The following is a 57,671-nucleotide window of genomic DNA, read 5'->3' as shown; positions in this document are numbered from 1 at the left end:
CTCCAATGCTCTTACGCTGATTACATATTTGAGTTTACGCTTCGCCTATGAATGCGTAAAATGGAGGAAAGTGATAGTGGCTATCAAAAAATTTTATAGGTGTGTGACAAACAAACATGAACATAGAAGAAATTGCATTAAAAATCGAGATTTTGGAGAGGCAAAACCTTAGTAAATCCGCTGAAATAACGAATTATACGCAATCCGCCTTAACCTCTAAAGTGAAGAAAATGGAGACAGAAATTGGTCAGGCAGTGTTTAAGCGTACACCGCAAGGCTTGAAGATTACAAATGTAGGGACACAATATTTAAAATTTTTAAAGCTAATGACACAGGAATACGATGAATTTTTACAAGAAATCGGTTCGGCACAAACAAATCCAAAAATTAACTTCGGCACTTCTCATACAACGATTAAAATTTATGGCGCATCCATTATGAATGTTTTACAGATCAATAATATTCCGTTAGATGTCGATTTCACTGTGGAATCAAGCACTTCCTTAAATGAAAAAATACATAATGCTGAAGCGGATTGTGCACTGACGAGTAATCCTATTAAACACTACCCTGATTTAAATTATGACAGGATTGCATCAGAAACATTCGAAGTCATTTCGAACAACTCACATATTATTAGTTTTGAGGAAGGTTCACCTATTACATTACTTGTGTTGAGCAGAGGCTGTATGTATACTCGTGCAATGGTGGAATGGTTAAATAAGAATCAAGTGCCATTTACAATGAAAGAAATAAGATCGGTAAGTAGTATCCTTGATTTCCTACAAATAGACAATACGATTGCTGTGCTGAATACAAAACTGATTGACCTTTATAACTACTCCAATATTCACTATTATGATTTACCACAGCTAAACAAAATCATCGAAACTGTCTTTATATACAAGAAGAACGAAAGTCAACAATCTTCTATTTTTCAATTAAAACATGTTATTGAATCCTTGCTAGAAGACCCTATCGAACGAAGCTAGTTCGTTTGATAGGGTCTAAAACAATTTATCGGAATCATTTCGAGATTTATCGGAAAGATTACAAGATTTATCGGAACAATTTCAGAATTTATCGGAATAACTTCAAGATTTACATTTTTATTTTAAAAAGGCAAAAATCTTTTCTTTTTCAATTACAATAAGATGTTTTACATATCACCTGGCGGACAATCCCAAGTCTTACATATCTATTGTTGAAAAACGAACCGCTTTCCCTTTCCCATTTTTCAAAATAGAAAGATTCCCCATAGTAATTCCAACTCTTTTCAATAGCTCCGTTACGTTTTGCTAACATCACATCAATAGTAACATTAATTGCCATATCATCCATCTCAAACCGTCAAATCATTTTCTGATTTTATATTAATCGCTTCTTGTAGAAGCCGTTGGAGGATAGCAGCAAAAACAGCGATAATCAACGAAGCAAAAATGATGATGAATCCCAATATTCCAATAGGAGGGTCAATTTTCCTTGCTATCAAATGGAAGATTGGCATACCTAATACATATAAACCACTGATTATGATTGCACAGCACTTTATGTTCTTTAACGCCTTTACAGATAATTCCGCGAACACTGTCTTCTCGTCAATGTACTGTAAAAGATTAAAAGCCTGATAGAGTGCAAAGTAAAAAGACACAGACGATCCATACATCACCATGAAAATGAGATATTTCATCGAGGAAATATTTGGATACAATTTTGATGCGAAATTCGCTATATGGGGTACTAAAAATATACATAAAGCAAGAACTGCCATTCCAGCCAGAAAAATAATACCCTTTAAGAAAGTTGTTGAACCTCGTTTAACCTTCATATTATGCACCTCACTTATTTAATAACATTATAAATTTAACATATAATTTATCGTTTTGCGATAAATATCTATTGTTTTTAATTATATTATCATTGTTATTTATATATCCTTTTAATTTTAATATTCATTAGAATAAAAAAACTCGACCCATAACTAATGGATCGAGTTATAAATTTATTTCTATTTATTCGACTTTCATTTATATAGTTGAAAAGCAAAAATCTATTAGAAAATAGCCTTATTTATTGATCACCTAACTATTAAGATTTATCGCCAACCGCTCAATAAAATCAAAGAATCAAGAGATTTTTTGAGTCAAACAAAATTCGGTCCCTTCTTCGTTCGAGCAAAGTGAATAGTTGACTTGTAGAATTCTAGCGATGTCATCAATGATCTTCAATCCCAGGCCTTCGCTTATACGGCTTTGGTCAAAGCCAGTACCATTGTCTGTCATGAAAACCTTTTGATCTTTAATGGTGATCTCTAGCTTTGTAGCTTTTGAATGTTTCAATGTGTTCTGGAACACATTATCAAACATTCGTTGCAGCCATAGTGCATTACTCGTCCATGTTGCATCGCTATCCTCTAGATGGTAGATTAATTCGATGTTTTGCATTCGATATAAATAGCTCCACTTTTTGATCATCGTTTCAAACAATAGCGTGAGTTGCACTTCTTCCTGGACGATATAAGAATTCTCCATTGTATCTAATGACTGCCAATTCAATTCATTTGTTAAGCTAGCGATATATTGAATTTGCTCATTCAAAGATTCCACTAATTTCGGTTGTTCCTTATAGGTATCCTCTAAATAAAATAATTGTAAACGCATCGCTGTTAATGGTGTATTAATGTCGTGTCTTAGCTTTTGTAGTAGCTCTTTTTGCAGCTCCTGCTGTTGTTGAAGCTCTAATTCCCGGTAAGTAGTTCGCTCAATTAGTATATTAACGGACTGAATTAGCTGTCCGATTTCATCCCCACTGCCAACAGCTAATGTACTCGGTGTTCGTTCATTGCTCGCTAAGTCACGAATCGTTTTGTTGAGCATATTAATTTTCGTTAGTAATGAATTGATCGATTTCGAAAATAAAAATGCTAGTAAACATAATGATAGGAAGAACACAATCAGCATCGTTGGATAGGCGAAAGATTCGTGGAACGGCGTGCCTTTATTTCTAGTTTTAAACGCGAAGTTATACATAATAGACATCGACACACTAATCCCTAACAAGACAATTGGAACACTAACGATGGCGGTGAATAATAAAAATCGATATTTTGTTTTTAATGTCATTTCTTTATGTAGGTATTTAATCGATACCCTTCTCCGTAAATATTTTGTAGGATGGTACCCGACGTATCATTCATTTTCGTTCTAATCTTTTTAATATGGACATTGATAATATTTTGATTGCGATCTTCAAGCGGCCATAAATAGTCAAAAAAATGATCCTTCGTTAACACCCTATCCTTGTTTTCATATAAATAAAAGAAGATTTTACGTTCAATCGCAGTTAATGCTATTTCATCATGTATATTATTTTTAAATAACTTACGATGCTCGCTATCAATTAATAGATGTTGGATCTGTGTAAATGTACCATACTGCTGCTCTAGCATTTTCTGCATTCTTAAAAGAAGCTCTCTCGGATCAAATGGCTTTGTCATATAATCTTCCCCAACGGTTAAGCCTTGCAGCTTGCTCTCAATATCATTGCGAGCAGATAAAAAAATAATGGGGATATTCAAGCCTAGGCTTTTAATGTTCTTTGTCAGCTGATAGCCATCTTCCCCTGGGAGCATAATGTCCATTATGACTAAATCGATTTGATGAACCATGTTCATCATTTCTCGACCATCTGTTTTCCATACAACGTCATAGCCTTCACGTTGTAGTATTTTTTGCATCAAATCGCCAATCATTGGGTCGTCTTCTACTATTAAAATCGTAAATCCTTTCATTCCCTCGACCTTTCTTTATTGTCAACTTTAGTCTTCATAAATTGTAAAGCAAGCTTATAAATCTCATCCGGTTTATATAAATAGATACTATGAGTGCCACTTAGTACTTTCACATCCGCTTTGTTAATTTGCTCGGCAAATTCCGCATATTTCTGGCTATGGTACTTCGTATATTGAGAACCTTTATTTTGTTCAGCAATCGCATCTATTAATAATATCGGTGTGTCTTTTGGTTTCGGAAGCTTTTCTGATTTCAAACTATTTTCGTACACTTGTAGTAACTCATTTCTCATATCATCATTAAAAGTTTTTTTATAGGATAGAGCTTTATAAATTTCTTTTTCTTTCTCAGTTAAAAACGATTGCTTCATTACTTCTGGATTATACACTTTCGAAGGGGTTAATCGATGTATGCCCAATTTCGTTAGCAAATTCATTCCTTTAACAGTCCAGTAGTCGACTGCCCCCATTTCATGCTCCACATATTGACTTGGCAAACCAATATCAAGCGCAATGATTCCTTTAATTTCTTCAGGATATTTTTGTGCCCAATAAATAGCTTCAATCCCCGACATAGAATGCGGTACTAATATATAAGGAGGCTTATTTCCACTTTTCAAGAGCGCTTCTCTCGTTTGTGCTAAAATTGTATCAATATCTCGTTCGTCCTTCGAGACATCGCTATACCCATACCCCGCTCTTTCTATAACAGCAATCTTATGTTGTTGTGAAAATTTACTGTACAGCCCTTTCATTTCATAAATTGGGGCCGCAACCCCTGAACCTGCCATGAATACGTAAGTGTCTTGTCCATCACCCTCCGTGTAAACATTGAGTTTTTGATGATCGACTTCAATAAGTGTTCCTTTATTGACTAGAAGTTTGGATTCTTTACTTAACTGATATCGATGATAGCTGAATATCCCCACTAGTCCAATAAGGATGACAGCTATAAAGTAGATAACTATTTTCTTTAAAAGTTTTTTCATAAAAATTCTCCTTTCAGTTGATAATGAAAGGATAAACAATAAAAATAAATTTCTAATTAATTTTTTTCTTTTTCCATAACGTTGAGTTGATTTTCGTTCCGACTGGGCGCTTTGTTGTTGCTGTCGCTACGCTTTCGCACAGAGCAAAGCTTCCTAGGGGCGTCCGGTGAGCCGCTTCACTCGCGGGGCTCGCTCCAGGGTCTCGGGCCAACACGAGGTTGGTCACGAAGGCGTTATCACAGGATGTGATGTTCTTAGCCTTCGTTCCTCTATTGCTAATCCCCAAGGAGTCGCCCAGTCTCCACTCCAATCAACAATTATATAAACTTTAACAAAAGTCATCCCCATTAAGCTAAAAAAAAGCTGTCTATAAGTGTTTTAGTCCACTTAGACAGCGCTTTAATTATTGATCGGGATAAGTCTCTTGTAAAAAGGATACAGATCGTTGGATGAGCGACTTTAATATTTCCACATCAATATCCGCTAGTTTATTTATATAAACACAAGCTTTACCTGTTGTATGTTTACCAAAATCCTTTAATAAATTGTCTCGCTCACTGTCACCTGGTGCAAAATATAAACTGATTTTAGCTTTTCGAGGTGAGAATCCAACTAAAGGTGCATCGCCTTCATGTCCAGATTTATATTTGTAATGATATTTGCCAAATCCTATAATACTTGGCCCCCACATTTTTGCTTCATAGCCTGTGACTTCAGCAAATATATCCAATAGTCGGTAAGCATCTTCACGCTTTTTTGGATGATCCACGTTTTCAATAAATTCAATGACACTCTCATCCGTTTCTTTTGTTTTTAATTCGTACATTTTTAAGCCTCACCTTCTAAAGTTGAATTTTGATGCATCATAACATTTCCAAATGCTTTCCACAATAGTAAAACAAAGCTGTCTCATAAGTTTTTTCATACTTACGAGACAGCCCTCTTTCATTTATTCCACTTGCTCCAGTAAAAGTTTTTGCTGGAGATCACTATAAATGCCTTGTTTTTGCATAAGCTGCTGGTGATTGCCCTGCTCCACAATTTCACCTTGTTGAATAACAAGGATCTGATCGGCATTTTCAATTGTTTTTAAACGGTGTGCAATGACAAAGCTTGTGCGCCCCTGCATTAAATGCTGGAGACCTTTTTGAATATCCACCTCTGTTTGAGTATCCACACTGGATGTAGCTTCATCCAAAATTAAAATATCTGAATTTTCAAGAATTTCCCGGGCAATAGCTAGTAATTGACGTTGACCTTGACTTAAGTTTACCCCGCCTGCCTGTACAGGTGTATCATATTGTGCTGGTAAATGTTTAATAAAATTATGGGCATTCGCGATTTTTGCCGCTTCTTCAACCTCTGCATCTGTAGCATCAAGTTTACCGAAACGAATATTTTCACGAATCGTTCCTGAAAATAAATACGTATCCTGTAAGACGACACCCACTCTTTGACGGATTGTTGCCATTTTATAATCCTCGATATTCTGACCATCAATCAAAATTTCACCTGCATCCACATCATAAAAACGAGTTAACAAATTGATAATCGTTGTTTTTCCTGATCCTGTTGGACCGACAAGAGCAATCGTTTCACCCTTCTTCGCTTGGAAGCTAATATTTTTCAGTACTGGCTTCTCTGGCAAATAGCTGAAGGAAACATTGCGAAATGCCACATCTCCTTTTAGGCTTTGGCAATCAATAGCATCCTTTTTATCTACTACTTCCGAAGATTCATCTAAAATTTCGAAAACTCGTTCTGCCCCTGCAATCGCCGACTGGAAAGTATTCAAAAGATTAGATAACTGATTCAAAGGACGGAAAAATTGACGTGTATACGTGACAAATGCGGCAATAACCCCAACTGAAACGATCCCTTTTACCGATAAAAATGCCCCTGTACCAATAACAACAGTTAAACCTAAGTTATTCATAAAATTATTAATGGGCCCTAGTAGACCTGAAGTAATTTCTGCTCGCTGTGCCGAGTTACGGAGATTTTCGTTCTGCTTATGGAACGTCTCAATCGTTTGCTGTTCTGTCCCAAAAAGCGTTACAACCTCTGCACCCGTAATCATTTCCTCAATATAACCGTTCAGCTTTCCTAAATCACGCTGACGAGCCGCATAGTTTTTACTACTACGTTTAACAATTTGCTTCGTCGTAAAAACAATTAAAGGAATAATAGTCAGCGTCACGATTGCTAGCTGCCAACTTAGAGAGAACATCGCAATACTAACACCGATTACCGTTAAGACCGACGATACGATTTGGGTCACGCTTTGTGCAAGTGCCGTATTTAAATTATCGATATCATTTGTTACACGGCTCATTAAATCACCAAGTGCTCGCTGATCGAAAAATCTCAGTGTTAACGTTTGTAGCTTTTTAAACAGTTCAAGACGTAATGTGCGAATTGTTTTCATCGCCACATGAATCATGACATATGTTTGTAGCCACGTAAAAATAGACGCAGCTGTATAAATAACTGCTAGCATAATACCAAGACGAATCGTACCAGCTATGTCCTTTTTCATAATGTATTCATCGACGATATGTCCGATTAAGTACGGTCCTGCTAAACTTAAAAATGTAGAAGCTATTACAAAGAATATTGAGAAATAAAGCCCTATTTTTTGCTGCTTCACATAATGCCACACACGATTGATCGTAGCCATTTGATTTTTAGCCTTTTCAGCTGGTCCAGCCATACGTGGTCCGCGTCCAAAATTGATTTGCTTTTGTTGACTTTGACTCATTGTTGAACACCAGCCTTTTGCTGTGAAGCGTAAATTGCTTGGTAGAATTTATTATTCTGTAATAATTGTTGATGTGTGCCTTGACCAACAATTTCGCCGTCATCTACTACTAAAATCAGGTCTGCCTGCTGAATAGAAGCAATTTTAGACGCTACGATAAACGTCGTTGTATCATTATATTGATTACTAATAGCTTGCTGGACATGTTTTTCAGAGGCACTATCAAGAGCAGATGTTGTATCATCCAACACTAAAATAGCAGGCTGTCTTACGAGTGCACGTGTTAACGCTAATCGCTGTTTTTGACCGCCAGAAAGATTGGTCGCCCCCTGTGAAAGTTCATGCGCTAAACCTTTATCCAGTCGACTCACAAATTCAGAAGCACATGCTGCATCTAGAGCTTGCTGTAATTCCACTGACGTTGCATCTTCCTTACCAAGACGGATATTATGGTCAATTGCACCTGAAAACAATAATGCTTTTTGAGAAGTAAAACCAATATGTTTGCGTAAAGTGGATAATGCATATTCCTTTAGAGGCTTTCCGTCCAAGAGGATTTCTCCACTCGTCGGATCAAATAAACGTGGTAATAGCTTCACTAGCGTTGATTTTCCACTACCTGTTTTTCCGATCAAACCTACTGTTTGCCCCGGCTTTACGGAAAATGTAATGTTTTTCAGGACATCTTCAGCCGATTCATAATAACGATAGCTCACATTTTGAAAGTCAATCGCCCCTTGAATTGGCTCTGTAAGTGGACTTTGCGCTTCCTTAACCGCTACTTCTTTATTTAAGACGTCCACGATTCGCTCCCCTGAAGGAATCGCACGTGCAATTTGCATCAATACCATACTAGAAGTCATCAATCCATTTAAGATAATCGTTAAATAGTTAATAAAAGCTAGAATTACTCCCACCTTTAAAGTACCGGCTTCTACCTTAATGGCCCCAAGCCAAAGTGCTGCTACAATCCCTAGATTGACAACGAACATCGTAAACGGCACGAGCACTCCAACAATTTGCTCGGCTGTAATAAAGCGCTTTGTTAGCGTATCATTTAGAGCACCAAATTGGTCAATCTGTTGCGTTTCACGACGGAACGCCTTCACAACACGAATCCCCGCTAAATTTTCCTGAAGCTTTGTATTAACACGATCAATCGCCTCCTGCACTCGACGATACAGGACACCCGAATACTTGGTGAAAAAGTACATCGCAATAATTAATAGCGGCACGATAATAAGGAGTATCGAAAATAACTCACGTGCCGTCACAAAAACAATAATAACGGCTCCAATAAATAATAAAGGACCGCGCACAAAAATACGCAACGTCATCATAAACGCGCGCTGAACACTTTCTACATCACTCGTTAAAATCGTAATAAGCTTCCCTGTTGTAAAAGTGTCACGTTCCTTTGCCGAATACGTCATCATTTTTTCATAAAGTGACTGACGAACATCCGATGCAAAATGGATTGCTGCCTTCGAACTATAATAGGAACAGCCTATCCCACCAACAAGTCCGAATACCGCACTGATCAGCATCCAGACGAACATTTTCAGCACATATGGATTATCCCCATTCGCAATACCCGTATCAATCATATGCTGCATAATCGTCGGCTGAAGTAAATCCATCGTTACCTCTAGTACCATTAATAATGGTGCAATTAAGGTAAAAAATTTATAGGGCCCTAAAAACCCTCCTAACTGTTTTATTGCCTGCATTCCTTCGACTCCGTTCCATTTAAATCACATTCTCTATAATTATAACTGAAAATCATTCTCAAGTGGTAATTAATTTTTCGGGTCTCGTAATATTTGGGACACGATTAATTTTTTATGTAGGTTTTGGTAACTGTAGTGCCGTTCTCATTGCAACCCGAGAGCGAATTCCCTCTCTACCTGAGTATTTCCACCTTGACTCGGTTACCCTCAAAAAAATACACCGCAATGTTATTTCAACATCGCGGTGTATTTAGTATTACAAATCATCAAAGCCGTTATCTTCTACATTGACCTTCACATATTGGCGAGAACGTTGCTCGAAGAAATCTGTTTTTCCTAAGTCAACATCCTCATACGCTTTTACCCACTTTAATGGATTTTTGCGATAGCCTTCAAATGGACGCTCAACGCCAAGCTGATTACAGCGTACGTTCGCATAGAAGTGTACATAATCATGCACATCTTCCACATCGAGGCCATCAATTTTATTGCCAATTACTTCATTAGCCCAATCGACTTCTAGCTGAACTGCTTCACGGAAGATTTCCTGTACACGAGCCGCTCGTTCTGGTGTATCGTACTCAGGATATTCCTCTAGTAGCTCCTGATAGATTTTCACAAACAAATCGACATGTAGCTGCTCATCGCGATTAATATAATTAATCATCGTTGACGAGGCCACCATTTTTTGATTGCGTGCTAAATGATAGAAGAACGCGAAGCCAGAATAGAAGAATAAACCTTCTAAAATCACATCATAGACAATTGCTTCTAGCATATTTTCAACAGTTGGCTCCTCTGAAAATGCTTGGTAGCCCTTAATAACGAACTCATTACGTCGCTCTAACACTGGCTCTGTACGCCAAAAATCAAACGTACGATCCTGCTCATCTTTGTTCACAATACTTGATAGCACGTAAGAATAAGAGTGATTATGAATTACCTCTTGTTGCGCTAAAATAATCATTAATGCATTTAAGCTTGAATCTGTTAAATAATCCGCTACTTTCCCCGCAAAATCAGTTTGCACACTGTCTAATAGTGCTAGTAAGCCAATAATTTTTAAAAAGGATTCCTGTTCATCTGCTGATAGCTGTGGAAACTGCTTAACATCATTGCTCATATTAATTTCAAACGGAGTCCAGAAGTTACCTAGCATTTTTTTATACTTAGGATAAGCCCAGCTAAAACGCACATCGTCCCAGTTTAAAATGTTAGAAGAGCGTCCGTTCACAATACCTGTTGAACGGTTTGGTGCTTCTTTATCCATAATTTGTCGTTTTGTAATAGTTGTCATTGTTATTTCCTCCTAGCTCGCGCAAGACTCACATTCTAGCAATTCTACAGATGTTGAGCGTACATAATATGTCGTTTTCACACCGCTCGCCCATGCATTCATATGCAATGCTAGTAATTCTTTTGCCTTAATCGTATTTTGAACGTATAAATTAAGTGAAATGCCTTGGTCGATATGACGTGCTCGTGCAGCATTTTGCTTGATTGTCCAATTTTGATCGATGAAATAAGCAGATTTATAATACCAAGTCGTCACAGGTGATAGATCTGGTACTGTTACTGGAATTTTGTAATCCTTCTTCTCTTCTGAATAACTCTTTTGGAAAATAGGATCAATCGTAGCCGTACTACCCGCTAAAATAGATGTTGATGAGTTCGGTGCAACCGCCATGACATAGCCGTTACGCATTCCTTTTTCAGCAACCGCCGCGCGTAACTCATTCCATTTATGACTGTCGTAGCCACGTTTGTCAAAATACGCACCAGTATGCCAATCCGAGCCTTCAAATAATGGGTAGGCTCCTTTTTCACATGCTAAATTGTTAGAAGCGCGAATTGTTAAATACGCAATTTCCTCATATAGCTTGTCCGCAAATTCTACAGCTTCCTCAGACTCCCATTGAATTTCTTTCAAAGCTAATAAATGATGCCAGCCAAATGTTCCAAGTCCAATGCCACGGTAGCGTAAGTTCGTACGCTCTGCTTGTTTAACTGGAATTGTATTTAAAGCAATAACATTATCTAACATACGTACTTGAACCGGGATTAATCGTTCTAAAACACCAGCCGGTACAGCTCTGCCTAGATTGATAGATGATAAGTTACATACAACGAAATCGCCAGGTTTGCGACGTGTTACGATGACATCATCTTCTAGAGTAATAGACTCGAACTCAGTTGCTGACATATTTTGGAAAATCTCTGTGCACAGGTTCGAACTATAAATCATTCCCTCATGCTTATTCGGATTCATACGATTTACTTCATCTCGATAGAACATAAACGGTACGCCTGTTTCAAGCTGCGAGCGCATAATACGCTTCATAATATCAATCGCTGGCACGACTTCACGACTTAATAATGGATTCGCAATACATTCTGCATATTTAGTACGGAAAGTGCCATCACCCTTTTTCTCATCGTAGAAATCCTCTAGTGAAAAGCCCATAACTTCTCGTACTTCATGTGGGTCAAATAAATGCCATTCCCCACGTTCTTCAACCGTTTCCATAAATAAATCCGGTAAGCATAGCCCTGTGAAAATATCATGGGCACGTAAACGCTCATCACCATTGTTTAAGCGTAAATCTAAAAACGTAAAGACGTCTTTGTGCCAAACATCTAAATAAACAGCAATAGCTCCTTGACGTTGACCTAGCTGATCGACTGAAACCGCCGTATTATTAAGCTGTTTAATCCATGGTAAAACACCACTTGATGCACCTTTAAAGCCTTTAATGGATGAGCCTCGGCTACGAATTTTGCCCATGTAAACACCAATACCACCACCGTATTTCGATAATGTAGCGACATCTGTATTCGTGTCATAAATACTTTGTAAACTATCATCTACTGTATCGATAAAGCAGCTAGATAGCTGGCCATGTGTTTTACCTGCATTCGATAATGTAGGTGTTGCCACAGTCATATATAAATTACTCATTGCCCAGTAAGATTCACGTACTTTTTCTAAACGATTTTCTGTTTCATCTTGCATAAGGGTCATCGCAATGACCATCCATCGTTCCTGTGGTAGCTCTACTGGTGTTTTTGTGTAATCACGGACTACATAGCGGTCCATTAATGTTTTTAAGCCAATATACGTAAACAATTCATCTCGACTTGATTCTAAATAGGAAGCGAGTTCTTGAAGATCCTGCTCACTATATTTTGTTGTTAAACTTTCATGATACAAACCAGCTTCTGTATAGCGTGCTAATTGTTCTGGGAAACCTTTATAAACATCTTGCACTGAAACGCCACGGCGCATTGCAAATTGATCATACAGTTTTTCTAAATAAATTTGAGCTGCGACAAATGTCCAGTATGGCTCCTCTTCATCAATCAGGCTAAGCGTTTGTAAAATCATCGCATCCGCCCATGCTTCAAATGTTGCATTGTCGTTTTTTCGTAGCCATCGATCCGATAATCTTACAAAACTTTCGATTTCTTCCTCCGTATAACTTTTCTTGAGCTTAGCAATTTGCTGTTCGATTTGAATTGTCATGTATACATTCTCTCCCTTTCTTTCTCCACCAACACAAAAAGCGATCACGCAACATTTATCGGTTACGTGATCGCAGTAAAATCGGAAATGGAAATGAAGGACATGCACACTAAGAAGTGGACAAATCTCTCGCCTCCACTTCTCAATCCCCGAAGAATGTGTTGCTGTCTTGAACAAATCGGCAGGTCTCCTGGCTCATGCTTCCTCCAAATGATGGCCTTCCCGTTCTTTACAGTGGCCTATTCATCATTTGTCAGCACTTACAGTTGCGGGGACAGCTTCGGCCTAAGATGACTCTTTTCCGAATTCCCTTTTAAACCACATTTGGTACCGCTCGTCCAAAATACTATATATTGTGTTTTAACTCCTAAACAAATCTAACATATAGTGTTTATAGTTGCAATAGGCGTTTTGCCCCTTGAATTTTTTTAAGTGTTACTTTTTCTCGAAGCAAGCCCGATTACAATGCAGTTTTACGTAGTTTTTCAAAATTTCTAGGAAAATATTTTTGTACTTGCTGCTCTTTTTCTGGATCAATTCCTAGCAAAACTACTGCACATGGACCAGCCGATTTCTCAACATCTAATGAACTTTTGACCTGTTGCTCGCCAAAAAGTCGGGTAAATTCTGCTTGTAGACCTTTTGATCCAACTGGCCATACTTGCTGCACGATTCCCTCTTTCCACGCTTGAAAAATAGGGTCCAGCTGTGCGACATCTTCAGGCTGTGCAAGGATTTCATTGCCTACAAGCGGCAGACCATATGTGTACCAACTTAGCTGCTCATGCTTAGTAGCTGTCCGTTTCTGCTGCTCCCCAAGCATCGTTATTGACAAACCTGATTGTAAAGTTGGCATATTGGTCTCTGAACTACCGTCTATTTGCGGACAAAAAAGACCAGCCTCATCAAAAACCTGCTGAATGCCTGCAACATAACGAGACCATGCAGCATCCCCTGAAAAATTAGCAAGTAAAATATGCCTTGGTAAAGCATTTGCAGCAAGCTGCTCTAAAAATGTAACACGTGCAGTAAAATATGCCGTAAGCTGATCTGGAGCAGACACAACATCTTGTAGCTTTTCGCCAATTGCAGCGGCATTATCGGTTGTCGCAATGAGCTCGCCTATTTTTATTGCATTTCTCAATGTACTCGACCTTCCTTACGCACAAATACCTTCGACAGAACTGGCATCGCCACCGCAACGATCACTAGATTAACTAGTGTTGCCAGTGGAAGACTAGTCAATGACGTCCAATAAAATGCCGGACTAATAATAAAGTAAAATGGTATAGGTGCCACAACACCATTTAAAACAAGTGCCACAGGCCATTTCCAGAAATGCATTCCTTTTTTATGCATAACCCCAAAGATCCATACAACGATAAACATTTCCACAGCGATAATTATATGTAGTGGTCCAAAAGGGAAGCCAGTAGTTAAGGCTGAAATAAAATGCCCAATGACTCCTGCAGCACCAGCTAATACTGGCGATAAAAATACAACGCTCAAAAATGCCGGTGCAGAGTCAAGCGCAGCAGTTGTAATAAATGTTGGAATTTTAATGACTGCACCTACTGCACAAATTGCCGCTACCATGGCAGTGAGCGTTAATTTCATTAGTTTTTGTCGATCCATCCCATTTCCTCTTTCCGTGAAATTTTTTCATTATAGCGTGTGGGGTTTATTTCCGTTGCGGCTGTGCGCTTTGTAGCTGCCGCTTCGCTTTCGCACAGAGCAGAGCTTCCTGGGGGCGTCCGATGAGCCGCTTCGCTTCGCTGCAGGGTCTCGGGCGAACAGAACGTTCGAAGGCGTTATCACCGGACGTGATGCTATTAGCCTTCGTTCCTTTATATCGCTATTCCCCAAGAAGTCGTCTAGCCGTAACGAAGATCAACTTATATACAAAGTATGCGTCTTTGCAAATGTCATCCCCACTTTTTTAAAGAGCCATCTAAATTCTGCAAGACACTAAATCATTTAATTTGTTCCCCAATACCGTACCAAATGCGTACGACTTGTTCGGCTTCAGCAAATAATGCCTGGTACAAACGCCCACATGTATCACGCAACAATCGTGCCTGTTTTTCCATCGGCACAACGCCACGTCCCATATCGGTCACTATTATATACAAGGAACAATTTTCTTCAAGCGACTTTAGTCTTGTTAAAATAGTTCTGACAAGAGGTTCATCATCCTCAAGATTTTGTATTACGAGCCACTTTTCTATGTTTTTTATAACTAGTACATCACAAGTAGGAGCGCCATCAGGTAGAGTACCATCCACTAGCTCAACGTTTTGACCTGCAAGTAATTTCATGACATAGTCGGTTTTTCCACTATAGGCTCCTCCGATAAAGACATGCATCTTGCTCCCTCCTCCCAAGCCTTTCTTGAAAACGTTAAAGAAAACATTTTATCATGCGGTGTTTGATAAGACCAAAAAGGTTGCTCAGTTGGAGCAAAGGCTACGAGAAGCGCTCGAATAACCCCACCATGGACAACGAGATGATACACATCTCCCCCTTTTGGTAATGCAGTGAACCCTTCCAAAACACGCGCACAAAACATATCAAAGCCTTCTCCCCTTGGAGGTGGAGACTGTACAGGATCATCTAACCATGCACAATATCGATGATCGGATTGTAAGTCCTCATATGTGAGCCCTTCAAATTCACCGAAATTCGACTCTCGAAATCTCTGATCAGACACGTAAGTTGCATTCGGAAAATAACGGTCAGCTGTTTCCCTACAGCGTAGTAAATCACTACCATACACCTTCGTGACCTCTTGATCTACAATAGGGAGTAAAGATGCATCAGCTAATGAAGAATCTGTCCAGCCGATATAACGCTTCTCTAAATTTTCCTTTGTTGGTGCATGTCTCATTAAGTGCACAGTAACAACGTCACCCACAGTACAACCTCCATTCCTTCAATTGATGCACCGAGTAAATCCCCAGAAACACCGCCAAAGTTACGCACTGTAAATTGCCGAAAAACTAAAAAGGCAATCGCTAATACAGCCATTAACACGAACGGAACAATTGTGAATCCCGTTATAAACAACAAGCTACTGTATGCTACAACTAATGTTAAAAGCATAAAGCAGATTAGTAAACCCGGCTTAATATGTGTTTTAAAAAAGTAGGCAAGCCCCTTTTCCTTTGAGCAATTAAGCGACATAAAATAAAAGCTCATACCAACTCGTGTACATAACGGAATAAATACAAGCATCCACAGAGCAAACTTTTGCTGTACGAATAATTCGTGAAGTATGACAAATTTACCAAGCACTAAAAATAGCACTGATAGCACACCAAATGCGCCAACACGTGGATCATCTAAAATTTCAAGTCGCTTCTCTCGATCTCGATAGGAAAAATAAGCATCCCCCATATCAATAAAACCATCTAAATGTAATCCACCAGTAAATAAGGCAAATAATCCGATAATCACAAAGGCAAGTAAGACCTCGCTACTTGCCGTCCATTCCGTTAAACCATAGATCACCGCAGCCACTGCGGTACCCATGAGTGCCCCTATCCATGGCAAAAAGGCGAACATCCCTGTAATCGTTGCCTTCGTTAAAGGAATTTCTTTATGTACTGGCAAAACCGTAAAAAATTGAAACGCAAGTTGTATGCTATGCCAGATATTTTTCATCGTCTTGCCTACCTTCTTTTTATTTTCAAATCGTCATTCATTATTTCCATTTCTTTACGACACCATAATTGATTTCATACGCCTCATTTGCTTTAGACACGAACCATTGATGTAATTCCCCAAGCATTTGCCGGTATAACTCTACTTCCTCGTTCGTATACGGTGGCTCATCAAATAATTCGTTTGAGACGATAAAAAACGTCACCCTTTTCTCAAGTAACGTCTCTACCGCCTCTTTTAAAACCTCAAGTTTCTTTTCTAAACATCCAGGTTGTTCCACACAGGGAGTTCCCGCGTCAAAACCTTCATAAAACGCATTTGTTAACCACGTCGTAATACAGTCCCATAACACGACATCTCCATCAGTCAGTTTATGCAAAGTATCTGCGATTTCATAAGGTGCTTCTATCGTCAGCCACTCGATATTTTGTGCTTGTCTGTCTGCCTGATGGCGAATGATCCGCTTCTCCATTTCACGATCCAACGCTACGCCGGAAGCAATATAAATAAGTCGCTGTGCTTGCATAAACTCTGTTTGATAGTGAGTAACAGCCGCTTTTTCAGCAAAGTGGGATTTACCACTGCGTACTCCCCCAGTAATGAAAATCAGTGGCAATGGTTTCCCCTCCTATTGTAAATGTTGAATGTTACCGATCTCTTGAACGAGCCATTGTTGATCAACTTTTTCAATAATCGTTACACTTGTACCATTAATAAATGGCTCTGCCCACAGCTGATCGACACTTCGCCCTAAAATAGCGTTAATGATACATTTAATCGTTACAGCATGGGATACAATTAAAACATGATTCTCGGGATATTTTTCTGCTATTTTCTTTAACGTAAATATCGCTCGTTCTGTTACCGTACCGAAGCTTTCCGTATGCGTTGCGACGAATTGTCCAGGATAATCAGTATATAATTCATAATCCGGAAAAGAAATCACGATGTCCTCGACTGTTTTTCCTTGCCAATCTCCTAAAAAAATCTCCCTTAAATTATCCTCATCATAGATTGGAAGCTGTCGATCAGCTAGAAGGATTTGCATCGTTTCCTTCGCACGACCACTTGAACTGCTATATGCCGCTGTAAAATTAATATTTTTCAAATGATCTCGAAGTTTTTCTGCATGTAAAATACCATTTTTGGATAACGGCGAATCTAGCCATCCTTGTAATCGTTGCTCTTTATTCCACATCGTTTCGCCATGTCTTACTAAATAAAAAGTCGTCAGCTTTCTCACCCCTTATTTGCAATCAATTATGCCCCGGCATAATTGCGTCCGGAATCAGTTTTGTGCTAGCACAAAGGATTCCTTTCCGATTCTGTGACATCCGCCGGAGGCTTTGGACCAACGTGATGTTGGTCACTCAGTCGTTACCACCACAGGACGTGGCGCTTTGACTGAGTTCCTCTATTTCAGCAAATGTTTTTTGTACCGAAAGCGTAGCGACAGGTACAAGTGTTTAGATACCCGTTGAAAAGTAGCTTAAATCTGTATTCATATTACCATCTATAGAGGTGGAAGACTTCTGCTGAAGGAAGTTAAACCACGCCTGCAAACAATTCTGTAAATACGTCATGGCTACAATATCTTTAATCCCAATCCGGAACCATTCGCCATTTAAGCCCATAAAGTTTTTTGTATGACGCAGTACGACACCCTTTGATAAACAATATGTAAAAAATGTATCTGCTTGCTGATTTTTCGGTAATGCAAAACATACATAATTCGTTACACTATTTGTCACCTGGCAACCATGTTCCTGTAAATACCTCTGTAGCGATTGTCGTTGATTTTTAGCATAGGCAATGGCTTGCTCACAATATGCGCGTTCATCTAAACAACCTGTCCCGATAACGAGGGCAAAGGCATTCAAGTTCCAATGAGGTAGAATATCCTTTAGCTCAGTAACAACTACTGGGCTCGCCACTAAATAGCCTAGGCGCAATCCTGGAATCGCATACATTTTTGTCATCGAACGAACGACAATCAAATGAGGATTTTCTGCCACATACTGAATTAATGAATAAGCCTCATCTACCCAGTCAATAAATGCCTCATCAATGACAAGCTCGCAATTGACCTTTGCACCGTGAGAAATTAATTCGAGAAGCTCCTCTTTCTTTGGAAGCACCCCTGTTGGATTGTTCGGTGTACAAATATATAAAGCATCCGCGCTCACCATTTCACGCTTCAGATGCTCCATTGGCAATGTATAGTGAACAATATCCTCTACAATAATCGGCACAATTTCAGCGCCTGCAGCTGTTAATGTTCGTTCATATTCTGAAAAAGTTGGATGCACGATAATAACACGCTTATTGGCGTAGCGTCTAACTAAAACACTAAATAGCTCAGATGCACCATTACCTAGTAATATAGAATCTTTCTGAACAGCATGAAAAGCTGCCACCTTTGATAAAAACGGCTCACCGTCCGGATCTGGATAACGTTGAATGAGCGGATAAAATGTCCGCCAACGTGCCTCAACAAACGGTGGTGGCCCTGCCGAATTCACATTTTCGCTAAAATCATACACCTCTTCGGGCATATTAAGTCCTAGCTGATGATAAACATTTTGCGGATTTGCTCCGTGATTAGGTAATTGCAAAAATTAACACCTCCACTGATATCATTACTAGCGTAAAGAGCAAGGTAGCGATGCGCATATGTATCACTGACGTTGCAATATGCTCTTTTGTTAATGGCACTAATTTCTCGCCCATTATCGCTCGATTAGAAACGACACCCTTATATGTATTTTTTCCACCAAGTTGTACACCCAATTGAACAGCTGTAGCTGCTTCTAAATAACCACTGTTAGGACTTGGATGCTTTTTGGCATCTTGTGCCCACCGTTTTAAGCGCTTCCCGAGAGATACATTCGTTTCATTTTTCGTCCCTAGCACCATAAGTAAACCTGTTAATCGACTTGGAATAAAATTAAGTACATCATCTAGCTTTGCAGCAAACATACCAAAATCTTTATACTGTTCGTTTTTATAGCCAATCATAGAGTCTAACGTATTAACAGCTTTATAGCCCCATAACCCTATAGCGCCAAATAAAAAGGCATAAAATAATGGAGCTGTTACGCCATCACTCGTATTTTCTGAGACCGTTTCCACAACACCACGAACAATTTCATCCTCGCCAAGTTTCTCCGTATCACGGCCTACTATCCAGGAAAGCCTCACACGAGCTTCAGCAAAATCGCCTTTGACGAGCGGTTCATAGACAGCCATCGCCGCTTCCTTCAAGCTACGCTGTGCTAGTCCAATTCCAATAAGCAAGCCCTCAATCACTATGCCAAATAGTAGGCTAACCTTATAGCTTAGTAGCATAATGGCCGTCACAACAAACATCGTTGTACCAACTACAGCGAGCGCCATCACCATGCCACGGAATTTTCTCATTCTTCCTTTATTCCATAACTCAGTTTGCGATTGAATGAGCTTTCCAATCCAGCGCACTGGATGAGGCATTTTAGGAGGATCACCCACTATTAAGTCAAAAACAAGCCCAATGATACAGGCAATCACCAGTGCCATCATAACGGATTCTCCTCCTTATCTTTTTTATATTTCTGAATGGCCTCGCGCATCGTTTCATAAACACCGTGGCCAATGACTTTTCCAAGCATCGTAATCGGCCCAGCATATTGATGGTAGTCACCTTCCTCTGTAGAAGCAATCAACAAGCTATCCGTTGAAGTACCTGTAGCTTGTGTACCCGTTGTTGGATCTGTGATGCCTTCATCAATAAGTGCCTTAACCTTTGCCTCTGTCGTAGAAATCATCGCTTGAAATAATGCTTCATCCGACAATCTCCCATTTATTAGTACCCACGTATTAATAGTCCCCGCATGATACTGCTCCTGACGATGAAAAGCACGCGTAATATCAACGGCATTGCCAAGACCAGCAGTAATCATGATGACTAGATGAATTCCTTCATATGTAAACTCACGGACAGTTGCATACCGAGCATAGACTGCCGTCATCATCGCCACCGTATTGTCAATGGGAAAGCCCTCAGACTGTAAAAACCGTTGCAATTCTAGCTGTGGTTTTCGCTCATCATACGTATAGGGCACTGAACGATTCATCAAATGCGTATAAAAGCCAAAGCCCGGATTATGTACGGCAGAGGAAACGACCTTCATCGGTGAGTCTGTTTGGACGGCAACATAATGGTCAGAAATATGAATATCGCCCCTGCGAAGAACTGACATGATCTCGCCTCCTATTCAATGCGTTGGACATTGTTTACGAAAATAAAAAAACAAATTCTTACAAAGAAGAATTTGTACTGTTGATCTTAAATTAATCATCTTTCCCCAATTTAAAACTTTTGAATTTTCGCACAGCATCGCAACTTCATAATACTCGAATTATTTATTTTTTTGAAATTGTATCATAAATTCACAGGTTGCCACAATTCAATTTCGCAATATTTCGTTATTGTCTTTGTTTTAAAGTTTTAAAACGAACGACGGATCCCGCAATAATAAATATCCAACCAATACCGATATAGACAATTTTCATTGTTTTAGTCGAGGACGGTAAAATATCCATGATCGTTAAACAAACAAATAGTATGCCAATCATTGATAGAAGCATACCAATCGATAATTTTTTCAAAAGAAAAACCTCCAATCTGTGTACGCCCTCGATTTTACCGTATTCTCGTCAAAAAGAAAACACTAATCCGTTTCAAGGATTAGCGTTTATAACCGCATTAACGAGCAGTATTTTTTCTGTACCACCTCTACCCATTCATTAAGCGAAGGCTAACTGCCCGTGAACACTAATTAATAAGTGGGGATGAAGAACTCCCCACTTTTAAAAGTTTCACTATATATCCTTACACTCTCACATGTGCAAAAAATTCCTCATAAAGTGCTTGTAAAATTTGGTTTTCAAACTCTTGTTGCACTCCGAATACTAGACTAACTTCAGATGAACCTTGATTAATCATCTCTATATTTGCACCTGTTTTAGAAATCGCAGTTGCAGCACGTGCCGCTAAACCTGTATTATTACGCATGCCTTCACCTACGATAACAATCATCGAGAAGCCATGACGCATTTGCACATCATCTGCATGTAACTCATTTTTCACACGAGAAAGAATTCGTTCTTCATTTTCTAGTGTAATTTGGTTTGAACGCATAATGACAGAAATATCGTCTAAACCAGACGGTGTATGTTCATAAGAAATATTTTCATCTTCCAAAATTTGAAGAAGCTTACGTCCAAAGCCTACTTCACGATTCATCAAATATTTTGACACATATAAAGTTGAAAAGCCACTGTCTGCCGAGATACCTGTAACTGGACGTCCTGTAACAGAGCGTCTTGGTACGATACGAGTACCTGGGGCTGATGGATTATTTGTATTTTTTATGTTAACGGGCACCCCAATCTTGTAAACAGGCATTAACGCTTCATCATGAAAAACCGAAAAGCCTGCATAGGATAATTCGCGCATTTCGCGATACGTAATTTCTTTAATTTCCACTGGATCATTCACAACTTTCGGATTCGCGGAGAACACACAGTCCACATCCGTAAAGTTTTCATAAAGCTCTGCTTCAACAGCAGCTGCTAAAATAGAGCCTGTAATATCAGAACCACCGCGATCAAATGTACGCAGTATGCCGGCTTTAGTGTAACCGAAGAAACCAGGGAATACAATAATTTCCTTGGTATTTTTTAGTGGCGCTAAATTGGCATAAGCCTCTGGTAATGCATACGTGCGTTCAGGTAAATCATTGACGACCAAACCTTCTTTTGGACTTACATAGCGTGCCGGCATACCGATGGAATTAAAATAAGCTGCGATTAGCTTCGCGTTATTGTCTTCCCCTGCCGCTTTGATGCTATCGATAAATAATTCCTCATTCGATTTATCACCCTGTACACGTTCACGTAAATCTTCAGCGATCACATCACAAATTGTATAATCTAACTCCAAACCATCCGCAATCGCCATAAAGCGATTTACAACGATTTGCAATTCTTTCTCAATTTCTTCATTTTTTAATGCTGCCATTGCTAAGTTAATTAATAAATCAGTTACCTTTATATCGTCACCAGAACGCTTCCCTGGTGCAGAAACGGCTACGATTTTACGTGCCGGATTAGATTTTACAATGTTTGCTACTTTTTGAATTTGTTCTGCACTTGCTACAGATGTTCCACCAAATTTACATACGATCATAACCATCAAATCCTAACTTTTTAAATTAAATGTATTCCTCCAAAAAACAATTGATTGTACACAGTGTACAAATTATCATTCCCCACGTCAATACAATTTAAAAAATTCACGCAATTAATCGACGGAAAATGGACAATTTTCACACTGTTTGATTTATTATACGGATTTCGTATGAAATAGTTAAGGTTTTTGCAAAACTTTTTCGTAAAATTCCAATATTCGTACAAATATTTGTCTGAACTAGCTGAATTCATCTAATTTATAGAATTTTTAATGGTGTATCTGACATGTCAAAACGAACCACGTCTTTTCGAATTTATATGGATATCAAGATGAACAATTTTAATAGTATAAAGTTGTATCACTTCAACAGCAGGATGTTGATTTATTACAACGACAGGTCGAAACTCTTCGCATATGACTTACCCATTTAGAGACATTATTTTCAATCGTCGTAATAAAATCAAGTGACGAAATGTACCTCAATCAAGAACTCTTTTATACTTACTTATATTTAACATTTGTAATAAAGTATTTTGCAGCAAACTTGATTGAATTGTAGTGACTTTCTTCTATATTAATTGAAGAAAACGCTTTCTCCATTATGATATGCTGAAAAAATTGTGATGTTTGTGCTATTAATGAATGATGTCAAGCTATTCTTTTTTTGTTTTTTTATCTGTTTTAAACAGGGATTGCTTTGATTTGCGAATGTTTGTGCTTTTCTGTGGAGGGCTGTATTCGTAGGAATCGGAGCAGTTCTTTAGGTGACCTAATTTTATAATGAAAAGGCCCTAACATAACGATATGCTAGGGCCTTCTGTATGTTAAATCACGCCAATTACATTTAAAAATACGATAATAATTGCAATCGGTGCTATATAGCGAAGTAAGAATAACCATAATACAAATAATTTATAGCCTTTATTTTTACTTACACCCAGTTCATTCATTAATACATCTTTCTTCATTTTAAACGGTACGAAGATCGCAACTAATAATACACCGAGCGGCATTAGAATATTACTTACTGAATAATCTGCCAAATCAAAGATTGTTTTTCCAAATAGCGTCACATCACTTAGTACGCCATATGATAAAGCCGATGGAATCCCTACAACAAAGATTAGTAATCCTACAATCAATGCCATTTTTTCGCGTTTCCCTTTACCTTTTGTCGTTAAAGAAGCCACGCTAATTTCCAACATGGAAATGGCTGATGTAATCGTTGCAAAGAAAAATAGTAACAAGAAAATAATGAAGAACACTTTTCCAAATGCCATTTTACTGAAAATTGCTGGCAAGACAATAAATAATAGACCCGGTCCTTGAGACGGTTCCATTCCAAATGCGAATACTACCGGGAAAATAGCAAGCCCTGCAAGCAATGTAATAACAAGCGTTAAACCGACAATAGAAAATGCTGAACGTGGTAAACTTTCTTCTTTCGGTAAGTATGAGCTATACGTTACCATTACGCCTACGCCGACAGATAACGAGAAGAACGATTGCCCCATCGCATATAAAATAATTTCAGATGTAACATTTGAGAAATCAGGCTGTAAGAAGAAACGAACCCCTTCTCCTGCTCCATCTAGTGTAAGAGCACGAATAATTAATACAAAGAATAAAACAAATAGTGCTGGCATGAAATACTTATTCACTTTTTCAACACCGTTTTGTACACCTTTACTTACGATAAAAATAGTCATAAGAATAAATAATAGCTGTGATCCAACTGCTAAAAATGGATTAGCAATGATTTCAGTAAAAGTTGCTTCGTAAGAGCCATTGCCTTCCCACAGTCTACCTGTAATCGCATTCCATAAATATAATAAAATCCATCCTCCAACAACACTGTAGAATGATAGCAATATGAAACAAGTGACAATCCCTAATTTACCTACCCACGGCCATTGCGTTTTTGGAGCAATAGTTCTATATGCTTCAACAGCCTCTTTTTGTGTACTTCTTCCAATAACAAATTCCGCCAATAATAACGGTAAACCAATTAGTAAGGTAAAACCGATGAAAATAAGGAAGAACGCACCGCCACCTCCAATACCGGCCATATACGGGAACTTCCAAATCGCACCAAGACCTATCGCTGAGCCCGCTGCAGCTAAAATGAAACCTAATTTCGATGTCCATTGCTGTGAATTCATCTCTTTATCTCCTCTCTACTTCTATTTCTTTGTTTATAACAATTCGGTTTTTATTTATATTGGTTTAGCGTGACTCCTTTCTCTTTCAACCACTTCCTTCAAAGCTAGCGATGATAAAAATATCGCGGTACCACCCTAGTTATGAAGTTACAACAGGAATAATGCCTTAATAAAAAACGCCCCTACGCAGATACGTAGGGACGATTTAATATCGCGGTACCACCCTAGTTATGAAGTTACAACAAGAATAAATCCTTAATAAAAAACGCCCCTACGCAAATACGTAGGGACGATTTAATATCGCGGTACCACCCTAGTTATGAAAATACAACAAGAATAAGACCTAAATAAAAAACGTCCCTACGTAAGTACGTAGGGACGATATATATCGCGGTACCACCCTAGTTGTGAAAAATTCTTCACCACTTTATTTGATAACGGTATTCACTACCGTCTTCCACTTCCTCACAACATGTGATTTATGAAAGATGCTCCAGGTCGAAATTCATGATCATCTATATACTGATTCGCACCAACCATCAGCTCTCTGAAATAGGGAGATTTTCACTACTTAATCCTATCATTGCCCAAATATTAATTTTCCGAATTGATACTATCATTTTTATCACACATAAAAAAAAGAGTCAATAATTTTTTGAATTTTTATGTATTATCCTCTTATTTTTTGCTATAAAAATTCAAAATATGACTTTTGAATGAATTGTGTTTAAATTTTTATATTTTAAAGTTAAACTATTTGATCATTAATCCTATAAACCCACAAAGGTATTTTTACTACCTTTATCGGGAAAATCGCATGGAGATATAGAGCAATACGACCAATTAATACATCATGGAGAAATCCAGGACATAGCGCCGTTATACTCAAAATAATCATCCTACCAAAATAGCCCAATCACCGTGAGTATTGATAACATTTTTTTCCTATAGATCCTATTCTACTAAGGATTCTGTTATTTTCCCATTTAGATTTTTAATCGCCAACATTGAATTATCCTGAATGATTCCTGTATCTACGAAACCAAATGAAGCGTATAATGTTTTAGCTATGACATTACTTGTTCGATAAAAGAGGGTCACATATTCTGCTTCCCCATATGGCATATTTTCAATATCCATCAACATTTTTTCAAAGGCAAGTCTGCCATATCCTTTCCCCTGGTAACTCTTATCAATCATCATATGCCAAATAAAATAGCTCTTCTTCCCGTAAAAAACTTCATTTTCAAATGATTCATGATCCAACGTATCATAAATATACATCAAAAATCCAATCGCAACTCCATTGGCATAAATGGCAATGGGAGTCGCTGGTATCCCGTCTACGTTCAACATATGAGCGTCTGCAAAGCTTCTGAGGTTAGTAGTTTGTACAAAGTCTTTCTGATTTTCTCCAACTTCAAGTGCTATTACCTCATCAATGTTATCCCCGGTTATTTTTCGAAATTCAATCACTTTTTTATCTCCTCCCCTAAGACAAACCACTTTCTCTTCATTTGCTTTCTCTTGGTTGATATCGTCGTTATATTTGTACCTTCTTAAAGCCTTTTGAATAAGTTGATGTTTGTATTGTTATATTTGAACTTAATCTTTCCACTCCCCTTGTAACTTATGATAAAACCCCTTTTTATCTTTATTCTACCATAAATTTCAAGTTCTTCCACTCTGACTATAACTCTACCTAATCATTTCTTTGGTTTTCTTGTTTTCCATTTAACACTAGAAACTACTTTCCTTCACAAACGCACATTCACGTCCCTTTACAACCACCATCAATAACCAATTCTGTACCTGTCAGAAAGAGTAATTCGTGAGATGACAATTAACAACAATTAGAAAAATAATTTATAGTAATTTTATATTTTTTTTGATATCTTTTTTAGGATGATACTTTCAAGGAATGGCCTATATGAAACTAATTAAACGATTTATTTTAAAGCGTCCTGCAGAAAAGCGACTTGCCTATTTTTATGGGATGGTAGCAACGGATGAACAAGTATGGTTACTACGTGACGAAAATGGCGACATGTTATTATTCGAAGACGAAGACGGCTATCCATTTGTACTTCCTGTTTGGCCAACCCGAAGCTTTGCTGAAATGATGGCTGCTAATTTAGACGAGACATTTGAAGCATTCAACCTACCACTTTCGATTTTTCTAGACGATTTAATTGTTGATATTGAAAATGACAGTGGTGCCATATCGATTTTCCCAAACGAAAACGATACAATTATTCAAACTAGGGATGAAATAAAGGAAATGATTCGTATTTTATATCAAGCCGAATACTTCATGTTAAATGGAGAACTCTATCATAAGAGAAATAGAATTTTTATTGAACTACCTGAGCAGTTCTGTCCAATTATGAGTAATAACAATTAGGAGGAAACTAATATGACAAATGAAAATAAAGAGTTGTTACTAGAACAACGTGAGGAACTACTCAGAACTTTGAAAGCGCGTTTTGAGAAAAATATGAACCGCCATAAAGATTTTGAATGGACTGAAGTACAAGCTAAGCTCGAAGCTAATACTGAAAAACTGTGGTCACTTAATGAAATGGAAGGAACGGGCGGTGAACCGGATGTTGTTGGCCATGATGAAAAGACGGGCGAATACATTTTTTATGATTGTTCAGCGGAAAGCCCTAAAGGTCGCAGAAGTGTTTGTTACGACCGTGAAGCACTGGAGTCAAGGAAAAAGCACAAACCAGAAAATAGCGCTATTGATATGGCGACTGCCATGGGCATTGAACTTTTAACGGAAGAACAATACCGAGAGCTGCAGAAACTTGACCATTTCGATATGAAAACGTCGAGCTGGGTGCAAACACCTGCTAATATTAGAAAGCTCGGCGGGGCCATCTTTTGCGATTATCGCTACGACACTGTTTTTGTGTACCACAATGGTGCAGATTCTTACTATGCCGCAAGGGGCTTCCGCGGCTCGCTAAGAGTCTAAATTTTTGTTCTCATAACATTAGGACTAACCAAAATTGGTGAGTCCTAATGTTTCTCTGCTTATTGGGGAAATGAAGGTCAAGTTTGGACACGAAACATGGATTCATATTTAAGTGCTATTTCGTATTGGTATCCCCCTATTTAATAACCAATACGAAATCAATTTTTTCTTCAAAACTATTTAATCTTTACGAGATAAAGAAAAGGTTTCTAGCTCAATTACGCCCTCATTTGTAAAGAATTTGTTGGCTATTGCTTAAACGTCTTTGTCACTTTTGTATTCTAAAATATCTCCAGGCTGACATTCTAAAGCCTTACAAATCGCCTCTAAAGTTGAGAATCGAATCGCTTTTGCCTTTCCATTCTTCAATATAGAAAGATTAGCCATTGTTATTCCAACTCTCTCCGAAAGTTCTGTCACACTCATTTTCCTTTTGGCCAACATCACATCAATATTGATTATTATTGACAAATTGAACACCTCAAATCATTAAATCATTTTCTAATTTTAGATCGATGGCTTCTTTTAAAAGCTTTTGAAGAACAGCAGAAAAGACTGCGATTATCATTGAAGCGAAGATAGGGACCATTCCGATAATTATGAGACCTGGAGCATCATCTGTCTCTGCTGCAAGATAAACAAATGGCATCATTACCACATATAAGGCACTAATTGTGAGTGCACAGTATTTTATTTTCTTTAAAGCTCTTACAGAAATATTAGAGAACGCTTTGTTCTTATCAATGTAGCTTAGAAGTAGGAAAGCCTGATATAACGCCATGAAATACGGTATTACTGATACATACATAATAATTATACCAGGATATAGTATATACCAGTAATCTGGATTTGCTAGATTATTAGCTAACCAAGATAAGCCAAATATACCCAAAGCAAGAACAGGAGCTCCCATAAGAAAAACAGCTATTTTTAAAAAGAGTGTTGAACCTCGTTTCATAAAAAGCACCTCGCTTATTTAATGTACGTTTGATTTTAAAACACTATTTATCGCTTTTCAATAAAAAAATATCAAAATTCATTATTTCTTTATTGAAAACGCATCATTTAATCCTCAACTCTGCTCCTGTAAGTAATTAACTACAATAAAAAGGGAGTTCAATCCATTTTGGATTAGCTCCCTTAATCAATAAATATTATTCATGATGTGTGGCTATTGTTTAAAGGATGGTTTGTTGGCTTTACCGTCGTTGAACATCATCCTTATGTTTTTACGATTGTTCTTTGAGCCTTTTTAATGACTCTCTCAGTCGCTTTAGTTGGAGATGCTTTTTGCCATTCTTCACAAAGGTTTTCTACCCACTCTGGTTGAGTTTTACTAGCATCATTTAACCAGTTGCCAACAGAATCTTGAACATACTTTGACGGATCTGATTTAAGTAACTGTAGAATAGGAAGTGCGATTTGCGGCTCTTCTTTTAATCTTTCAATATGCTTTGTCCATACCCCGCGAGGACGGATTGATTCTAAACTAAACCTACGAATGTTTTCATCTTCACTTTTCGCCCATTCCGTTAACAAATCGACACTACTCTCAATATTAGCTGAAAGATTCTCCCTAATTGACATCCAAGCAATTTCACGGACACCAAAATGATGATCTGCTGCGAAAGAACGGATATACAATAATTGCTCTTCTAAAGAATGATCGTTGTTTTTATTCATAAACGCTGCCCAACATCGGACACTATCAGATACATGAGTGGAACATATTTTGATTAGCTCCTCTTTTTTTGTCTCACTTTCACCCATCATGACTGTATCTAATAAACTCCCTATTAAACGTATAGCCTTCATGCCCCTTTCTACTTTTTGCTTCTCTATCTCCGTTAGTATAAATTCTAATTTTTCCTCTAGCCCAATTGACGGTAGCACATTTTTTACTAAAGTAATATGGTGAACAGCTTGCCATTCCGTTAAATTAACACTCTCTATTTTCCCTTGATTCAACAACATTAAAACTTCACTCGGGATATCGCTAGCCTTTCTAGCTCCCTTTCTATTTAAAACGTCTTCTTTTACAATCATTTAACACCCTCCTGTTGTTGTGGTTATTAAATCCGACCTACTCAAAATAAATGTCTATTTTTATATTATTTTTTCTTACAAATTATTTCCACTATTCTCTCTAATTAATTATGCCTCGTCATAATTGCGAATCAATATTGATATTGAGTGGCTTGATAGAGACACCTATGATACGATTACCAAATAACAACTTCATTTGTTTTTTATGAACATTAGTGAAATCAAGTGAACAACAACTTAAAAGGATGATAATCAATTGAGTAACGAACAAAATAACAGTAAATTTATATACACATATGTACATCATGTTGATGAATACGATCTGTGCAGAATGGAGATGCGTTCATTTTTTAATCTTGATTCCCAATCAAACTATATAATAAGCCCTATTAAAATTAATCCAAGCCGTAGCCCATTTATGCAGGACAGACTTGAAGTACTATTTGAAGATAACAGTATAGAAAACATCAAGACATTGGTGAAGGATTTAAAAGTAAAGGAAGCAACTTATAAAGTTGTTTGTTTAAATAGTATGGATATAGGTGAAGAGAAGAAAATTCATCTGCCAGAGCGTCGATTAATAGAACGCGAAGTAGGATTATGCATCGATGGCGAACCAGAACTAAATGAGCCTGAAGTTGTATTTGGTCTTATTTTAATAGATGGAAGATGGTATTTTGGAAAGCATATGAAGAGTGAATCCATTTGGCATAATCATTTACACAAGCCACACAGTTATTCAACGGCACTTAGTACTAGAGTAGCTCGTACTGTTGCAAATATCGCAGTTCCTCAGCCTCAAAATATTCGTGCGATTGATCCTTGTTGTGGTATAGGGACAGTAGTAATTGAAGCCCTTTCTATGGGAATTAATATTGAAGGGCGAGATATTAATTACAATGTTTGTCAAGGCTCCAGAAAAAACATTACTTATTTTGGGTTAACAGGCAACATTACATTAGGTCCAATCTCCGAGGTTAAGGAACATTATGATGTCGCGATAATTGATTTACCTTATAACTTATTTACGCATATTTCAACCGAGGATCAATTTAATATTCTACAACATGCTCGACGCATTGCCGATAAAGTAGTTGTCGTTACAATTGAAACAATTGATGACTTGATAGAAGACGCAGGTTTTGTTATATCTGATCGTTGTGTTGCTAAAAAACAATCGTTTTTACGTCAAATTTTATTATGTGAGTAAAAACCATTATATCTGCTAGCTTGGAAATAATATGCCCATTAGCTTCCAATCATCTCTAACAATAAAACAGCTACATAAAACAGACAACTATCTAGATTTCTGTTTTCCGCCTGTCGAATTAGTTATATTCTTGTGAATCTGCGTGTTATAATTAATATTGAAGATGTATATAAAATATATAAGACGCATCGCTTCAAAGGCGATTTGCAAATTGATCAAGTAAACCGACTCACATGCTTGGGAGGCAAGGGCGGTTTACTTTTTTTGTGTAAAAGTAAACGACAATGCAATTACTGAAACTATAAGCGATGAAAAACTTATAGCAAACACATTCCTCACTCCAAAATTCAAATGAGAGTTACTCGATATCGATATTATCATGCGCTTTTGAAACTGTTCCCTCATTCATTTTAATTACAGTGTTTCATCGAATAACTAAAATATATTACTACCCCAAAGATTATCCATATACTTTGTCAAAGCCATTTTTATATACAAATAGACCGAGCATAGAAGATGAATGCCCGGTCTGACTACATGCTTCATATAAGTGATTGTAAATAATACTATCACTACTTTTAATAAAATAACCATTCAGTGTATAAGAGAATTAATTAAATGAAACAGGTAATACATCTATACAACGTACAGTAGCCGTATTGCGTCGCTTAGGTTCCGATACCAGTTCTAAACGTCTAGGCGATTCGAGTAAACATACTATTAATTGTTGAATTGCTAGTTTACCAAACAAAGTCCCTACACAAGAATGCGGACCCCAACCGAAACCAAGATTTGGTTTTGCAGAACGATTAAGAATAATTCTATCTGGGTCGGGATATACTTCAGGATCTCTATTAGCAGCAGCAAGTAAAGTTAAAACAATTTCACCAGGCTTAATGATAGTATCCCCAATTTTTGTTTCCTCAACTGCAAAACGACTTGTTCCAGTTGCTGGTCCATCATATCTAATTAATTCATCAACTCCAGAGTCAAGTAACTCTTGATTTTTAAATTGATCAAGAATATTTGGGTGTTCTAACAGTACAAGTAGAGCATTACCAAAAGATGCATATAGCGTACCAAAGCTTGCAGTAAACATTGTGCCTGTAGTATTACGCACATAATGTTCTGGTACATTAGCTTTCTGACTATTTTTTCTTATATAAGATAAAATTCCAGGCTGTTCTTCTGCTGCCAGCCATCCTTCAACAAGTTCGTTGAGTTTTTTTCTTGCTGAATTACCGAGTTCCGCATTCTCTGGTACTAATCCGGAGTCCATCTGATAAGCAATAGCATCAGATATTTCTACAATAGATTCTAAGTCTGGTTCTTCTATGCCTAGCAAAATACACGTTAAACTTAATGAAAGCGGAGCTGAAACTTCTTTCATAAAATCAAATTCTTTATTAGACGCTTGTTTTTTGTAAATATCCTCAATTAAATCATGAACTCTGCGTCTAATACTTTCAATATCCTGAGAATTAAAAGCTTTTATCATTAGATTACGTAACGGCATATTCGCGGGCGGATCTAAAGTTTGAAGGTTATTTTTTATATCAGGAATTTCAACACCAATACGTCGCAAATCCCTAGCAAACAATTCGTGATTACGAAGAACTTCTCTACAATCTTCATATCTGGTTAGAACCCAAGATTTCATACCTTCATGCCAGAAAACCGGGGAATTTTCACGAAGTTGATGGTAGATCGGATATGGGTTATTTAATGTTTCCGGATCCAAGGGATTATACTGTAATTCTGTTTTTGTCATAGCGGTTCCTCCTACATTTTTATGGTAATATCAGTAAATTTTTTGTAATGTAAGTGTAACTTATATATACAAAAAATGGAAGTATATTTTCTGAATTAATATTATTTTTAGAATTATTAAATATTGTATTTGAAAATTTGTAAATATCATTTTCGTAATTATATACTTCTTCAAATTGGGTATTTTTAAATCTAGCATATAGAGGACGAATAACAGTTGAATTTTTTAATTAAAAATGAATCGTAATCTTTAAAGCTCTAAAAGCATTTATCATATTATCACCTGTTTTACATTATAAAAAGACAGGGAATAGCCCTGTCTTTTTGTAATCATAATTGTTAGCATGTACAACCGTAATAATTAATAAGTTGAATTACATTTTTCTTTACTAAGTATTAATAATTCCATTGCATATAAATTACCTCCTTTCAATGTATTTTTAATCTGCTTTTAATAATTCCATTGCATATAAATCACCCTCCTTTCAGTGTATTTTTTAGGCTGCTTTTAATAATTCCATTGCATATAAATCACCTCCTTTCAGTGTATTTTTTAGGCTGCATTTTGGTTTGTTATTTAATAATCCTATATTCAAGATGTGATTTATCAGCTGTTACTTCACCTTTGGCTAAAACATCAAGTAAGAATATTTACATTAAAAACCTATTTATCACATCGTTTGTTTAAAGGATTGGAAGCTTAAATTTCGAAAAGGTACAATTAAAAAGTTTAAAAGAAGAAATTTACAATCTAACATCCTAATAATTCTTTATTTTCTATAATATTACATATTACACACTTCTTTTGAAACTCCTTCTATTTTTGGAATTTTTTTATTTTTTAAATCTTTAATTGATATAGAGGTTTAAAGACAAATTAGATTGTAGTATTGCATAGCAGGACGGAATAAATTAAAAACTTATTAATGGTTTGCGAATTTGAAATTGCAGAAAGATTGATTTTATCTTCATTTCATCATTAAATATTTCATAAAATTACCAAAGCTAATACTGACAGGATTTGAAAACAAAGGATTAAGGCAAAATTAAAAGGCATGAGTCCGATACATATCGAACCCATACCCTAAACGCTGCCTAATGAAATAACCGTACCTAACTTTTAGGGGTCACTTCATTCTCATAAAAAAGCATGCTTTTTGTTATTTTTCTATTCAATTTTAACCCTCTGGCATGTAATACTAGGAATTACTGTTTCTCCATGTAATAATTTTTATTAGGGATTATATGACTGAAGATCAAAAAGCAATGATTGCAATGGTAAAACACGAAGATTACGAGAGAAAAGATGAGCTATTAGCAATTCTTATGAACTCTTTAATAAAGTTTGATAAAAAATGTGACTCTGCTAATAAACCAAACTACCATCAAGAACCCATTCCCATGAGGAAAAATGCTGAAGAGTTAGAACCTGTCTTATCAAATTCTCAGATTTGTAAGTCATAAGAAAGCCATTTTGAGGACTTCCTCTCCTTCAACTTCATTCATTGCCCATTGGTTAAATATACTCCAACATTCCCCTTTTGAACCGGCACATAATTGATTAAAGGTTTTGGAGTAAGGACGACACCTGCAGTATGAGTTGACTTATTACGGACCAATCCTTCTAATCAGCAACATGTGAAGAAAAGTAAATGACAAGGCAATTACTGAAACTATAAGTGTGGAGTAACTTATAGCAACCATAATTGCTTCAAAAATAGTCATTGGTATCAACTCTCCTTACTCTTCAATAGTTTGAAGAAAATAGGTGGAAATTTGGATTACCAATCGCCCAAAAATCTCTTTCTAGTTACCCTCTTATTAAAGTATAACTCCTTACCTGACTGGCTAATAAACTCAATAACTTCAAAATAAAAGCGTCAATCCTTCTCGGATTAACGCCCTGATTTATTTTAATCTTCTTTTTCCTGATCAAACCACAGTAGCTCTTTATCATCAACGTCGCCATTATAATTGATTAGAATTTCATCTCCGGCTTTAATGTCCGTATAAGCAAAGAAGTCAAAAGTTTGGTTTTTAAAATTAATCTCATAAGTTGCATTAGGTTCATAAGAATGGTTAAACAACATACCGTAACCAAGCAGGATAGCAGTTCGACCGATCCCATACTCAAAAGCGTAGTCAGCGAGTAATGTTTGCTCAATGTATTCATGTTGTTCATTTGGGTAAGAAATGACAGGGGCTTCGTGCAAAAGCTGTCCTTTTTTGATATCACACGTTGCAAATACCCCTCTATTGAATTCTCCATCACTTAATGGAGATGTTTTGATCTCTATCATGTTTGTTCTCCTACTCACTTTTAAAATATTCTTTGCAGCTGTAAACATTAGCTAGTTCATTTAAACACTTCGTTTATATTGATTAGCGTGATTCTTTTGGCGGTTGGCAAACGTCACATTTACGTTGATGTTTATTTTTAAACTTTGTAAATGTTTTTTCATACTTGCTACCACACGCACATTTTAATAATAATTTTTGAGAAAAACCGTGATATTCAGTCGTTAGCAACTTACTTTCCGAATTAGTCTCAACAAATTCTTTAATTTTTTCAATCGTCCATTTTTTATTCAATCTTTTACACCTCTATATTTTATCTCTATGCGGAGGCTCTCATGGCATCCGTTCAGTTATAAGGAACGTCTTAATTACCTTAAGTTACTCATTATAACACGAGCTGGTATATAATCAAAACTGATTAAAAAATTCATATTTGACTAACAAACATTTATGTATATCCCCCTGTTTTTTTTACGGTACTTTTAATGATACAAGCGCCATCTTCGCGGAATTCCAAAAGACTTCATACACGCTATTGGAATACACATTTACTCCACCATTATTCCTTTTGGAAATTTATAACATATATACTACCACTCATTTTAATTAAAATTATTACGGTATTCCTGATTATGTGAAACCTATTTTTGTTTATGAATATATAATATTTTTCGGAGTATATTGATTACATCCATCTACTATACTGCCACGTTTTCGATTATATTTTCTACTATAATGTTCGTTGCAATTAGTTTCTCATTATATTTAGAAATCAAGTCAAACAAGCAAGAAGAGTAATCTATTTTGCTTGTCTGGCTTGATGATTATTATCGTAAAACATTCACCACGTTAATTTTTATTTTTAGATGTTCATCCAAAAGTTGTACTGCTGTTTAACAAATCATACTCCAATCATTTGCTTTAGTTGTTCAAACGGCACATATCCAATAATTGGTTCACGTAATTTATTATGAATAATCAATCGAGAATGAGGAATTCCCATTACCTTATATTCTGCTGCAATATCTGGGCTTTTTTCAACATTCACCCGTATAATTTTCACCTTACCACTGAATTTTTCATTCAGTTCTTTAAGCACCCCTTTGAACATTTTACATGGGCCACACCACTCAGCCCAAAAATTTATTAACACGATCTTTTTAGTTTTTAAGTGTTCTCTTAATTCTTCCTTTGTTGTTACTTGAACAATTGACATCATTCTTTTCCTCCTTTGTGAAAATAAAAATCTTGAAGTTATAATATGCTTATTATTATGATTAGACCCTACTCTTTCCCTTTAACACACAATAAAGCCCTTTAATAGGATCAATGTCCACGTCCCGTAAGTTCTACCCCTGGCTACTGATAGATTAAATCTAAATAAAAAAAGTTCAACCAGAAAAATCTGATTGAACTATATAATACGAATTCCTCCGTAAATTGAATTACATCCCAATTCATAGACTTTCATCCAGTTAAATACATCTAATACACAATAGTTATATTTTCTACATATTTCTCATCTCATAGATTTTTTGCAAAGTACTAAGGTGCATTGATTTATCTTCGGGAGACGTAGCGAATTTATACCACTCCACAAGCCTGTACCCGAACATAACAAGGATTAGTTCATAGATACAATGATCGGATACATTGGACATATCCGCATATTTCGAAAAACCTCTGTAATATGCTGGAATGCATTTTTGGTAGTATTCAATCATATGACTGACGTCCGCTTCATCAGTTATTAAACTCGCGATATCCTCACCCATGTGCCCCCATCCGGCGGTATCCCAATCGATAAGTACGATTTTACTGTCCGAATAGAATATGTTTGCCACCCAAAAATCTCTGTGGCAAAGCACTATTGGTAGCTTTTCAATTCGACTGAATATTTCGTCCGCATTGTTATCTATGTCTATGAGCATTTTACATAGATGCTTCGGGATTTCACAGTCATCTGAGCGTATATAATCATACAAAACATTCCATGACCGATAATGCAGATAGTAGTTTTTCGTATATTCAACCTTGCTTAAATTGGGCAAATTATGCAATACGTTTGGTCGTTCAGTATACAACCTGCCTTGAAATCTCCCCAATTCTTCGGCTATACGTTCATACATTTCCACGGTTAGATCTATGCCTGACACACCATCAATATATTCCATCCACAGTTGAATCTCATCGCCATTTATTTCGGTGTGATAACACTCCGGCCAACGGAACGAATCGAAGAAAACCTTTTTGAAATCAGATGCATAGAGGTCGTATTCCCTACGCCATGAATCCGGATCACTATAACGCTCAAATTTTTTCTGTGTTTTCCAAATCATCTTATACGGCAGACTTTCACCTTCAGAAGTTTCAGCTATACCTGTTACAAGGCGAACAACCCCTATTGTCCCACCTTGCAACTCTTTAAGTTGATAATCTGCGCGGATTATCGTCTTGCCTAGCATTTTACTCAAAACAAGCGCCAGTATTTCGGGCTTTACAACCTGTTCATCACATTTGTTCATTTCTTGTATCCTCCCTTTTTCCCCTTTTGTCGCATAGCAATAGACTTTTGCCACGCCCGTTTTTCGATGAGATACCTCGATTTATCATCTACAAACCTGTTTTCCCGCATCTGTACAAGGTAACGCTCCCATTGCTCTGTTGCCAATGATCCATCAGCAAGGGCAGCAAGAACAGCGCAGCCCGGCTCCGTCTGATGGCGGCAGTCATTAAAACGACACTGTTTGAATAATTCCTCCACATCGTTAAATCCTGCACTGATCCCGTCGTCCGCACCGAACAGCCCAAGTTCACGCATACCAGGCGTATCAATAACCATCGCACCGGTCGGAAGCATAAAAAGCTGACGATGCGCTGTTGTGTGCCGGCCCCGACTGTCTGCCTCTCGGATAGCCTTGACAGTCATCACTTCCTGATTCATTAAGGCGTTTAGTAACGAGGATTTTCCCACACCGGACATGCCGAGTAATACAACGGTTTTTCCTGGTCGCAAATATTCACTCAACTCGTCTAAACCACTCCCAGTGTGGCTGGAAACTGCGTGTACTGGGACATCAGGAGCGGCTTTTTGAACTTCAGCTAACGGTACGCTGAAATCCGGCACAAGGTCAGCTTTTGTTAAGATTACGACTGGCTGGCTGCTGCTCTGTCGTGCTTGTGTCAGATAGCGCATGATGCGGCTGACTTTGAAATCCCAGTTTAGGGATGACACGATAAATACGTAATCAAAATTCGTTGCTACGACTTGCTCCAGTATAGTTTTGACATACCCTGCTGCATGTCCCGAATAGTCAGCGCGGGAAAATTTCGAGCGGCGAGGCAGCAAATTGGCAATGCGTGAAGCACCATTTTCGTTGAATTGCAGAAATACAAAATCGCCAACGCATGGAAAATCCTCCCGAGTCACCGCAGTATGGTAGAAAGTGCCCTTTAATACAGCCGTCACTTCTCCTTGTTCGGTGATGACGGTATATTGGTCTCGCTGTAGTTCCGTAACCCTTCCAGGTATTAAACCTATCGGCGGTGTTTCGACTGCGATATAGCCGTATTGTTTCAAATCAATCAATGAACCGCCCCTCTCCAAAAAATTAAAATTGTTTTTGGGCATAAAAATACCGCGAACAAGCAGCCTCCTAAGAAGCTGCTGTTTCGCGGAGAATAGCCAGAAGTCGACTATAATTAAAAAGGAATACGACTTTCATCGTATCCCGCTAACAGCAGTATTCACGAAAGGTTACTGTTTACGGCATAGCAAAAAAACACGGGTGATATTCCCGCTTGCTCTTATGCCAAGCTATAATAAAAGATTGGCATTCACTATGCTCGATATTCGGTTAAGTTAAAACCACCAATATGATATAAGTTGTCATTAATAACATCCCCTTTCATAGGAAAAATTTGGAATATAATTCACTTCTACAGTGTGCCATAACCCTTTACTAGAAATCAACAGAAAATTTTGATTTTATAGAATTTTGTCGGTCAGCTACCTCCCCAACTCAATGCCACAACTACCGCATATAACATGCGAAAAGCCACCTTCGTTCTCGATTTGAAGGTGGCCACTCGTGCCGAAGTTACTCGGGAATCCCACCGCTATTAGTCACCTTGTCCCTTTAGGGGTTGGAGTCTAAAGTTTGTCTCTTTCTGTCCATACAGTACATTCTTTGGATTAATAATGATGAAAAAAACCGCTACAACAAAATATAAAATGGCGTTATACATGATTAAATCGAGTAAGTTTCCGTCTATTAGCCCTATAAAAAAATTAAATAATTGATGGATTATGATTGGGATGACTAGATTCTTATTTAAGTTATAAAATGCTGTCATGACGATTTTTATGGAAATGAGTGCGATCATAAAAAATAGAATATATTTGATTAAATCTAGTCCCATAAGCCCTGATGTAAACCATATTGGTAAATGCCACATCCCCCACCAAAACCCTATAATAATTGAAGCCATTAAAGGGGTATGCCTCTTTTGAAGCTCAATTTGAGCAAAACCTCTCCATCCAAGTTCTTCTCCTAGTGGCCCTGCAAAAAGGTTTCTAAAAAAGAAATAAATCAGCATCCACGAAGATGAGATAGTAATAATAGAGTCTACTTCACTATTTTTCGATACGAGAAACAATATGATCAAAAATATCAATGCTTGAATCATAACCACGGTTAGAATCACAGAAAATTTAAGTTTACTGTTAAATTTATCTTTTACAAATCGAATTATACTCTGTCCAGGATAGATTTTTTTGAATAATAGTACAAAAGCAAACGTTGAGGACCAAGCTGATACACAGAGCATGACATCAAAAATCCATTTAGGGAGTTCCATCATGCTGATGACTCCTACATTACAAAAAAGTGGCAAAAAAATGATATTGGTTAGTAGAATAAAACTGGCTACTGGTTTTTTTAGTTTCTTTTCTTTATTCATGCATATTCCCCGCTTCAAACTAGAATATCTTTAGCTTAAACCTAGGGGTTGCTCACAGGTCAATACTTTTACCACCAAAAAATTCGACGAAAAAAATACCCTTCAAAAACATGAAGGGTAAAAAATATATTCTTTCTATTCATCAAAATATGTAGTTTTTATATTTTTCTCGTCTAAAAACTTTTCAATTTTTAATTGCTGCCTTCCATTCGCTTTAGAAAAATGCTCTGAAGCAAAATCTGATATCTCTGTCAAACTACCATTTTCAACCGCTCCAACAATTTCCTCTTCAAATTGAGTTAAAGTTTCCCTGATGGATGAAACAAATTCGTAAATTGTCTTTGAAGGTTCTTTATAATCTTCAGGGATCGTATTATTACTTAAAAAATCATTGAAATTTGCATCATTCTTTTTTCCTTCATCCATTAATTTTTTTAATTTTTCCCGATCTGATTCATTCGCATCCTCATATTTATAAACGATTGTTTGCATTTCTTTATCGATTACATGACTATAATCCATATACTTTTTTATACTTGCTTTCATTTCATCTTCACTAATAGTTTCATTCTTTTTAGTAGAAACAAATAGATCGTCTGGAATTTTAACAGGTACATTGCTAGCGGTATTTTCCTTACTTTCTTTATTGCTTTCTTTAGGCATTGTATCGTGTGAACAAGCATACATGACCACAATTGTGAATGCCATTACTACATATAAAGTAAATCTTTTCATTATAATCTCCTTTTCAATTCATTAAATATTTCTAGTATTGTAAAGCTATTATTGCCAGCACCCTTATTCGAACATCTCGAATCGTCTATAAATGAATTAATCTAAAAAAGCCTTGCTTCGCTTCATAGTGTACTAGTTGAATAGTACACTATGACTGCCAAGTTTTCAAGTATTAAATTCAAAAAAAGGAAGAACCCCTAAATAAATGGATCTTCCTACTTGAAATTAAGTTGAATAACGTTCGCCTCTTTAGCAAATGGGCGGAAATACAATAAGGATCACTTGATCGGTGCATAAATCTCTAAAAACACCCGTTCCAGTCCATCTTCATAAGTAGTCAGTAATAGATTTATATAAACTTGCCCCAATAGTTCATACCCTTCTTCTATTGCAAACTTTCTTAAATTCGCTTCCACGAGTTGATCAATATTTTTCCCACCAGTTGACCATCTTCCATCTTCAATAATTGTATAAACACATGTTGGATGAGATAGAATTTTGCCTTCAATTTCTTCATCTAGGCCTTCCACTTTTCGTACAATTATAAACTTATCTTCTAAAATACCTTCTTCGTTGAATTGGATAACTCTTCTTAAAGATGTAAGCGTAACTGCTTTTTTTAAGCTGTCTGCATTCTTTTTTAAAGTGTCATATTCTTCATACGCAGTAAAATGTTCAATCTCTCCCTTTAGTGCTAAAGGTTTCATTTCCTTAACTATGTATTCTCCTAAAAATTGTTTGATTTTCTTACAATCTTCTTTTACTATTTGAATCTTTTTCAATAGCAGTTTTTTATATTCTATTTCCAGTAAAACCTCTTGTTCTTTTTCTTCTAATAATGACTGAATTCCATCGATACTCTTACTCTTTCTTAATTCCTGGATTTTTTTAATTTCAATATCAATTTCTCGATAGAAATTTACTGTTGTAATGTCATAAATATCAAAATGACTATATTTTCTATACCCATTCTCAATATTTTGCTTTGGCTTTACTAAATCCTTTTCCTCATAAAATTTCAAGGTATCTCTAGATACGCCTAAAAAATTAGCTACTTGCCCAATTGTGTACATTTTCCCATCCTTTAACATTCTATATACGTTATGACCTAAAACATACGATACTACAACTTCTATAATCAATAAACCTATTTTTCCCATCACAGAAAAAATAGGTTTAACTATCAACTGGTCTACTCCAAGGAAATTCCTGTAGATTCTATCCTACCGCGACTTTCCGACAGTACAATCAGGAGAAATGACATCCCACTTTCCAAACAGCGTCAAACCAGCGGCTTTAGCTAGAAACGTTGAAGCCTCGTTATCTAGCTGGCATCTGTACTGTGTTTCGTAACCCTGCTCAAAGGCGTACTTACTAATTGAACGCACTACTTTGCGAGCATGACCTTTTCCTCTAAAAGATCTCAAAGTCAGTACGCCGAGGTCTGCAATTTGCGCTCCTTCTTTCCAAGGATACATGCTGGCAGCACAAACTAATCGGTCATGCTCAAAAGAACCGTACACGGCCCAATGATTCAACTCCACATAAGCATCATCCAAGTCTTGTTCCGACGCGGAGGACTCGAACTCAGAGAATACTGCATCATCTTGCTCTGTTAATTGGCGCAATGTGCCTTCCAAACTTTCTTGCTGCAAAACGTTCTTTTCGGCCACTGAAAAATAAAAAATATAATCTGCACCATGTAGCATGACTCCCGCTTCCACTAATTTCCGATGGAAGACATGACCAGTCAGTTTTTGTTCTTTAGAAAGGGCTAACTTATCAGCCATCTCAGGCGTCAAAACTGCCCAAAACTGGCCGTCAGTCGTTTCCAGCGTCATGAGCCGATTGTCTTCGCTTAGATCAGGGTTGATAGTAATCGTAAAGTTTTCATCATTATAGATAATGTCTCCGTATAAAAATTGCGACTTCCAATAGTCAGTTATCGTCTGTGAAAATAAAGGCATACTTATCCCCCCTCTATAATTTTAATTATATACAAAAATACCATATTCCCCCTACACCTTTCTAATCTTTTTGGTTTTCTCCCCTCCCTTTCATAGTGCCTTCACATGCCCACTTCCGAAAAAAGGCCGATTCAGTGTTTTAAATGAACCTCTGAATTCGACCTTTCCCACTTCTATCCGATTTATATATGGTGGCAGAGAAATAAATCGTTTACACCTGTACATTCGGGATATTTCATTTGCTATTATCTAGACTCATTTTTAATACGCTTCTTGCCAATTCGATAAAGGCTCTTATCGATGGTGACATCCATTTTTCTTGATGCCACAGCATTTGAGTAGCAAATCGTATTTCCGATAAATCCCAAGGTAAAGCAATCAGTTCTCCCCGCTCCACCTCTCCCTTTATAGCCATTTCCGGTAGTAAGGCAATGCCAAGCCCAACCATAGCGCATTGTTTAATGGCCTCTGCACTATTAAACTCTAGTTCAGTTAAGCTGTCGGCACCCTTTCTCAGTAACGTTCGATAGAAGAAAGTCCGATAAGAGCAACCTTTTTCACTTAATAAAATTTGCTCTCTATTAAAGTCTTCAATGCTTAATGTAGACCGTGTAGCTAATGGATGGTCGGGTGAAACTACCATAAGAAATAGTTCGTCCATTAAAAGCTCTGTATGAAGATCTGTAGATTTGACAGGTTCATCCAGCATAAAGACCACATCAACATTACCTTCTCTCAGACTCTGTTTCAAATTATCACTAGACAAGGGTCTAAATAAAAGACGAACGTGCGGATATTGTTCACGAAAAAGCCGGAGCAAAGCGGGTAAGCGATATGTACAGAGCACTTCGTCTGCACCGATTATCACCGTACCAGTTATTTCTCCGCTCTGACTTGAGACATACCGAGCTTCCTCAACATCATTTAAAATTTTGTTAGCATAGGGCAACAACTGGTGCCCCGCATCTGTTAATACAACACTCTTGCCCAAGCGATCCAATAGTTTTACACCCAATTCTTCCTCTAAAGCCTTGATTTGCATAGTTACAGTAGACGGAACATAGTTCAAAACTTCGGCAGTGCGGCTAAAACTGCATGTGGAAGCAAGCGTCCAAAATGTTTTAAGCTGGCGGATTTCCATTGATAACACCTCTTAAGTTCAAAAAAATTGAATGTTACAATCAAAAACGTTTCGTTGATTTGATGGTAGCAGTGTCGTAGAGTAAAAATCAAGCTTCAACACCAAATCTTGTATAACAAAGGAGATTCGACTCATGAAAGATTACGAAATTTATTCACTGGGAGATGTCATACTGCAATCGGGTCAAAAGCTACCTCAAGCCTTTCTTGCCTATAAAACCTATGGAACTTTAAATTCTGCAAAGTCCAATGTAATTGTCTATCCTACTTGGTTTGCTGGCCAACACACCGATAATGAGTGGCTTATTGGTCCCGGTAAAGCACTCGACCCTGACAAATATTTTATTATTGTGCCTAATATGCTTGGAAATGGTCTATCTTCCTCCCCAAGCAATACACCAGCCCCTTTTGACAGAGCGAATTTTCCGCTCATAACGATTTATGACAATGTCCGACTACAACATCAGCTCGTAACCAAGAAATTTGGTATTTCAAAAATTGCTCTAGTCGTTGGCTGGTCACTGGGGGCACTGCAAACCTTTCAATGGGGAACTAGTTATCCTGAGATGGTCGACCGTATTGCACCGTTTGGCGGAACAGCAAAAACGAGACCACATGCTCAAGTTGTTTTTGAGGGACTTATCGCAGCATTGCAAGTGGACTCCAATTGGAAGGAAGGCTTCTATGATAGTCAGCCTGTAGCAGGACTTGCCGCGATGGGACGCGCCTATGCTCCATGGGGGTTTTCTCAGGCTTATTATTTAGAGCAACTCTATCAGGCAGAGGGATACTCGACATTAAAAGCATATTTGGAAGACTATTGGGATCAAGTATTCCTTTCTTTTGATGCCAACGATTTGATCGCTATGCTCCGTACAGGAATCACCGGAGATATTAGCGCTAACACCGAAGACAACAGAAATTTTGAACAGGCATTAAACAAGATCACTGCTCATGCTCTTGTTATGCCAGGATCGACTGATCTGTTCTTCCCTCCTGAGGATAATGAATATGAAGTGAAACATATGCCTAATGCTATTTATCAGCGAATCGAATCCAAATGGGGACATTGCTTTGGAATCGGACAAAACGAACAAGATTCCCTTGTGATAGACAACTATCTGAATCAATTTTTGCAGTTGGGATGAGTAACTTTACGTATTCTAGTAACAGAGAAGTAGATAACGCCCTCCATAATTTGTTCGCTTACCATAATAAAGTGAAACTTTAAACAGTGCGGGATTTACTTCTTCCCCCACTAATTATTAGTCTTCACCAATTGGGCATTTACTGGCAGTTCATCTTCCACCTATCTTCTTTGCTTTCGCCAAATTGTAAGGTAGGAATCTTGTACCTGACGCTTCGTTTTCGGTACAAATAAAATACTGCCTTTAATGCATAGGCTAATCATCTAAAAAGATACACAATCAAACTTGCTAAAAGAACTCACTGTGTTTTACCATGGTTAAGCAATGATAAGGGACAGCATCTCTTACTCTTACACCATCTTGAATATACCTTTACCTAAGGAGTGGTAAAATTGGCACGTGTTTTATTTATTAACGCTGGATCAGAAGGACATATCAATCCAACGATTGGCGTTGTGCAGGAGCTCATTTCGCGAGGAGAAGAGGTCGTGTTCTTTACGATAGAAGCTTTTCGAGAGCGTATTGAGAAGACAGGAGCGACTGTGCGCACATTTGATGGGCAAAAATTTATTAAAGCCTTTATCTCAGGCGGAAGAAATCATTTGCTCGAAAGGGTCAATGGACTTTTACTTACTGCAGATATCGTCATCCCTAGCGTACTTGAACAGATTAAAGGAGAACATTTTGATTACATCATCCATGATTCTATGTTTGGCTGCGGGCATTTACTTGCTAAAATCCTGAAGCTGCCAGCAATCAATTCATGTACATCTTTTGCAGAGACCAAACTATCATTCGATCAAACAATAGAACATCTTTCACAAAATGTCCCGACTGAAGTTTTAACAAGAATAAATGCTGATTTTCTAAACCTGACAACAAAAATCAAAGAAACATATGGTGTTGAAATCAGTTCACCTTATGAAGTTTTTTGTAATCCTGCACCGCTTACAATCGTTTATACAACTAGAGAATTTCAACCTACTGGAGAAGCTTTTGACCAAACATATAAATTTGTAGGCCCATCTATTTCTTCACGATTATCGCAAGAAGACTTCGACCTTACTGCATTCGAAGGAAAAAGCCCTATCTACATTTCACTCGGTACTGTTTTAAATCAAGCCATTGATTTCTATAAGCTATGTTTGAAGGCATTCGGGAATACTGAGCATACCGTTGTCATGTCGATTGGGGAACAAACCCCACTTGATGCATTAGGAGAAATCCCTGAAAACTTCATAGTGAAAAATTATGTTCCACAAACCGAATTGCTACAATACACTAAATTATTTATTACACATGGCGGCATGAATAGCACCAACGAAGCTCTCTATAATGGGGTTCCGCTAATCGTGATCCCACTAAGTGCGGATCAGCCGATCATCGCTAAGCAAGTGACTAACATCGGAGCAGGTATTCAATTACAAATGGAAAGTTTGACAGCTAATCAACTAAATGAAGCTGCCAATCATGTGTTAAACACCCCTTCCATCCATAAAGCTGTTGCAAACATTAAAGAATGCTTCCAACAATCAGGTGGGTATCACAAAGCTGTTGATGAGATTTTCAAGTTTAAAATTCAATATGATATTTAATAATTGCCATTATCGGTGGCTTTTTTTATAGCGCGGCCTCTTCAATTCCAATGAAATATTAGAAAAGGATCGATTTAAGCAAGATAAAAAGCTGGGTAAACTTCCCCAGCTTTTTGCACGTCTTTTACTAAGCGAGCAACGACGAACCAAATACTATTTGTTACTGTAATCGATTATCATACATTAATTGTATTTGGATACCAAACGGGTCTTCAAGTATACCGTATGCTTTACTAAAAACATTACTCGATAGCGGAACAATGATTCTCACTCTCCCATCTGTCGTCAAACTCTTGTAAAAATGTTCGATTTCTTCTAAGTCCGCACTTTGAATACACAATGAAGTGTTGTTTCCCACTACATATTTTTCTGATCCATCCATTGTATCTTCTGCCAACATGACCTTTGTTTTTCCGATTGTTAAAACGGAATGAGTAATATAATCTTTATTCTCTTCAGTAAGCTGCAGCGAGCTGTCACGTTTAGCCATATCTTCATAAGTAACAAGTAACAATTCCTCTGCGTTAAAATGCTTTTTGTAAAAATCGACCGCTTCTTTAGCTCTTCCGTTCATCGATAAAAAAATAGCTACTTCTAGTGTTGTACTCATAGTTCAATCTCCTATATAAAATAATTTTAGGTAAATATCTTTTCAATTGATATTACCTTGACCTTATTTTAAGATGTAAAGGTATCAAAACATGACACCTTTAAGGGGGTTCCCATGAAGAAATCAGAAAGATTAAATGACATGATTAGATACTTGAACAGTCGGGAGTACTTTAATTTAAGTGATCTAATGGCTAAATACAATATTTCCAAAAGTACAGCTCTGCGTGATATTAGTTCATTAGAACAATTGGGTATGCCCATTTTTGCAGAGCATGGCAGGCATGGACGTTATGGGATCTTAAAAAATAGATTGTTATCCCCTATTATTTTTACAATTGATGAAATATATGCTCTGTACTTCGCCATGCTGACGTTAGAATCTTATCAATCTACCCCATTCCATTTAAGTGTTCATAAACTGAATGAAAAGTTTGAAAACTGTCTATCAAACAATCAAATACAACAAATTCACAAAATGAAAAAAGTTCTGCAATTTGAAGTAAATCAGCATACTAATGTTAGCCATTTTTTAGATAAAATTTTAAAAAGCATTCTTAATGAAAGTAGCTGTAAAATACAATATTTAAAAAATAACGAGCAAAAAAGTTACAACGTTCAATTTTTCAAAATTTCCGCTAAGTTTGGTCAATGGTATGCTACTGGAATAGAGTTCGATACGCATAAATATAGAGTTTTCAGATGCGATAAAATAACCTTCATAGAAGAAGAACTTAATTCTCAATTTTCTTTTGATGAGCTTATTTGTCGGTCACTAGAAATTTATCAATCTGAGAAGAGCATTGACTTTGAGGTAGAAATTTTAGCACAAGCAAAGGATATTTTTTATAAAGAACATTATCCTTCTATGAAAATAGAAATTGGTGATAAAACAGTTGTGAAGGGCTTTTATAATCCCGGCGAAGAGGAATTTATCGCTAACTATTTTATGAGGTACGGTCATAGTGTTAAATCAGTGAAGCCTGAATCATTAAAACAAATCATTCAGGATAAAGTAGAAAGCCTCTTTAGTCACTATCAAAAATTATAATTCAATATGTAGATTTAAAAATGTAATTTGTATGTTGTATAGCTCAGTATCTACTTTACTTTATCATTCATTTTTCCTGAATTAATCATTTTGCTCACACTAAGAAAAGGAGAAAAACGAATTCACTTTTCTCCTCTTTTTTATTAAAAAACCTTTCTATTCATCATCATCAATTGCCATTAACCAATTCACAATTGCTACTATTGGGAATGTAATGATTGCCGTTAAAATAGCTATTATAGGTGCGATACTAATTGTTAGTGCAACATATATCAGATACATAATTGGCGCAAGTAATAGAATACATGGAACTGTCAAGCCTGCAACTGCTACATAATGATACAAAGCCTTCGCCCACTTCACTTTTAATATGATCGGTAAAATCAACAGCAAACTAATGATCCCTGGAATCGTAAATGCGTAACTAATACCTTTGTACGTAAAACTTGTGATCACAGCTAATACAATCCATAAAACTTGCGTACTCATTGCAAAATTCGTAGAACCATATTTTTTTGAAATCCACTTCGCAAAAAAGAAACAAAACACAATAGCGAGTAGGACCATCAACGTAAGAATCGTCGAATCATAAGTACCAAACATAATCAGGTTATCTTCAAGTATTTCTCCGTAAAATACACTTGTTGAAAGACGAATTAGAAGGAAATAGAAGATGAAAATAGTAACTAGACTACCCATCATCGCTAATAAACTAAAAACAAATCCCTTAATCTGTGTCACTCGCTTTTTAAAGCTCAAAAAGAATGTTGCTGCTGTTAAGACAAGTAAAACAATCATCAATGGCATGACTAATTTTTCGGAATACACGACTAATGTTTTTTTCATTAATGGGAAGTAAATTGCATTACTATCACTTTCCTCTAAAGCTTGAAACTCTTTTGCATCCATCATCATATACTTTTTCACTAAAGGAAAAGCATAGCTACCAAAGTGACGAAGTGTTGCCGCATCAATATTTTCCACACGATCTATCTCTGCATGATATGCCTGTACTCCATCCATATTTGCAAAATTATAGCCTGATTTTTTTGTCACTTTTAATTCCGTAAAATCTGTATCGTTCGGCATCTTTTTATACATTTCAGAAGCAAATGAGTAAGCAACGGGGTATGGTACGATTTCTTTATACAATTGCACTAAATTCAAATTATTTGAACTCGTTTCAAACATAATCGGTACTCCCGTATTGCCTCTTGCTTCGAAGTTTAACATAACGCTTACTTTATCTAATACATCCCCACGATCTTTAAAAGCACTCGCCCCAAGTAAACCTTGCTCCTCACCGTCTGTTAGAACAAAATAAATTGTATTTTTAGGTGCCGGCATTTGTTTTAATGCTCTGGCTGTTTCCATAATTGTAACTACACCATAACCATCATCTGACGCTCCAGGAGTTTCAGTTTCAGAATCATAATGAGCTGTTAATAAAACTGCATTATCATCACCGGATGTCCCTTGGATCTTTGCAATAATATTTTCAACATGTTCAGCACCTATTTCTGCAGCTTTCTTTTCATCTCTAATATCCTTCACTGGCTTCGTTTGAATTTCAACAGGAATATCGAGATTTTGAAAGTGTTTGACAATATAATCCCTTACCCTTTTATTCGCAGGAGATCCTATTGGATGTGGTTCCTTTGCTACTTCTTTTAAATACTCAAGCGCTTGTTCCGATGAAAAATCCTTTTCTGTTTTCCCCATTTCTTCTTGAGAAGGACTTAAAAATTGACTAAAACTTATAAAGAGCGTTAACAATCCTAGTAATATCGCAAAAATAAACAATTTTCTTTTTTTCATCTATTCTCTCCTTCTTAAAATTGAATTTCAAAGCTAATTAGATACATTGTATGTTTCAAATTCAATTTACTTTCTTTTCATACGTGTATACTCTAATAAGCAATTGGTTCACCTATAAACCTAACGGAACGGTCAATAATTTTAATTTAAAAAGGATGACGGCCGCCAGATTGGCTCCTTTCATTACGGAAAGAACAAATTAAAATGACCGAAATCTATATTCAATCACTTTTAGACAAGAAATAATTCAAAGGAAAATTTACAAAACATATCACACATCAAAACACGCGTTGTGTATGATAAAAAACGTCACTCAGAGTGGAAAAAAACCTTTGTTAATGCATACACAATAATTTTTATTCTGTTGCCGACAAGATGACGAATCTATTAATATTTATATTGTTAAATTCGTTCTTTATTTATAGAACTCATCACAACACGTTGGAGATACTTTAAAACGTATATCATTTATATAAGTTGATTGGAGCGCTAGCGAAACGGCAATTGTTTTAACTGTGTGAAAACGTTGCGGCAGCAACAATGCGCCCAATCAGAACCGAAATCAACCCACATTACGGTGATAAACACTTATCGCTGAAGCCAGTTCGTCTCACTCAAAAAACACAACGAATATCAAAACCCATTTCAATTCTTCACTATACTTAACTATAGGAGTGATGCATGATGAACAACATGATTCAGGAGATGATTGATTGGATTGAAGCACATCTGTTTGAGGGGTTTTCCCTGATGAAACTAAGTGAAGCAATGGGCTATTCTTCTTATTACTGTTCCTTTAAATTTCATCAAATCACTGGCATTAGCATTAAACGCTATATGACCCTTAGAAAAACCTATCTTTCTTCAATCAGTCTTAGTGAAACAGATGAAAGGATCATTGAAATAGCGATTAAACATGGCTATTCATCGCAAGAAGCATTTTCCCGAGCTTTCAAGGAAATATTCGGCGTTACCCCTAATACCTTTCGTTTATGCCCTGAACCATTGCAATCTTATGTAAAACTCACTATGAATGAAGCGAGGAGTTATTATATGGATATTTCAAAAAAATTAAGAATTGAAGATTTACAAAAACATGTGGATGAACATTTTGATCATGAAGTATTAAACATTTTAAATGGTCAATATATGTACGAAGAATTCAGTTCTCAACAATTAATGGGAAAAAGCGATTACGCACCATTTAATGAGGCGATGTGTGTACACGACACCGTTACAACCATTTTTAGCGACTCCTTCAAACAGGTTCGAGCAGCAGGACATCAAGTCTCACTTGAGCATTACGAAGCCATTACAGTTGCCCCACTTGAAAAGACCTTGTTTTCAAAAAAATATCAATGTATCGTTCTTTGGTTTGGTGAAGACATGTTTTGTCAGATGAACTTAATAACCGTGTTAGCGTATTTAGAACAAACCGCATTCAAAGGAACGATTTACTATCATGCGGTAAGAGAGCAAACATATGATGTGCAAGAAACTGACATAACATTAGGTAGCTATTACGATCTATATGAAGCAGTGTTAATAGACCACCGTATGCCAGATGTAGAGCTGATGCCTGTTATGTATCAAGGAATCAAATTGTATTTAGAACTATTGAAAAACGATAACGACATCACAAAATATATCCAAACACATCAACATCTACCTCACGATGAAATTGTACGAAACTTACTAAAACTCTTCCCTCAATATGGTTTAGGGGATTCTCAATATTTAGAATTAATTAAAGCAACGCAAATCAAAGATTGAGCATGCTTACCTCCCTCCCCTTTAGAGTGGTGAAGAGTTGCAACCCAAACTCTTCATCGCTCATTTAGCGTGTTGACTGTTTCTATACAAATGTACCACGATGTGTGTGATGGTTATCATGCAGGTTTATTCATAAATTACCTTCAGAATTTTGCCGATGAATCATATGATTGTTTATTGGATTAAATATCTAAAACCTGCTTCTTTTGTAGAAAGCGTCCCCGCTTGTTAGAGGAACGCTTTCTAATCTTCCCTTTTAATCTACTTCCCCTACTAATCTGTCATTTTTCTCATCACCCATTCAATCGGCCCTCTTTTAAATCTATTTCTCCATAAAACAGAAAAGAAAATACTCGCTACAAAAAACAATAGTGTAAATACTAATGAAAATGCTAAAGTCTGTTTTTCTAATCTATTGAATAAAGCCAATATGCCCACACCGATGAATACATGGCTTACATAATGCGTTAGTGTTAATTGTCCTGTTTGAATAAGTGCTTTTATCACCCATTGTCCAGCAAACTTTTCTACGATATAAATAGAAGCAACGATGACAATAATCGCAGAAGCTGAATTTGATAAGATATATAAAATGTTTGGTGGAATTGGTCCTGTTTGAAACAAAAATTCAGCACTATTTTCATCTAACACCAATAGCGATAGTCGTATTAATATTTTTGAAAGTACCTCTATTGCTATTAGTAGAATTATAGAAATAAACAACATCTTGTTTCTTACAGCTTTCTTCGATAAATCAAGTCTGCCAAGGATCATTCCAAGCAAAAAGAAGCAGATCCAAGGGAATACTGGATGATATCCATTAAACAAAAGATTTCTTAGAAAACCTTCGATCGTCCAAAAATCAAGATATTCCATAAACGGTTGTTCTGGATGCCATCCTTTCAAATAATTCATTGTCACTTGTAAGGCTTGCGAGGTGATTAAAAAAAGAGTAGATAGGATGATCATTAGCTTTGTAGAAGCTACGATAAGGAAGGATGCAATCAGCATATAAACACCATAATAGTGGAGAATATCTCCAGTCCAATCAGCAACATATAAAAGCAAACCAAGAATAAAGAGAAAAGCCGAACGTTTCCAGAATTTCTTCCTAATCTCTTTAATAGAAGTAAGCTCACCGCCATTTCTAGCTTTTCTTGTCATCAACGCAACTCCGATACCGGCCAACGTAACAAAAGTAGCAGACGCCCTTCCTTCGAAAAGTCCAGTAAACCATATAAGCCAATCCGGTCCTCTCCCTGCAGCTCCCATAATAATTTTAAAGTTGACGATAAGCATCCCAAACATAGCCAAGGCTCGAGCGAAATCTAGCCCATCAATCCGTTTAGATTGTAACGGTTCGGTCATAAATGTTCCTCCTTCTGTTAATACACCATCACTATAAACTATAGGGTTGACCTAATGTCAAACCAAGTTTTGTTTGTCCACCACTTCATTCATTTGCCCCAAAAAATCCGTTAGCTTTATCGCATGGAATTAATCTTTTTTTCATTCTCATTGATAACTGTTTGAGGTTTTATCTTAGGTTTATTGGTTGACATTAGGCTAGCCCTAGAGTTTATATTTATCTAGAGAAGAGGGATATTATGGATGAAACAATTACAATAAATCAATTGGCTAAAATATTTGATATCAGTCATCATCAAATTCGATATTACGAAGAAAAGGGGCTCTTATTTCCATCCTACACGGATCATAATAGGTATCGAAAATATTCTCTGAAGGAAATTTATCAACTTGCGCAAATATTAATGTTAAGAAACTTAAATCTTTCAATCGCACAAATTAAAAAGGTTTTAACTTCGTATGATAAAAATGATTATTTAAAGTTATTAAACGAAAAATCAACAGCACTTTCCGACGAAATAAACAAACTACAAAAAATAAAAAAGGTAATTGATCACCATTATGAAAATATTACAAACCAAAAAGAAAATTCAATAAAATACTTAAAAAATAAACATTTAGAAAAAATAATCACTTTAAAAACAAATGAAACTTTATCCGCCAAAGATATGTTTAAGTTTCAATTATCAAAGCAATTTTTTTATAATGATATTATTTATGTTTTTGAAGAAGATGAATATCATATATGTATAGAAACAGAACGGAAAGCTGACTTTATCATGAATGAAGGTAAATATAGTTCAATATTTATTTTTGGTGAATCTGATGAAGAATTTGAGGAACAAATAGTATCCATTATCGACAAGAAAAATACCCCTATCTATGTATTGGAGCTCTCAAGCGGCATTTTTACTAATAGTAATGTTCTTGAGTTAGAAGTTTTAATTCCCGAAAAAAATGAGGGTTAAATTGATTAGAATAGTAACTACACGATAGAGAATGTTATATTTGTTCATTCCAGAATATAAAAGCAAAGGAGTTCGAAAGCTGTTATGGCAGTAGGCTAGGAGTTTTTGCTCGAACTAAACAACTTTACGGGCTCCATCATTCACAATAATAAAGGCTCACATGTTGACCAGAATCGTTCAACATGTGAGCCGTTTTTTTATACATTCATATCTGTAATAGCAGGAATATTTATTTCCTTTACACATGAAACTGGTGATAAATTAATCACACATTGGACAATGGCTACAATATCTTGTACAGGAATACGTGTACCTTCATACAACTTAATTGCTTTTTCAGCTCCTTCTTCAAAAGGTACTTCAGCTGCCATTTCTCCTGGATTAATACACGTTACAGTGATCTTATCTTTTCTCAAATGCTCGCGTAAAGCATTTGTAATACCTCGCAAGCCAAATTTAGATGTAACAAACGAAACTTGCGCATTATTCGTATGATCTAAACCTGCTGTCGATCCTATTAAAATTATTTTTCCATTTTCGGCCTGTCTTAAATTAGGTAATAGCGCCTGAATATATGTAATTGTGGAAGTTAAATTAATATTAATTAAATTTGCTATATCCCCAATCTCATCGCTATCAAACGTATAGTCATCTTCAAAACCACGCTTTTCCCAAACGCCAACATTATAAATTAATACATCAATAGCAACGCCTTGTAAAGTTTCTTTTAAAGCAGGAATATGTTGTTGACTAGATAAATCAATAGCCAGCCATTTACGATTTACGCCATCATTTATATCTAAACTACTTGGTCGTGTTCGAGACACCACCCATACTGTATCCCCTTTTGATGGTAACCCCTTTACAAATGCGTCACCTAATCCTTGGCTTGCTCCAAATATAATAAAGTTCTTACTCATCCAATCACCCTTTCTATATGACTACAACGTAAGTATAGTTAATATAAAAATCAGTGACAACTAATGTGATTTATGGAAATATTAAGATACCTAAAATTATTTACGCTCGTTGATTTTAAAATTTCATTGATTTCTTTTTCGTTATATTTACGCCCTACCTCAAACTTCGGTACAATGTATTGCAGTAAAAAAATTTTTCGTTTTGAATAATGTTACTTCAAAACATTGGCTTTTCTTTCATTTTTCATAAGCTTTTGTCACGGTAAGTACTAATGAAGATAATTCCTCCATTCCTCCCATGCTTCCATATAACCATTAAGATCGTGCGGATGAACTTTTATACACACGCCAATACGTGTATATAATTGAAAAACAACTTCATTCAAAAGTCGTTCTTTCGTAAAAGTTGCATTTCCGTCCCACAACGAAAACGATGAAAAAAGTGTATGTAAGTCTAAACTATCTGGCGAAGAACAAAACGCATAGGTGAAATCGTAAAGTTTTGGTCCGATTAAAGGTGATGGGTCAATAACGCCTTTTAACTGATTATAAGAATATACAAAATTATGAACACCCGTATCACCGTGAAGGTAATACTTCTCCTCTTGCTCGTGATAAGTATTTAATATATTTACCAATAACTCTACTCTTTTATGATCCTCGCTCGGTAATAGCTTACCTATATTCATTTTGGAAGACTCAAAACTACTATGATTAAAGTCTGACCAGGAGATTCTATGAATCCCGTTTACTCTTCCCCAAGGAATGTCTTTGTCCACCTTTTCATAATGATTGAATAACTCTTTCGTTAAAATGTTCATCCATTCTACTTTCGATCCTCGATTATAGTGAGTTTCTCCGGGTATAAAAGAGTACACAATAAATTCTTTTTTATGATCCGTGTAAAGAACATCCGGCAACAATTTCACTTTTTTATATGCAAGCAGGAATTCCTCAGTGGCAGATATTATCATAGGATCGTCGATCTTTATCACGTAGATTGGCATATTTTTGCACAGGATCGTGTATAAAATGCCCTCAGTTGTACCACTTTTTAACCTCTTCACTTCTAAATTATCATTTATGACTAAGCCTTTATTAATGAGTAAATCCATGATTTCATTTATTTTTTCCATTTTTCAATCCTCTTCAGACGTTTTAGTTAACTAGCTTAATAAGTTCGCTATCTTTTTCAACAATCCTGCTCATCAATAAGAAAAGTTGCCTTTGACTTGGGTAGCTTTTACTCTTGAATCGTTAAGTTAAAAAAATTCTTTGTTCACCTATACCCACCCGATATTAACAGTATCATCATGAAAGAATTCAATTACATATTTCTGAGTTAGGCAATAAATATATAAGTCACTTCCTAACCAGACAATCTCCTCAATATTACTTAATAATTCATTAGTCAATTTAGTTTTTATACATGGATGACTATCGTATCCCCAAAAGATATATATAGGAATTGATGTATCTAATCCTTTAGAAATTAAAAGTGACGGAATACTTGTTATTTCTTGGTCAACCACTTCGATTTGGTTAATATTAACATTTTTCCAGTCAATTCGATTCCAAAATGTAAATGGGAAATTTGCAGAAAAATCTTCTACAATTAAATCACTTTTATTAGAATCTTGTATTTCAAATACTTCCGATTCGCCGAACACTTCTTGAAGCAAAGCCTTTACTTCATTCTCTTTTTCAATTCTTTCTTGGATAATTTCTTTTTGTCTTCGTACCTCTAAAATTTCCTTTAATCTCTTCTGTCTCTCTTCTCTGTTCACCCAAATGTTAAACTCCTTATCATATTGTTATTGAACCTAAACACAATTTAAAAGAGCGTTTCATTTTATTATTGAAACGCACCCAGTTAGTTGAATAGGATAGAAAGCTTTAAAAGGACTTACTTTTGAACTTCTTTTACTGAAACCCCTTCTGTTGTTACAAGAAAGGTTAATGTAATAGGACCTTCAGGTGGGTTAAAAGGACCTGTATACGTATCATATTTTACTTTCACTGTAAAATCATACTGAGAATATCCACCAGTTAGTCGTTTAATTTCTAATATTTCTGCATCCCAAAGTGCATAACTACGACTTGGATATTCCTTATTAATCACGTTCCTTGCATATGGGTCTAATAATACCAATAATACATCATAAAAATCGGAATGTATTTCTTCAGCACTGACATTCTCTGCTATCTGTGGTCTTTTCCAAGTTAAAACAGATGTTAAACTAATTAATAACAATAAAAATATTACTGATATCTTTTTCATCTAATCACCTACCTTTTTAAAAGGTAGTATTCACTTTAGGTAAAACAATATTCTTGTTCAACTAAACTGCGCTGTTAGATCAATAAAAACATACTAAGATTAGTAGTGCAGACCAAGGCATTGGTTCGTACTACTATTTTTTTATATAGTAGAGGTGAAGAATAGGTCGGGCAGCTCTT

General features: G+C 36.6%; 57 protein-coding genes, 1 pseudogene, 1 riboswitch and 1 other annotated feature. Of the genes and pseudogenes, 11 read left to right on the top strand and 47 right to left on the bottom strand.

What is annotated here, in order from left to right:
• Nucleotides 1-116 precede the first annotated feature (116 nt).
• Nucleotides 117-992, top strand: a complete 876-nt coding sequence (locus tag B1B04_RS07930) for a LysR family transcriptional regulator (RefSeq protein ID WP_079560925.1) — start codon at nucleotides 117-119, stop codon at nucleotides 990-992.
• A 167-nt stretch (nucleotides 993-1,159) separates the two neighbouring features.
• On the opposite strand, the pseudogene B1B04_RS07925 reads toward B1B04_RS07930, so the two are convergent.
• The 24 genes and pseudogenes from B1B04_RS07925 to B1B04_RS07800 form a co-directional block, all read right to left on the bottom strand.
• Nucleotides 1,160-1,332, bottom strand: a pseudogene (locus B1B04_RS07925) (helix-turn-helix domain-containing protein).
• 10 nt (nucleotides 1,333-1,342) lie between these two features.
• Entirely contained in the window at nucleotides 1,343-1,828 is a 486-nt protein-coding gene (locus tag B1B04_RS07920; RefSeq protein ID WP_079560924.1) for a DUF2975 domain-containing protein, read from the bottom strand.
• 298 nt (nucleotides 1,829-2,126) lie between these two features.
• Nucleotides 2,127-3,122 (bottom strand): sensor histidine kinase, encoded by a 996-nt coding sequence (locus B1B04_RS07915; protein WP_079560923.1) that lies wholly within the window; start codon nucleotides 3,120-3,122, stop codon nucleotides 2,127-2,129.
• The gene (locus B1B04_RS07910) at nucleotides 3,119-3,790 is read right to left on the bottom strand and encodes a response regulator transcription factor (RefSeq protein WP_079560922.1); all 672 of its coding nucleotides are present in this window, start codon (nucleotides 3,788-3,790) and stop codon (nucleotides 3,119-3,121) included. Before B1B04_RS07910 ends, B1B04_RS07915 begins: the two co-directional genes overlap by 4 nt.
• Nucleotides 3,787-4,779 (bottom strand): alpha/beta hydrolase, encoded by a 993-nt coding sequence (locus B1B04_RS07905; protein ID WP_079560921.1) that lies wholly within the window; start codon nucleotides 4,777-4,779, stop codon nucleotides 3,787-3,789. Before B1B04_RS07905 ends, B1B04_RS07910 begins: the two co-directional genes overlap by 4 nt.
• 403 nt (nucleotides 4,780-5,182) lie before the next feature.
• The gene (locus B1B04_RS07895; protein WP_079560919.1) at nucleotides 5,183-5,605 is read right to left on the bottom strand and encodes a DUF1801 domain-containing protein; all 423 of its coding nucleotides are present in this window, start codon (nucleotides 5,603-5,605) and stop codon (nucleotides 5,183-5,185) included.
• 123 nt (nucleotides 5,606-5,728) lie between these two features.
• A complete protein-coding gene (locus tag B1B04_RS07890; protein ID WP_079560918.1) occupies nucleotides 5,729-7,540 on the bottom strand; it encodes an ABC transporter ATP-binding protein in 1,812 nt (603 codons plus the stop codon).
• On the bottom strand, nucleotides 7,537-9,270 hold the full coding sequence (locus B1B04_RS07885; RefSeq protein ID WP_079560917.1) for an ABC transporter ATP-binding protein: 1,734 nt from the start codon (nucleotides 9,268-9,270) through the stop codon (nucleotides 7,537-7,539). The genes B1B04_RS07890 and B1B04_RS07885 overlap by 4 nt, the downstream gene beginning before the upstream one ends.
• Nucleotides 9,271-9,526: 256 nt before the next feature.
• A complete protein-coding gene (locus B1B04_RS07880; RefSeq protein WP_079560916.1) occupies nucleotides 9,527-10,567 on the bottom strand; it encodes a ribonucleotide-diphosphate reductase subunit beta in 1,041 nt (346 codons plus the stop codon).
• Nucleotides 10,568-10,579: 12 nt separating this feature from the next.
• Nucleotides 10,580-12,793, bottom strand: coding sequence for a ribonucleoside-diphosphate reductase subunit alpha (locus tag B1B04_RS07875; RefSeq protein WP_079560915.1), 2,214 nt, complete (start codon nucleotides 12,791-12,793; stop codon nucleotides 10,580-10,582).
• 162 nt (nucleotides 12,794-12,955) lie between these two features.
• Nucleotides 12,956-13,143, bottom strand: a riboswitch (cobalamin riboswitch).
• Between the two features lie 110 nt (nucleotides 13,144-13,253).
• Entirely contained in the window at nucleotides 13,254-13,937 is a 684-nt protein-coding gene (locus tag B1B04_RS07870; RefSeq protein WP_240518243.1) for a hypothetical protein, read from the bottom strand.
• Complete coding sequence (locus B1B04_RS07865) at nucleotides 13,934-14,428, bottom strand: ECF transporter S component (RefSeq protein WP_079560914.1); 495 nt, start codon at nucleotides 14,426-14,428, stop codon at nucleotides 13,934-13,936. The genes B1B04_RS07870 and B1B04_RS07865 overlap by 4 nt, the downstream gene beginning before the upstream one ends.
• A 338-nt stretch (nucleotides 14,429-14,766) precedes the next feature.
• Complete coding sequence (locus B1B04_RS07855; RefSeq protein ID WP_079560912.1) at nucleotides 14,767-15,159, bottom strand: bifunctional adenosylcobinamide kinase/adenosylcobinamide-phosphate guanylyltransferase; 393 nt, start codon at nucleotides 15,157-15,159, stop codon at nucleotides 14,767-14,769.
• On the bottom strand, nucleotides 15,108-15,707 hold the full coding sequence (locus B1B04_RS07850) for a histidine phosphatase family protein (RefSeq protein ID WP_079560911.1): 600 nt from the start codon (nucleotides 15,705-15,707) through the stop codon (nucleotides 15,108-15,110). The genes B1B04_RS07855 and B1B04_RS07850 overlap by 52 nt, the downstream gene beginning before the upstream one ends.
• A complete protein-coding gene (cobS, locus tag B1B04_RS07845; RefSeq protein WP_079560910.1) occupies nucleotides 15,680-16,456 on the bottom strand; it encodes an adenosylcobinamide-GDP ribazoletransferase in 777 nt (258 codons plus the stop codon). The genes B1B04_RS07850 and cobS overlap by 28 nt, the downstream gene beginning before the upstream one ends.
• 40 nt (nucleotides 16,457-16,496) lie before the next feature.
• Complete coding sequence (locus B1B04_RS07840) at nucleotides 16,497-17,072, bottom strand: bifunctional adenosylcobinamide kinase/adenosylcobinamide-phosphate guanylyltransferase (RefSeq protein WP_079560909.1); 576 nt, start codon at nucleotides 17,070-17,072, stop codon at nucleotides 16,497-16,499.
• A gap of 12 nt (nucleotides 17,073-17,084) precedes the next feature.
• Nucleotides 17,085-17,699, bottom strand: coding sequence for a histidine phosphatase family protein (locus B1B04_RS07835; RefSeq protein WP_240518242.1), 615 nt, complete (start codon nucleotides 17,697-17,699; stop codon nucleotides 17,085-17,087).
• Nucleotides 17,700-17,922: 223 nt separating this feature from the next.
• Nucleotides 17,923-19,071 carry a pyridoxal phosphate-dependent aminotransferase gene (locus B1B04_RS07830; RefSeq protein ID WP_079560908.1) on the bottom strand — a complete coding sequence of 383 codons (1,149 nt, stop codon included), beginning with the start codon at nucleotides 19,069-19,071 and terminating at the stop codon, nucleotides 17,923-17,925.
• Nucleotides 19,058-20,014, bottom strand: a complete 957-nt coding sequence (gene cbiB, locus B1B04_RS07825; RefSeq protein WP_079560907.1) for an adenosylcobinamide-phosphate synthase CbiB — start codon at nucleotides 20,012-20,014, stop codon at nucleotides 19,058-19,060. Before cbiB ends, B1B04_RS07830 begins: the two co-directional genes overlap by 14 nt.
• Nucleotides 20,011-20,694 (bottom strand): adenosylcobinamide amidohydrolase, encoded by a 684-nt coding sequence (locus B1B04_RS07820; RefSeq protein ID WP_079560906.1) that lies wholly within the window; start codon nucleotides 20,692-20,694, stop codon nucleotides 20,011-20,013. Before B1B04_RS07820 ends, cbiB begins: the two co-directional genes overlap by 4 nt.
• A gap of 226 nt (nucleotides 20,695-20,920) precedes the next feature.
• The gene (locus tag B1B04_RS07815; protein WP_079560905.1) at nucleotides 20,921-21,103 is read right to left on the bottom strand and encodes a hypothetical protein; all 183 of its coding nucleotides are present in this window, start codon (nucleotides 21,101-21,103) and stop codon (nucleotides 20,921-20,923) included.
• 223 nt (nucleotides 21,104-21,326) lie between these two features.
• Complete coding sequence (locus B1B04_RS07810; protein WP_079561153.1) at nucleotides 21,327-22,685, bottom strand: aspartate kinase; 1,359 nt, start codon at nucleotides 22,683-22,685, stop codon at nucleotides 21,327-21,329.
• 827 nt (nucleotides 22,686-23,512) lie between these two features.
• Nucleotides 23,513-24,850, bottom strand: a complete 1,338-nt coding sequence (locus B1B04_RS07805; protein WP_079560904.1) for a sodium-dependent transporter — start codon at nucleotides 24,848-24,850, stop codon at nucleotides 23,513-23,515.
• Between the two features lie 371 nt (nucleotides 24,851-25,221).
• Nucleotides 25,222-25,443: a binding site (T-box leader), on the bottom strand.
• Nucleotides 25,444-25,804: 361 nt separating this feature from the next.
• Nucleotides 25,805-26,326, bottom strand: a complete 522-nt coding sequence (locus tag B1B04_RS07800) for a GNAT family N-acetyltransferase (protein WP_079560903.1) — start codon at nucleotides 26,324-26,326, stop codon at nucleotides 25,805-25,807.
• 454 nt (nucleotides 26,327-26,780) lie between these two features.
• On the opposite strand from B1B04_RS07800, the gene B1B04_RS07795 reads away from it, so the two are divergent.
• Both B1B04_RS07795 and B1B04_RS07790 read left to right on the top strand, forming a co-directional pair.
• Entirely contained in the window at nucleotides 26,781-27,254 is a 474-nt protein-coding gene (locus tag B1B04_RS07795; RefSeq protein WP_170938927.1) for a DUF2750 domain-containing protein, read from the top strand.
• Nucleotides 27,255-27,266: 12 nt separating this feature from the next.
• Nucleotides 27,267-27,833 (top strand): DUF4256 domain-containing protein, encoded by a 567-nt coding sequence (locus tag B1B04_RS07790; protein ID WP_079560901.1) that lies wholly within the window; start codon nucleotides 27,267-27,269, stop codon nucleotides 27,831-27,833.
• 255 nt (nucleotides 27,834-28,088) lie between these two features.
• Here B1B04_RS07790 and B1B04_RS07785 read toward each other — a convergent pair whose 3' ends face one another.
• From B1B04_RS07785 to B1B04_RS07775, 3 genes are all read right to left on the bottom strand, one after another.
• Nucleotides 28,089-28,304, bottom strand: a complete 216-nt coding sequence (locus B1B04_RS07785; protein ID WP_079560900.1) for a helix-turn-helix domain-containing protein — start codon at nucleotides 28,302-28,304, stop codon at nucleotides 28,089-28,091.
• 10 nt (nucleotides 28,305-28,314) lie between these two features.
• Nucleotides 28,315-28,791: a DUF2975 domain-containing protein gene (locus B1B04_RS07780; RefSeq protein ID WP_079560899.1), complete on the bottom strand. Its 477-nt coding sequence runs from the start codon at nucleotides 28,789-28,791 to the stop codon at nucleotides 28,315-28,317.
• Nucleotides 28,792-29,054: 263 nt separating this feature from the next.
• A complete protein-coding gene (locus B1B04_RS07775; protein ID WP_079560898.1) occupies nucleotides 29,055-29,879 on the bottom strand; it encodes a DNA alkylation repair protein in 825 nt (274 codons plus the stop codon).
• A gap of 256 nt (nucleotides 29,880-30,135) precedes the next feature.
• Here B1B04_RS07775 and B1B04_RS07770 point away from each other — a divergent pair, with 256 nt between their 5' ends.
• Nucleotides 30,136-31,089 carry a TRM11 family SAM-dependent methyltransferase gene (locus B1B04_RS07770; protein ID WP_240518241.1) on the top strand — a complete coding sequence of 318 codons (954 nt, stop codon included), beginning with the start codon at nucleotides 30,136-30,138 and terminating at the stop codon, nucleotides 31,087-31,089.
• Nucleotides 31,090-31,699: 610 nt separating this feature from the next.
• On the opposite strand, the gene B1B04_RS07765 is transcribed toward B1B04_RS07770, so the two are convergent.
• Nucleotides 31,700-32,860: a cytochrome P450 gene (locus B1B04_RS07765; RefSeq protein WP_079560897.1), complete on the bottom strand. Its 1,161-nt coding sequence runs from the start codon at nucleotides 32,858-32,860 to the stop codon at nucleotides 31,700-31,702.
• A gap of 1,244 nt (nucleotides 32,861-34,104) precedes the next feature.
• Here B1B04_RS07765 and B1B04_RS07760 point away from each other — a divergent pair.
• Nucleotides 34,105-34,323: a hypothetical protein gene (locus B1B04_RS07760; RefSeq protein ID WP_079560896.1), complete on the top strand. Its 219-nt coding sequence runs from the start codon at nucleotides 34,105-34,107 to the stop codon at nucleotides 34,321-34,323.
• A 38-nt stretch (nucleotides 34,324-34,361) separates the two neighbouring features.
• Here the strand turns inward: B1B04_RS07760 and B1B04_RS25340 are convergent, their stop codons facing one another.
• The 11 genes from B1B04_RS25340 to B1B04_RS07705 all read right to left on the bottom strand — a co-directional run bounded on the left by B1B04_RS25340 (nucleotide 34,362) and on the right by B1B04_RS07705 (nucleotide 43,962).
• Entirely contained in the window at nucleotides 34,362-34,478 is a 117-nt protein-coding gene (locus B1B04_RS25340; protein WP_139376953.1) for a hypothetical protein, read from the bottom strand.
• Between the two features lie 294 nt (nucleotides 34,479-34,772).
• On the bottom strand, nucleotides 34,773-35,159 hold the full coding sequence (locus B1B04_RS07755; RefSeq protein WP_079560895.1) for an SET domain-containing protein: 387 nt from the start codon (nucleotides 35,157-35,159) through the stop codon (nucleotides 34,773-34,775).
• Between the two features lie 82 nt (nucleotides 35,160-35,241).
• Entirely contained in the window at nucleotides 35,242-35,451 is a 210-nt protein-coding gene (locus tag B1B04_RS07750) for a hypothetical protein (protein ID WP_079560894.1), read from the bottom strand.
• 607 nt (nucleotides 35,452-36,058) lie between these two features.
• Nucleotides 36,059-36,376: a thioredoxin family protein gene (locus tag B1B04_RS07740; protein WP_079560893.1), complete on the bottom strand. Its 318-nt coding sequence runs from the start codon at nucleotides 36,374-36,376 to the stop codon at nucleotides 36,059-36,061.
• A 289-nt stretch (nucleotides 36,377-36,665) separates the two neighbouring features.
• The gene (locus B1B04_RS07735) at nucleotides 36,666-37,682 is read right to left on the bottom strand and encodes an aminoglycoside phosphotransferase family protein (protein ID WP_079560892.1); all 1,017 of its coding nucleotides are present in this window, start codon (nucleotides 37,680-37,682) and stop codon (nucleotides 36,666-36,668) included.
• Nucleotides 37,679-38,746 (bottom strand): ribosome small subunit-dependent GTPase A, encoded by a 1,068-nt coding sequence (gene rsgA, locus B1B04_RS07730; RefSeq protein ID WP_079561151.1) that lies wholly within the window; start codon nucleotides 38,744-38,746, stop codon nucleotides 37,679-37,681. The genes B1B04_RS07735 and rsgA overlap by 4 nt, the downstream gene beginning before the upstream one ends.
• A 533-nt stretch (nucleotides 38,747-39,279) precedes the next feature.
• A complete protein-coding gene (locus B1B04_RS07725) occupies nucleotides 39,280-40,119 on the bottom strand; it encodes a CPBP family intramembrane glutamic endopeptidase (protein ID WP_079560891.1) in 840 nt (279 codons plus the stop codon).
• Nucleotides 40,120-40,254: 135 nt separating this feature from the next.
• Nucleotides 40,255-40,854, bottom strand: a complete 600-nt coding sequence (locus B1B04_RS07720; protein ID WP_079560890.1) for an NDxxF motif lipoprotein — start codon at nucleotides 40,852-40,854, stop codon at nucleotides 40,255-40,257.
• Nucleotides 40,855-41,132: 278 nt separating this feature from the next.
• Nucleotides 41,133-41,927, bottom strand: a complete 795-nt coding sequence (locus tag B1B04_RS07715) for a MerR family transcriptional regulator (RefSeq protein WP_079561150.1) — start codon at nucleotides 41,925-41,927, stop codon at nucleotides 41,133-41,135.
• A gap of 150 nt (nucleotides 41,928-42,077) precedes the next feature.
• Nucleotides 42,078-42,821: a GNAT family N-acetyltransferase gene (locus B1B04_RS07710; protein ID WP_079560889.1), complete on the bottom strand. Its 744-nt coding sequence runs from the start codon at nucleotides 42,819-42,821 to the stop codon at nucleotides 42,078-42,080.
• A 235-nt stretch (nucleotides 42,822-43,056) separates the two neighbouring features.
• Nucleotides 43,057-43,962, bottom strand: coding sequence for a LysR family transcriptional regulator (locus tag B1B04_RS07705; RefSeq protein WP_079560888.1), 906 nt, complete (start codon nucleotides 43,960-43,962; stop codon nucleotides 43,057-43,059).
• A 133-nt stretch (nucleotides 43,963-44,095) separates the two neighbouring features.
• Here B1B04_RS07705 and B1B04_RS07700 point away from each other — a divergent pair, with 133 nt between their 5' ends.
• Nucleotides 44,096-45,109, top strand: a complete 1,014-nt coding sequence (locus B1B04_RS07700) for an alpha/beta fold hydrolase (protein WP_079560887.1) — start codon at nucleotides 44,096-44,098, stop codon at nucleotides 45,107-45,109.
• Between the two features lie 392 nt (nucleotides 45,110-45,501).
• Nucleotides 45,502-46,704, top strand: a complete 1,203-nt coding sequence (locus B1B04_RS07695) for a macrolide family glycosyltransferase (RefSeq protein WP_079560886.1) — start codon at nucleotides 45,502-45,504, stop codon at nucleotides 46,702-46,704.
• Nucleotides 46,705-46,864: 160 nt separating this feature from the next.
• Here B1B04_RS07695 and B1B04_RS07690 read toward each other — a convergent pair whose 3' ends face one another.
• Nucleotides 46,865-47,314 carry a VOC family protein gene (locus B1B04_RS07690; RefSeq protein ID WP_079560885.1) on the bottom strand — a complete coding sequence of 150 codons (450 nt, stop codon included), beginning with the start codon at nucleotides 47,312-47,314 and terminating at the stop codon, nucleotides 46,865-46,867.
• 114 nt (nucleotides 47,315-47,428) lie between these two features.
• Between B1B04_RS07690 and B1B04_RS07685 the strand changes: the two genes are divergently transcribed.
• The gene (locus B1B04_RS07685) at nucleotides 47,429-48,364 is read left to right on the top strand and encodes a helix-turn-helix transcriptional regulator (RefSeq protein ID WP_079560884.1); all 936 of its coding nucleotides are present in this window, start codon (nucleotides 47,429-47,431) and stop codon (nucleotides 48,362-48,364) included.
• A gap of 156 nt (nucleotides 48,365-48,520) precedes the next feature.
• Here B1B04_RS07685 and B1B04_RS07680 read toward each other — a convergent pair whose 3' ends face one another.
• On the bottom strand, nucleotides 48,521-50,182 hold the full coding sequence (locus tag B1B04_RS07680; protein ID WP_079560883.1) for a M28 family peptidase: 1,662 nt from the start codon (nucleotides 50,180-50,182) through the stop codon (nucleotides 48,521-48,523).
• A gap of 684 nt (nucleotides 50,183-50,866) precedes the next feature.
• Between B1B04_RS07680 and B1B04_RS07675 the strand changes: the two genes are divergently transcribed.
• Together B1B04_RS07675 and B1B04_RS07670 are read left to right on the top strand one after the other, a co-directional pair.
• Nucleotides 50,867-51,955, top strand: a complete 1,089-nt coding sequence (locus B1B04_RS07675; RefSeq protein ID WP_079560882.1) for a helix-turn-helix transcriptional regulator — start codon at nucleotides 50,867-50,869, stop codon at nucleotides 51,953-51,955.
• 69 nt (nucleotides 51,956-52,024) lie between these two features.
• Nucleotides 52,025-52,141 (top strand): CatA-like O-acetyltransferase, encoded by a 117-nt coding sequence (locus tag B1B04_RS07670; RefSeq protein ID WP_481817176.1) that lies wholly within the window; start codon nucleotides 52,025-52,027, stop codon nucleotides 52,139-52,141.
• Between the two features lie 87 nt (nucleotides 52,142-52,228).
• On the opposite strand, the gene B1B04_RS07665 is transcribed toward B1B04_RS07670, so the two are convergent.
• On the bottom strand, nucleotides 52,229-53,323 hold the full coding sequence (locus tag B1B04_RS07665; protein WP_079560881.1) for a DUF418 domain-containing protein: 1,095 nt from the start codon (nucleotides 53,321-53,323) through the stop codon (nucleotides 52,229-52,231).
• A 239-nt stretch (nucleotides 53,324-53,562) separates the two neighbouring features.
• Between B1B04_RS07665 and B1B04_RS07660 the strand changes: the two genes are divergently transcribed.
• Entirely contained in the window at nucleotides 53,563-54,291 is a 729-nt protein-coding gene (locus tag B1B04_RS07660) for a helix-turn-helix domain-containing protein (protein ID WP_079560880.1), read from the top strand.
• A gap of 197 nt (nucleotides 54,292-54,488) precedes the next feature.
• On the opposite strand, the gene B1B04_RS07655 is transcribed toward B1B04_RS07660, so the two are convergent.
• The 5 genes from B1B04_RS07655 to B1B04_RS07635 form a co-directional block, all read right to left on the bottom strand.
• Complete coding sequence (locus tag B1B04_RS07655; protein ID WP_079560879.1) at nucleotides 54,489-55,211, bottom strand: SDR family NAD(P)-dependent oxidoreductase; 723 nt, start codon at nucleotides 55,209-55,211, stop codon at nucleotides 54,489-54,491.
• Nucleotides 55,212-55,261: 50 nt separating this feature from the next.
• On the bottom strand, nucleotides 55,262-55,405 hold the full coding sequence (locus tag B1B04_RS07650; protein WP_079561148.1) for a DUF2087 domain-containing protein: 144 nt from the start codon (nucleotides 55,403-55,405) through the stop codon (nucleotides 55,262-55,264).
• A gap of 75 nt (nucleotides 55,406-55,480) precedes the next feature.
• Nucleotides 55,481-56,347 (bottom strand): hypothetical protein, encoded by an 867-nt coding sequence (locus B1B04_RS07645; protein ID WP_079560878.1) that lies wholly within the window; start codon nucleotides 56,345-56,347, stop codon nucleotides 55,481-55,483.
• 147 nt (nucleotides 56,348-56,494) lie between these two features.
• Entirely contained in the window at nucleotides 56,495-56,998 is a 504-nt protein-coding gene (locus B1B04_RS07640; RefSeq protein ID WP_079560877.1) for a CDI toxin immunity protein, read from the bottom strand.
• A gap of 119 nt (nucleotides 56,999-57,117) precedes the next feature.
• Entirely contained in the window at nucleotides 57,118-57,492 is a 375-nt protein-coding gene (locus B1B04_RS07635) for a DUF3888 domain-containing protein (protein ID WP_079560876.1), read from the bottom strand.
• Nucleotides 57,493-57,671 lie beyond the last annotated feature (179 nt).

The sequence above is a fragment of the Lysinibacillus sp. KCTC 33748 genome (assembly GCF_002237755.1).
Classification (GTDB): Bacteria; Bacillota; Bacilli; order Bacillales_A; family Planococcaceae; genus Lysinibacillus.
Note: the sequence above shows the minus strand (reverse complement) of the source record. Positions and strands in the feature narration are given on the sequence as shown.

Coding starts and splice junctions, on each gene's coding strand:
- B1B04_RS07905 (WP_079560921.1), bottom strand. CDS start 4,779: ATGAAAAAACTTTTAAAGAAAATAGTTATCTACTTTATAGCTGTCATC.
- B1B04_RS07855 (WP_079560912.1), bottom strand. CDS start 15,159: ATGCATGTCTTTATCGGAGGAGCCTATAGTGGAAAAACCGACTATGTC.
- B1B04_RS07775 (WP_079560898.1), bottom strand. CDS start 29,879: ATGATTGTAAAAGAAGACGTTTTAAATAGAAAGGGAGCTAGAAAGGCT.
- B1B04_RS07645 (WP_079560878.1), bottom strand. CDS start 56,347: ATGGAAAAAATAAATGAAATCATGGATTTACTCATTAATAAAGGCTTA.
- B1B04_RS07875 (WP_079560915.1), bottom strand. CDS start 12,793: ATGACAATTCAAATCGAACAGCAAATTGCTAAGCTCAAGAAAAGTTAT.
- B1B04_RS07920 (WP_079560924.1), bottom strand. CDS start 1,828: ATGAAGGTTAAACGAGGTTCAACAACTTTCTTAAAGGGTATTATTTTT.
- B1B04_RS07725 (WP_079560891.1), bottom strand. CDS start 40,119: ATGAATAAAGAAAAGAAACTAAAAAAACCAGTAGCCAGTTTTATTCTA.
- B1B04_RS07665 (WP_079560881.1), bottom strand. CDS start 53,323: ATGACCGAACCGTTACAATCTAAACGGATTGATGGGCTAGATTTCGCT.
- B1B04_RS07890 (WP_079560918.1), bottom strand. CDS start 7,540: ATGAGTCAAAGTCAACAAAAGCAAATCAATTTTGGACGCGGACCACGT.
- B1B04_RS07700 (WP_079560887.1), top strand. CDS start 44,096: ATGAAAGATTACGAAATTTATTCACTGGGAGATGTCATACTGCAATCG.
- B1B04_RS07710 (WP_079560889.1), bottom strand. CDS start 42,821: ATGCCTTTATTTTCACAGACGATAACTGACTATTGGAAGTCGCAATTT.
- B1B04_RS07790 (WP_079560901.1), top strand. CDS start 27,267: ATGACAAATGAAAATAAAGAGTTGTTACTAGAACAACGTGAGGAACTA.
- B1B04_RS07885 (WP_079560917.1), bottom strand. CDS start 9,270: ATGCAGGCAATAAAACAGTTAGGAGGGTTTTTAGGGCCCTATAAATTT.
- B1B04_RS07735 (WP_079560892.1), bottom strand. CDS start 37,682: ATGAACAAATGTGATGAACAGGTTGTAAAGCCCGAAATACTGGCGCTT.
- B1B04_RS07930 (WP_079560925.1), top strand. CDS start 117: ATGAACATAGAAGAAATTGCATTAAAAATCGAGATTTTGGAGAGGCAA.
- B1B04_RS07755 (WP_079560895.1), bottom strand. CDS start 35,159: ATGATAGAGATCAAAACATCTCCATTAAGTGATGGAGAATTCAATAGA.
- B1B04_RS07655 (WP_079560879.1), bottom strand. CDS start 55,211: ATGAGTAAGAACTTTATTATATTTGGAGCAAGCCAAGGATTAGGTGAC.
- B1B04_RS07740 (WP_079560893.1), bottom strand. CDS start 36,376: ATGATGTCAATTGTTCAAGTAACAACAAAGGAAGAATTAAGAGAACAC.
- B1B04_RS07915 (WP_079560923.1), bottom strand. CDS start 3,122: ATGACATTAAAAACAAAATATCGATTTTTATTATTCACCGCCATCGTT.
- B1B04_RS07910 (WP_079560922.1), bottom strand. CDS start 3,790: ATGAAAGGATTTACGATTTTAATAGTAGAAGACGACCCAATGATTGGC.
- cbiB (WP_079560907.1), bottom strand. CDS start 20,014: ATGATGGCACTGGTGATTGCCTGTATCATTGGGCTTGTTTTTGACTTA.
- B1B04_RS07720 (WP_079560890.1), bottom strand. CDS start 40,854: ATGAAAAGATTTACTTTATATGTAGTAATGGCATTCACAATTGTGGTC.
- B1B04_RS07880 (WP_079560916.1), bottom strand. CDS start 10,567: ATGACAACTATTACAAAACGACAAATTATGGATAAAGAAGCACCAAAC.
- B1B04_RS07810 (WP_079561153.1), bottom strand. CDS start 22,685: ATGATCGTATGTAAATTTGGTGGAACATCTGTAGCAAGTGCAGAACAA.
- B1B04_RS07795 (WP_170938927.1), top strand. CDS start 26,781: ATGAAACTAATTAAACGATTTATTTTAAAGCGTCCTGCAGAAAAGCGA.
- B1B04_RS07680 (WP_079560883.1), bottom strand. CDS start 50,182: ATGAAAAAAAGAAAATTGTTTATTTTTGCGATATTACTAGGATTGTTA.
- B1B04_RS07780 (WP_079560899.1), bottom strand. CDS start 28,791: ATGAAACGAGGTTCAACACTCTTTTTAAAAATAGCTGTTTTTCTTATG.
- B1B04_RS07660 (WP_079560880.1), top strand. CDS start 53,563: ATGGATGAAACAATTACAATAAATCAATTGGCTAAAATATTTGATATC.
- cobS (WP_079560910.1), bottom strand. CDS start 16,456: ATGAAAAATATCTGGCATAGCATACAACTTGCGTTTCAATTTTTTACG.
- B1B04_RS07895 (WP_079560919.1), bottom strand. CDS start 5,605: ATGTACGAATTAAAAACAAAAGAAACGGATGAGAGTGTCATTGAATTT.
- B1B04_RS07715 (WP_079561150.1), bottom strand. CDS start 41,927: ATGTACACAATTGGGCAAGTAGCTAATTTTTTAGGCGTATCTAGAGAT.
- B1B04_RS07635 (WP_079560876.1), bottom strand. CDS start 57,492: ATGAAAAAGATATCAGTAATATTTTTATTGTTATTAATTAGTTTAACA.
- B1B04_RS07865 (WP_079560914.1), bottom strand. CDS start 14,428: ATGGATCGACAAAAACTAATGAAATTAACGCTCACTGCCATGGTAGCG.
- B1B04_RS07805 (WP_079560904.1), bottom strand. CDS start 24,850: ATGAATTCACAGCAATGGACATCGAAATTAGGTTTCATTTTAGCTGCA.
- B1B04_RS07820 (WP_079560906.1), bottom strand. CDS start 20,694: ATGTCAGTTCTTCGCAGGGGCGATATTCATATTTCTGACCATTATGTT.
- B1B04_RS07675 (WP_079560882.1), top strand. CDS start 50,867: ATGAACAACATGATTCAGGAGATGATTGATTGGATTGAAGCACATCTG.
- B1B04_RS07685 (WP_079560884.1), top strand. CDS start 47,429: ATGAAGAAATCAGAAAGATTAAATGACATGATTAGATACTTGAACAGT.
- B1B04_RS07690 (WP_079560885.1), bottom strand. CDS start 47,314: ATGAGTACAACACTAGAAGTAGCTATTTTTTTATCGATGAACGGAAGA.
- B1B04_RS07760 (WP_079560896.1), top strand. CDS start 34,105: ATGACTGAAGATCAAAAAGCAATGATTGCAATGGTAAAACACGAAGAT.
- B1B04_RS07765 (WP_079560897.1), bottom strand. CDS start 32,860: ATGACAAAAACAGAATTACAGTATAATCCCTTGGATCCGGAAACATTA.
- B1B04_RS07705 (WP_079560888.1), bottom strand. CDS start 43,962: ATGGAAATCCGCCAGCTTAAAACATTTTGGACGCTTGCTTCCACATGC.